The sequence below is a fragment of the Mycoplana sp. ABR4_002 genome, assembly GCF_056159645.1.
Genome location: NZ_JBSWVO010000001.1, coordinates 4,166,662 through 4,223,628, shown reverse-complemented (window position 1 = coordinate 4,223,628; position 56,967 = coordinate 4,166,662). Strand labels below are relative to the sequence as shown.

Sequence of the window (56,967 nt, the reverse complement as noted above, 5' to 3'; positions counted from 1 at the left end):
CGATCCAGGCGGACTGCTTCATGTCGCCCTTGCGGATCATCGGGCCGGCTTCGATGGAGGTGTGGATCTCGTCGCCGGTCCGATCGAGGAAGCCGGTATTGATGAAGAACACCCGTTCTCTGGCCGCGCGAATCGACTCCTTGAGATTGACGGTGGTGCGCCGCTCCTCGTCCATGATGCCCATCTTGACCGTGTTCGGCGCGAGGCCGAGCGCGTCCTCGACGCGACCGAACAGCTTGGCGGCGAAGGCAACCTCCTCCGGACCGTGCATCTTCGGTTTCACGACATAGACGGAACCGGCACGCGAATTCATGCGGCGGCCGTTCGGGCCGCTGTCGTGGAGCGCGATCAGAACCGTGATCATCGCGTCCATGATCCCTTCCGGCACCTCGTGTCCATCCTTGTCGCGGATGGCCGGGCTCGTCATCAGGTGGCCGACGTTGCGCACCAGCATCAGCGAGCGGCCGGGCAGCCTCAGTTCCGTCCCGTCCGGCGCGGTGTAGGTCTTGTCGGCGCTGAGGCGGCGCGTGAACGTCCTGCCACCCTTTTCCACTTGCTCCTCAAGATCGCCCTTCATCAGGCCGAGCCAGTTGCGATAGACGGTGACCTTGTCCGCCGCGTCGACGGCCGCAACCGAATCCTCGGCATCCATGATCGCCGTCAGCGCCGCCTCGATCCGGACATCGGAGATGCGTGCGGCGTCGCTGCCGCCGATCTCGGTGGCCGCGTCGATCACGATCTCGATGTGCAGCCCATTGTTGCGCAAAAGCAGGAGGCTGGGCGTGGCTGCCTCGCCAACATACCCGGCAAACTTGCCAGGCGACGCCAGGCCGACCATCTCGCCGTCTAAGAGCGCGGCGCTCAACCGGCCGCTCTTGACGGAAAGGGCTCTCACCTCGGACCAGCGGGCGCCTTCGAGCGGCACACTGGCATCGAGGAACCCGCGCACCCATGCGATCACCTGGGCGCCACGCCTTGGGTTGTAGGCAACGCCGCGCGCCGCGCCGTCGTCATCGGCAATGGCATCGGTCCCGTAAAGGGCGTCGTAGAGCGAGCCCCAGCGCGCATTGGCGGCATTGAGGGCGTAGCGGGCGTTCATCACCGGAACGACAAGCTGCGGGCCAGCAATCGTGGAGATCTCGGGATCGACATTGGCGGTGGCAATGGCGAAGTCGGAGCCTTCCGGCACGATGTAGCCGATTTCGCGCAGGTAGGCTTCGTAGGCGGCGAGGTTGCCCGGCGCCCCATTGGCCTTGTACCAGGCGTCCAGGCGCTCCTGCAGTCGGTCGCGCTTGTCCAGAAGCGCCCTGTTCTCCGGCGCCAGAGCCTCGACAATGGCGGCGAAGGCCGCAAAATAGCGGTCCCGATCGACGCCGGCTCCGGGGAGAGCCTCCTTGACGAGAAAGTCGTGAAGCTCGGCGTCGAAGGAGAGGCCGTGCTCGTTGGTAAAACTCATATGCCGCACTCCGCGTGTTCTGGACCGGCCCGGTCCCGGGATGGTGCCACTTTCCAGAGCCTGCCATCATAGTCAATTCGGCAATGGTTCAAAGAATTTGTTCCAAACCGGAACAAATCGCGCGCTATTGATCCGCGGCGATGCGCGGGCGGCCGCTGGCAGTGGCGGTGAAGCGGGCCTCGACCAGCTTTCTCGTTCCCTCGATCTCGGGCGCGTCGATCGATTCGTTCACGGAGACAGCGGGTTCATCAGCGCCATTAAGCCGAGCCGCGTGCAGCGCAGCCCCAATGGCGCGTTCACGCGCGAGCGCAAACGCCGCCTGTTCCTCCACCAACCGCACGCTGTCGCCGGCGCCGGCGACAACGAAGACACCCTCTTCCGGGGTGGTGACGAAGACGGTCACCGCCGCGCGCACCTGGCCGACCACCGCGCCGATGGCATTGGCAACATCGGCATCGGACGGGATCGAGGCCTCGGCCCCTAGCATTGCTGCGATCGCCGGATAGTAGACCGGTGCCGATGCGCCGAGACCGACGAGCGGGCGATCCAGATGCAGCCGGAACTGAACGATCCCCGCGGTCCGCCGCAGCGCCCGGTCGACAGGAAGCGATTCGGCCGGGTCGATGGCGCCGGCGCCATCTTCAGCCAGACAGGCGGCCATCACGACCTCCGCGGACTGGCGCGTCAGCCGGTCGATGATCGCCTGGGCGATCTCCTGCGCCGAGGCCGCGATCGGCCGTCCGGATCCGTCCTTGGCCCGCGCGGCGAGCTCGAGTCCGAGCCTTGCAGCCTCCCGGTCCCACTGGCCCTGCCGGCCGAGGACGTGCATCGAATCTGACGGCGTGATGGCGCACAGATGCACAAGCCCGCGCCCCACCAGCCGGTCGAGCGTCGCCTTTTGCAGCGTGCTCGTCAGCAAGCTGTCCAACGGCACCGGCACGGCCCCGATGCGATCGTAGAGCGCGCGTTCCTGTGCCTGCAGACCGCTTGCGAGGTGCTCCGGTACCCCGGTGCGCACCGCGAACCGGCCGTCATGGCGCCCCATGTGCTGCGCCCGCAACTGGCGTTCCAGCGCCGCATGCACAATGCCGCCATGGATTGTCGCCGCGAGGCTCAGCGGCAGAACGCGCCGCGGCCCGAGGTCGATCCTGGCGACGAGGCCGCGATCGTTGATGCGCACCTCCGAATCGCCCCCGAGCCCGTAGGTCCGCATGGCGACCGCCTCGACCATGGTCCGGTAGCCGCCGACGACCGCGCCCTCCGAGTCGAGGCGCGGGCGACCCTGGTCCAGCACCGCCACGTCGGTGGTTGTGCCGCCGATATCGGAGACGACGGCATTATCGAGTCCGGTGAGGTGCCGCGCGCCGACCAGGCTCGCGGCCGGCCCCGACAGGATCGTCTCGATCGGCCGGAGCCTGGCCTCGGCCGCAGAAATCAGCGCGCCGTCGCCGCGGACGACCATCATCGGCACCCGGATCCCGCGGCGCTCGAGATAGCCCTCGCAGGCGCCGATCAGGCGGTCGATCATCGAGACCAGGCGCGCATTGAGCAGCGTGGTCAGCGCCCGGCGCGGCCCGCCGAGCTTGGAGGACAGCTCGTGGCTGCAGGTGACAGGCAGATGCGAGATCGCGCGGATGCGGTCGCGCACGCGCTGTTCGTGGGCCGGATTGCGGACGGCGAAATAGCCGGCGACGGCGAAGGAGGAGACGGAGGCCGCGAGCTCCGGCAATGCCTTGTCGAGGGCGGTCAGGTCGAGCGGGTTTTCGTTGCCGTGCACGTTGTGGCCGCCGGGCAGGAAAATGACCGGGTCGTTGCCGAGCGCCTCGGCCAGGCCGTCGCGCTTCAGGTCGTCCGGGCCAAATCCGATCATCACGAGACCGGCCCGGCCGCCCTGCCCTTCGACGAGGGCATTGGTGGCCAGGGTCGTCGACAACGATACCAGGCTGATCGCCGTGACCGGGACCTGCGCCTGTTCCAGCACCGCCTCGACGGCCCCGGCAATGCCGACGGCCAGATCGTGCCGCGTGGTCAGCGCCTTGGCCTTCGCCGCGACACCGCCGGACTCGCTGAAGAGAACGGCGTCCGTGTAGGTCCCGCCCGTGTCGATGCCGAGTAACAAATGATCTGCCACGTGAACCGTCCGGATTTCATGCGCCGCGATGCCGGTGCGCAGGTTTATTGCATCCTTTGCGGGATTGCCACAGCTTCACGCGCGACATTCGTCGTCACGCCAGGAATGTCCGCTGCCTTTCGGCCTGCCGATCGATAGCCGCAGGTGAAAAGTCGCCCTCAGGCGCGGGCTGTCACCCGCATCGGCAATCCGTTCGCCGGCTGCGTGGTCAGCCGCTGCACCGGCCAAGGCCGCGTTGCCGGCGTGACGTCGAAGCGGTAGCGGTGCATCAGCACGGCGAGTGCGATCACCGCTTCCTGCAGCGCAAAGGTGGCGCCGATGCAGACGCGCGGCCCCGCGCCGAAGGGCAGGTACTGGAAGCGATCGATGTCAGCTCGGTTTTCGGGGAGGAATCGCTCGGGCACGAACGCCCGCGGCCTGTCCCAGTAGAGTTCGTGGCGGTGAAGCGTCCAAGGCATGATCAGAACGGTGATGTCTTTCGGGATGTCGACCGTCTCGCCATCAGGGCTGGTCCAGACATCGCTTTCGATGGCCGCACGATTGATCGAGGGTGCCGGGGGATAGAGGCGCATGCCCTCCTCGAAGGCCGCGCGCGTCCAGGGCATCAGGTCGAGCCAGGCAACCGGGTCGGCATCGGCGCCCAGAACGCGATCGATCTCCTGCTCCATTGCCTCGCGGGCGTGCGGGGTATTGGCAACGCAATAAAGGGTCCAGGCCAGCGCGCGCGCCGTCGTCTCGTGGCCGGCGCCGATGAAAGTCAGGATGTTGTCCTCGATCTCGCCATCGGTCAGCCCATCCGGCCCCGCCTGCTCCAGCAGAAGCGTGAGAAAATCCTGCGGCGCGGCACCGGCATCGGCCTTCATGCGCGCCAGCCGCTGACCCATCGTGCCGCGCACGATCGCACGGAACTTGTCGAGCACCTTCTGCCCGCCGATTCGCGTCAACCGCGGAACCCAGGATGGCGCCTTCAGCAGGTCCATCGGATCCACGCGCCCCATCCGATGCAGCAGCGCATTGACGTCGTCGGCAAAATGGCCGCCCGACGAAACGATCTCGCCGGAGAAAAGCGTTTCGGCGAGGATGGCAAAGGTCAGCTCCGTCATGTCGACGGCGATGTCGGCGACGGTGCCGCCGGTCGCGCCGCTCTCGTACTTGGCCGCATAGAGCTCGGACTGCCGCAGCATCTGGCCGGCAAAGCCCCTGGCGTGGCGCGGCGTGAAGATCGGTGCGACCGCCTTGCGCGACCGCTTCCAGATCGCACCCTCCGCGGTCAGCAGCCCGTCGCGCAGGATCGGCCGCAGCACCAGCTGGCGCACCTCCGCCATGCGGTAGTTCTGGGCGTTGTCCACAAGCACATGCTTGATCAGACCGGGATCGTTGACGATGAGCGTGTGCTCGCGAAAGAACCGCGTCTCGATCCAGGGCAGCGTGTAGGATGGAACACCCCACAGCTCAAGGGGATTGCGCAGGATGGTGCGGATGATCTCCAGCCGCGACGGCGGCACGGTCCGCGGCTGCGGTGCCGGTGGCTCGAATGGCTCCGGGCGCATGTCCATCGTTCACAACCTCGCACGCGCGGCCGTCGGCCGCGCCTTCCTGCGAAGTCTAGAGCAGCCCCTGCAATTCGGCCAGCTTGTCGTTGACGAGCCAGCCGTAATAGTTCTCCTCCGGCCAGTTGCTGGTGCCGTCCGCCCGGCGGCGAGCAAAGTCGGCCGCCCGCATGTCTGGATTGCCGACGTTGTAGAGCGTCGCGGTGACACCGGGATTGTCCGAAATGTCGACGCCGGCGATTCGCTTGTAGGCATCGATCGCGTGACGCAGCGCCGCCGCCATGTAGGCGAGCGAGATGTCCGGATCCATGATCGCCCGGTAGACACCGGCAGCGTCCTTTTCGTCCAGCGGCTTGTGGCCGGAAACGCGCGCCACCGTGTCGGTCAGCATCAGCGCGGTCAGCGGATTGATCTGGCCGAGGCCGAAGGTCTGTCCCGCGTAGAAGGGCTGGAAGAAAACGGCGGAGAAGCGATTGTCCGGATAGGCTGTGCCGCCGACCCGCTTGCCCCGGAAGGTGCGGTTCCAGACCGTCTCCCGGCACGACCACAGCGCATAGGACCCCTTGCTCTGTGCACAGGCGGCAAATTCGGGGCGACTGACGAACGTGTCGATGCTTTCCCCGTCATAGGCGAAGCGGAAGCTGTCGCCGGCATAGGATGCAGCCTTGATGTAGTAGCTCTGCAGGCGGTCGTAGGCGTCCACGTTGTAGGTGTGCTCGCCGACGATGGCGCCCACCATATGAATCGGGGCAATGCCGTATTGGGCGGCGACGGCCCGAATCTTGCCTACGAGTTCCCGGTCGGTCGCCAGCAGGTCGCGCACTCTCTCGTACTTGGCGTCAAAACTGGTCTTGCCTGCCTTGGTGCGGCGAACCGAGGCACCTGGAACGGCCGGCTGCTCGGCATGGCGATTGCCCGGCGGAACGACGTCGGCGGCATTCGCGGCGGTCACACCGGCGACCAGCAATGTGGCGGCAGTGACGAGCATTCGCAGCAGATGTCGCAAGATCCGGTCTCCGATGTCCTGATTTGATGGCCGGCCCTCCGCCGGGCCCGTCTCCGCGGCACCCCATGCAGGCAAATCATGTCGGAATGATGCCGACCCCTCGCGAAGGCGAAAACATGCCCGGGTTCTAAAGTGAAGCGCGGCGCCTGTCGAGAGAGCGCCGCGTCATCGGGCCAAATCAGAGGATGTAACGCGACAGATCCGTGTTGGCGGCGAGCGTGCCGACGTGCTCGCGCACGTAGGCGGCATCGATCATAACCGTGTTTCCGACCTTGTCCGGGGCCTCGAACGAAATCTCGTCCAGCACCCGCTCCATCACCGTCTGCAGGCGCCGCGCGCCGATATTCTCGACGTTGGCATTCAACTGCACGGCGACATCGGCAAGGGCGTCGATCGCGTCCTCGGTGAAGTCGAGCGTCACCTGCTCGGTTTCCATCAGCGCCTTGTACTGACGGATCAGGCTCGCCTCGGTCTCGGTGAGGATGCGGCGAAAGTCCTCCTTGGTCAGGGCGCGAAGCTCGACCCGGATCGGCAGGCGGCCTTGCAACTCCGGCAGCAGGTCGGACGGCTTGGCGACGTGAAAGGCGCCGGAGGCGATGAACAGGATATGGTCGGTCTTCACCGGGCCGTACTTCGTCGCGACCGTGGTGCCCTCGACAAGGGGCAGCAGGTCACGCTGCACGCCCTCGCGGGAGACACCGGCACCGAGGCCGCCGTCCCGCGCGGCGATCTTGTCGATCTCATCGAGGAAGACGATGCCGTCGTTCTCGACCGACTGGATCGCCTCGCGCTGAATCTGCTCGTTGTCGATGAGCTTGTCGGACTCGTCGGCGATCAACAGCTTGTAGGAGTCCTTCACCGTCGTCTTGACCTTCCGGGTGCGACCACCGAGAGCCTTGCCGAACATCTCGGAAAGGTTGAGCACGCCGACATTGGCGCCCGGCATGCCGGGAATCTCGAAGCCCGGCAGACCGCTGCCGGTATCGGCGACGTCGATCTCGATTTCCTTGTCGTCCAGCTCGTTGTTGCGGAGCTTCTTGCGGAAGGAATCACGCGTCGCCGGCGAGGCAGTGGCCCCGACCAGGGCATCAAGCACCCGTTCCTCGGCATTCATGTGCGCCTTTGCCGTTACCTCGGCGCGCTTCTTCTCGCGCACCAGGCCGATACCGACCTCGACCAGGTCGCGCACGATCTGCTCGACGTCGCGGCCGACGTAGCCGACCTCGGTGAACTTGGTCGCCTCGACCTTGACGAAGGGCGCGCCGGCCAGCTTGGCAAGACGGCGCGAGATCTCCGTCTTGCCGACGCCGGTCGGGCCGATCATCAGGATGTTCTTCGGCATGACCTCGTCGCGCAGGTCGTCACCGAGCTGCTGCCGGCGCCAGCGGTTGCGCAGGGCGATGGCCACGGCCCGCTTGGCATCCTTCTGGCCGATGATGTAGCGGTCAAGTTCGGAAACGATCTCGCGGGGGGAAAAATTACTCATCTCGTTCTCGCCTTCGGGCCCGGTCCCGAGCCATCATCAGCGCCGGACCGTCCTCTGTCTGTCGTTGATCAAAGACACGGAACCCCGCCTTGCCGTAGGCTCGGATCGCCGGTCTATTGTCGGGATGCGGATCGATGATGACCCGTTCCGTCCCGTTTTCGTATAGCCTTTCGACGAAGGCCTTCAGTATCTTCGTCCCCAAGCCCCTGCCCGTCAGCGAAGGTGGGCCAATGAACTGGTCGATGCCGATGGTTCCGGCCGGCTGGTCGCCGTAGATGTGCGCCGGCCCGTCGACGACGTAGCTCTGGATGTAGCCGATCGCCTCGTCGTTCAGCAGCACCAGATAGGGCTCGACCAGCCGATCGTCGAAATGGCCGCGGATCGCGGCAATCTCGTCCTCCGGCACCCCCCACCAGCGCCGAACATGCGGCTCGGCCAGCCAACGGCGCAGAAGCGGAAGATCCGCCCGCGTCACCGGCCGGAAACCGATCACCTCAGCGCTCGGCATCCAGCGTCTCGACCACCACGTTGTGGTTGGTATAGACGCAAATCTCGCCGGCAATCTGCATCGCGCGCCGGGCGATATCCTCAGCCGACATGTCTGTCTCGATCAGCGCGCGCGCGGCGGCGAAGGCATAGTTGCCGCCCGAACCGATCGCAAGCGTACCGTGTTCGGGCTCCAGCACGTCGCCGTTGCCGGTAATCGCCAGCGTGATCGACCGGTCCGCGACCAGCATCATCGCCTCGAGATTGCGCAGGTACTTGTTGGTCCGCCAGTCCTTGGCGAGCTCGACGGCGGCCCGCATCAGCTGGTCGGGGTATTGCTCGAGCTTCTCCTCGAGCCGTTCGAGCAGCGTGAAAGCATCGGCGGTGGCGCCCGCGAAACCGGCGATCACGTCGCCCTTCCCGAGCCGGCGCACCTTGCGCGCATTGCCCTTCATCACCGTCTGGCCGAGGCTCACCTGGCCGTCGCCCGCCATCACCACCTTGCCGCCCTTGCGGACGGTGATGATGGTCGTGGCATGCATCGTTCCATAGCGATCATGTTCACTCATTGGCATACCCAAGCATTCGCGCCCGCCGGAGCCGGACGCGCGCCGCCCGTGACGGGCCGGCTTTCTGGTTGCCTATGTAGGGGGCGAGCCGCCAATTGCAATCGGCCGATGCACCGCAGCCTTTGCGATCCGCGAATACTGGTCATTTGCCCGCACGCCTGATATGGGGTCGGCGAAGGATTTCTTCGAACATTCAGGGTGCGCAAGACCAATGAGCCGCAAAGCCAGCATTTCCCGCAAGACGAACGAGACGGCCGTTTCCGTGACCGTCGACCTCGACGGCACCGGCACGGCAAAGGTCTCGACGGGCGTCGGCTTCTTCGACCACATGCTGGACCAGTTGTCCCGCCACTCGCTGATCGACATGGCGATCGAGACCAAGGGCGACCTCCACATCGATGATCACCACACGGTGGAAGACACCGGGATTGCCATCGGTCAGGCGATCGCCAAGGCCCTCGGCGATCGCCGCGGCATCACGCGCTACGCCTCGCTCGACCTTGCCATGGACGAGACGATGACGCGGGCGGCGGTCGACGTTTCCGGCCGTCCGTTCCTCGTCTGGAACGTCAGCTTCTCGGCGCCGAAGATCGGCACCTTCGACACGGAACTGGTGCGCGAATTCTTCCAGGCGCTGGCGCAGAACGCGGGGATCACCCTGCATGTGCAGAACATCTACGGCGCCAACAACCACCACGTCGCGGAGACCTGCTTCAAGTCCGTCGCCCGGGTGCTTCGCACGGCAACCGAAATCGATCCCCGCCAGCAAGGCCGCATCCCCTCGACGAAGGGGTCGCTGGCCTGACCGGCAGACCGGCAGGATGTCCACGTTGACCGCATCTTACCTGATCATGACCCCGCCCGGCGCCCCTGCCGGGACCGAGAAGGCGATCTTCATCCGCGACGGCTTTCGCTGGTCGGCGTTCTTCTTTCCCGCGATCTGGCTTCTCGTCCATCGCCTCTGGTTCTGGGGGTTGCTGGCAGTGGTGCTGCAATTTTCGGCCGCGGCCCTGTCCTTGTCGGCCGAGCTTGCCGGGGCCGGCTGGGTGCTGACGCTGGCCGTCTCGCTGCTGACGGCGCTGGAGGGCCCGCAGGCGCTGGCCCGCACCCGCGAGGAGCGCGACTGGACGTTGCGAACCGTCGTCTCGGCCCGCGATCTCGAATCTGCCGAGCAGATCTACTACGGCGACCAGGTGTCGGCGGGAGCGCAGGCGCCGGCCACCGTCCCAAGTATCGATGCACCCGCCAAGGCCGCCCGCCCGCCCGCGCTCGGCCTCCTCGGCTATGACGGAGAATGAGCATGCGCGTGGCCATCATCGACTACGGTTCGGGCAATCTCCGCTCCGCCACGAAGGCCTTCGAGCGGGCCGCGCACGAGGCCGGCATTGCCGCCGAGATTGACCTGACCGATCGCCCCGAACGGGTGGCATCGGCCGATCGGGTGGTGCTCCCGGGGGTCGGTGCCTACGCCGACTGCCGGCGCGGGCTGGACGCCGTGCCTGGCATGCTTGATGCCCTGCGCGGCGCGGTCGAGCAGGGCGGCCGCCCGTTCCTCGGCATCTGCGTCGGCATGCAGCTGATGTCCTCTCGCGGCCTGGAGAAGACCGTGACGCCCGGACTCGGCTGGATCGGCGGCGACGTCGTTCCGATCGAGCCGGACGCGCCGGAGCTGAAGATCCCCCAGATCGGCTGGAACACGCTGGAACCGAAGCGGGCGCACCCGCTCTTTGCCGGCATCAAGACCGGCGCAGACGGCCTGCACGCCTATTTCGTCCACTCCTACCATCTCGCCGCGGCCGACCCGGACGACGTGGTGGCGACGGTCGACTACGGCGGGCCGACGACCGCGTTTGTCGCCCGCGACAACAAGGCCGGCGCGCAGTTCCACCCCGAGAAGAGCCAGGCCCTCGGCCTGGCCCTGATCACGAACTTCCTGCGCTGGATGCCCTGACGGGCGCGCCGACAGAACGGACGACGACATGATCCTCTTTCCCGCTATCGATCTGAAGGACGGCCAGTGCGTCCGCCTCAAGCTCGGCGACATGGACCAGGCCACGGTCTACAACCCTGACCCGGCCGCGCAGGCCCGCGCCTTCGAGGATGCGGGGTTCGAGTGGCTCCACGTCGTCGACCTCAATGGCGCATTTGCCGGTGAGAGCGTCAATGGCGTCGCCGTCGACGCGATCCTGAAGGCGACGAAGAATCCGGTTCAACTCGGCGGCGGCATCCGCTCGCTCGACCATATCGAGACCTGGCTGTCCCGCGGCCTGGCCCGTGTCATCCTCGGCACGGTCGCGGTGCGCGACCCGGCCCTCGTCATCGAGGCCTGCCGGCTGTTTCCGGGCAAGGTCGCCGTCGGCATCGACGCCAGGGGCGGCAAGGTCGCGGTTGAGGGATGGGCCGAAGCCTCCGAGCTCGGCGTGGTCGAACTTGCGCGAAAATTCGAGGGCGCCGGCGTCGCCGCCATCATCTACACCGACATCGACCGCGACGGCATCCTGACCGGCATCAACTGGGCTTCGACCCTGGAACTTGCCGAGGCCGTCTCCATCCCGATCATCGCCTCCGGCGGCCTCGCCTCGCTCAGCGACGTGCGCCGCATGCTCGAGCCGGACGCTGTGAAACTGGAAGGTGCGATCACCGGCCGCGCGCTCTATGATGGCCGGATCGATCCGCAGGAGGCGCTGGCGCTGATCCGCGCCGCGAAAGGACACTTCGCATGACCCTCAAGGCCCGTGTCATCCCCTGCCTGGACGTCAAGGACGGCCGCGTCGTCAAGGGCGTCAGCTTCGTCAATCTCGTCGATGCCGGCGATCCGGTGGAATCGGCCAAGGCCTATGACGCGGCGGGCGCGGACGAGTTGTGCTTCCTCGACATCACCGCCTCGTCCGACAACCGCGACACCATCTTCGACGTCGTCGCCCGCACCGCCGACCATTGCTTCATGCCGCTGACCGTCGGCGGCGGCGTGCGCTCGATCGCCGACATCCGCAAGCTTCTGCTCGCCGGCGCCGACAAGGTGTCGATCAACTCGGCGGCGGTGAAGAACCCGGATTTCGTCGCCGAGGCGGCGGACAAGTTCGGCAACCAGTGCATCGTCGTCTCGATCGATTCGAAGAAGGTCTCGCGGGAAGGCGAGGCGGACCGGTGGGAGATCTTCACCCATGGCGGCCGGCAGGCGACCGGCATTGACGCCGTCGCCTTCGCCGAGGCCATGGTGGAACGCGGCGCCGGCGAACTGCTGCTCACCTCGATGGATCGCGACGGCCAGAAGAACGGCTACGACATCGCGCTGACGCGCACGATCGCCGACCGGGTGGCGGTGCCGGTGATCGCCTCGGGCGGCGTCGGCAATCTCGACCATCTGGTGGAAGGCATCCGCGACGGGCATGCGACCGCCGTCCTGGCGGCATCGATCTTCCACTTCGGTACCTATACCGTCGGCGAGGCCAAGCGCTACATGGCCGAGCACGGCATCGCGATGCGGCTCGATTGAGCGAAGGCAGGACCAGGCCATGAGCGAATTCACCCTAGCCGAGCTTGAAGCAATCGTCGCCAGGCGCGCCGAAGCTGCACCGGACGAGTCTTGGACGGCGCGGCTGGCCGCGGCCGGGCAGGCGAAGGCGGCCAAGAAGCTCGGCGAGGAGGCGATCGAGACCGTGATCGCGGCGATCGAGGGCGACCGCGCGGCGCTGATCAGCGAAAGCGCCGACCTGCTCTATCACCTGATGGTGGTGCTGAGGATCGGCGGCGTGGCGCTCGCCGACGTGCTGGGGGAACTCGAGCGGCGGACCGGCCAGTCCGGCATTGCCGAGAAGGCAGGCCGAACGACATCATGACGCACTCCCTTCGCGACAAGCACCAGGCAGACATTCCCGACGGCTACGGCCAGACCATCTATTCGCCCTACCGCTTTTTCTCGGCCGAGGCATGGGCGAAGTTCCGCGCGGACACGCCGCTGACGCTGACGGCGGACGAGGTGCGGCGGCTGCGGTCGCTGAACGACCCGGTGGACCTCGAGGAGGTGCGGCGGATCTACCTTTCACTGTCGCGGCTGCTGTCGGCCCATGTCGAGTCGTCCCATCTCCTGTTCGAGCAGCGCAAGCGCTTCCTCAGCCTGTCGGATGAATCAAAAACCCCGTTCGTGATCGGCATCGCCGGCTCTGTCGCGGTCGGCAAGTCGACGACCGCCCGCATCCTCGCCGAACTCCTGTCGCGCTGGCCGACCAGCCCGAAGGTCGACCTCGTCACAACCGACGGCTTCCTCTTTCCCAATGCGGTCCTGACCCGCGAAACGATGATGGAGCGCAAGGGCTTTCCGGAAAGCTACGATACCGGTTCCCTGCTCCGCTTCCTTTCGGCCATCAAGGCCGGGCAGCCCAACGTCAAGGCGCCGACCTATTCGCACCTCACTTATGATGTGCTGCCGGACAAGTTCCAGGTGATCGACCGCCCTGACATCCTGATCTTCGAGGGGATCAACGTGCTGCAGTCGCGCAGCCTGCCCGCCGACGGCAAGATCGTGCCGATGGTGTCGGACTTCTTCGACTTCTCGATCTATATCGATGCCGAGGAGGAACTGATCCACAGCTGGTATGTGGAGCGGTTCATGCGCCTGCGCGAGACCGCGTTCAAGAACCCGGACTCCTACTTCAAGCGCTATGCCGCCGTAGACCAGGATGAGGCGCTCGCGATTGCCGAAGGCCTGTGGCAGAACACCAATCTGAAGAACCTGCGCCAGAACATCCTGCCGACCCGACCCCGCGCGGACCTGATCCTGCAGAAGGGCGAGAACCACCTGGTCGAGACCGTGGCGCTGCGCAAGATCTGAAGCCGGCGCGCGCGACAAGCCAGCCTGCCTGTCACCCTCAGGCGGTCACGCGCCGAAGCGTCAGGTTCAGCCGCCCGCCGTTGCGGAGCAGCGTCGAGGTGCCCGGGTAGACGCGATCGACCCCATGAAAGCTTAGCCGGCTCTCGCCGCCGAGCACCAGCACGTCGCCGCTGGACAGGCGAAAGGAGCGCGTCGGGTCCGCGCGCGCGGTTCCGCCGATGCGAAAGAGGCACTGGTCGCCGAGCGAAACGGAGACGACCGGTGCCGCGAAATCGCTCTCGTCGCGGTCCTGATGCAGCGCCATCTTCGCCTTGCCGTCGTAGAAGTTGACGAGGCAGGCCTGCGGCGGCAGCGGGTAGCCGGAGACCTCGTCCCAGATCCGCAACAGCACCGGCGGAATTGCCGGCCAGGGCCGACCCGTCGACGGATGGCGCTCCTGGTAGCGATAGCCGCCCTCGCGGTCGGTCACCCAGCCGAGCGGTCCACAATTGGTCATCCGGACCGACATCGGCCTGCCGGTCTTCGGCATTGTCGGCACGTAGAGCGGCGCCTCCGCGACGACGGCCCGAACCTCGTCGACCAGCGCCGCCTGCGCCAGCCGGTCGAGATGGGCGGGCAGGTAGCGCAATCCGGCGGCAGGACCGGACACGGGCGCCGGGCCGATGTGCGCGGCGACCATCACTCAGGCCCGGTCAAGATCCGGGATGCGCAGCACCTGGCCGGGATAGATCTTGTCCGGATCGCTGAGCATCGGCCTGTTGGCCTCGAAGATCAGCGTGTACTTGGCGCCCTTGCCCTTGCCGTAGACCGCCTCGGCGATCTTCCAGAGGTTGTCGCCCTTCTCGACGGTGTGGAGCACCGGCGCCTTGGCCGGCGTCGCCGCCTTGACGAGCTCGGTCATGTCGGCTTCGCCGAGCCTGGGGCCGGTCTCCGGGGCCACGACCTTCAGTTCTGCCGCCTCGACCTTGGAGATGCCGAGCGTGTTGCCGACGGCGACCACCGCCTTCTCGAAAATGCTCTGGTCGGCCACGACACCCTTGAGCACGGCCTTGTCGCCAACGACCGCCACATCGACCCCGTCGGTGCCGAGTCCGAACGAATCGAGCTCCTTCTTGATGGCCTCCGCCTGCGGCGCTTCGTCATCGCCGCCAAAACCAAGCTTCTTTCCCGCATTCTTGATAAAGCTGAACAGACCCATCGTCGTCTCCACGGTTTTCAAGGTCGCGACCGCACGCAGCAGTCACCGGCATCGCAGGAAAGATTAGGTCGCAAGTCCGCATCTTCAAGGCGCAGGCGCGGCTGCCACTCACTCGCCGGTGGGCTTGCCGCGCATCTTCTTGATGCTGGAGCGTCCGGCCTTCTCCTTCAGTCGGCGTTCCACGGCTCCGCGCGACGGGCGGGTCTTCTTGCGCGGCGGCGGCGGCGGTTCAGCAGCTTCCAGAATGAGGGCCCGCAGCCGTTCGCGCGCGTCCTCGCGATTACGCTCCTGACTGCGGAAGCGGTTGGCCTCGATCATCAGGACGCCGTCCTTCGACAGGCGGCGCCCGGCCAGCCGCGCGGCATTCGCCTTGACCCTGTCGCTGAGCGAGGGCGAGTTCATCAGGTCGAAGAACAGCTGGACCGCGGTCGACACCTTGTTGACGTTCTGCCCGCCCGGACCGCCGGCAAGGACGAACTGCTCGGTCAGCTCCCAACCGGCAATGACGATGGAAGCCTTTATCGGAAGCGGTTCGCTGGCCATGGACTCTTTCCTCGATGCAGCCCCTGCATAGCCGATGAGACGAGAAAAGCGAAACACCGCATAGGCGGCAGCAAACGCAAGAAACCCGGCCAGGGCCGGGTTTCACGTGAATCACTTTGGCAGCCGATTACTCGGCGGCGATGCGCGGGCCCGGTGCCGCATCGCGGACGCCGCCGTCGACCTGGTCCTCGAACTTGGCGAAGTTGTTGACGAACATGTCGACCAGCTTGCGCGCCTGGCGGTCATAGGCGGCGCCGTTGGACCAGGTCGAGCGCGGGTCGAGGATCTTGGTGTCGACGCCAGGCACGCTGACCGGAACCTCGAACCCGAAGTTGTCGTCGCGACGGAACAGCGCGTTGTTCAGCGACCCGTCGAGTGCGGCGCCGAGCAGCGCCCGCGTCGCCTTGATCGGCATGCGCCGGCCCTCGCCATAGGCGCCGCCGGTCCAGCCGGTGTTGACCAGCCAGCAGGTGACGCCGTGCTCGGCGATCAGTCGCTTCAGCAGGTTGCCGTACTCCGTCGGGTGGCGGGGCATGAACGGCGCGCCGAAACAGGTCGAGAAGGTCGCTTCCGGTTCGGTGACACCGCGCTCGGTGCCGGCCACCTTGGCGGTATAGCCCGACAGGAAGTGGTACATGGCCTGCTCCGGCGTCAGACGCGCGATCGGCGGCATGACGCCGAAGGCATCGGCGGTCAGCATGATGATCGTCTTCGGGTGGCCGGCGCGACCGCTCTCGCTCGCATTCGGGATGAAGTGCAGCGGATAAGCGCAGCGGGTGTTCTCGGTCAGCGACGCGTCGTCGAAGTCCGGCACGCCATTGGCGTCAAGAACGACGTTCTCGAGCACGGTTCCGAAACGCTGGGTGGTCGCATAGATCTCTGGCTCGGCCTCGGCCGACAAGCGGATCGTCTTGGCATAGCAGCCGCCCTCGAAGTTGAAGATGCCGTTCTCACCCCAGCCGTGCTCGTCGTCGCCGATCAGCGTGCGGCTCGGATCGGCCGAAAGCGTCGTTTTGCCGGTACCCGACAGGCCGAAGAACACGGCCGCATCGCCGGCCGGGCCGACATTGGCGGAGCAATGCATCGGCATGACGTTCCTGGCCGGCAGCAGGTAGTTGAGCGCGGTGAAGACCGATTTCTTCATTTCGCCCGCGTAGTAGGTGCCGGCGATCAGGATCAGGCCGTTGCTCAGGTCGCAGGCGATCATCGTCTCGGTGCGGGCGCCGTGGCGCTCCGGATCGGCCTTGAAGGTCGGCAGGTCGATGATCGTCAGCTTCGGCAGGAAGCCTTCGAGCGCGTCCTGGGTCGGCCGGATCAGAAGGTTGCGGATGAACAGCGAGTGCCAGGCGAGCTCGGTGACCACGCGCGTCGGCAAAGCGTACTCGCTGTCGGCGCCGCCGATCAGATCCTGGACGAACAGGTCCTTGCCGGCGGCATGGGCCAGCATGTCCTGGCGCAGCGCCTCGAAATGGGCTGGCGACAGCTCCCTGTTGTTGTCCCACCAGATCTGGCCGGCCGTATTGTCGTCCCGCACCACGAACTTGTCCTTGGGCGAACGGCCGGTGTGCTGGCCGGTCAGCGCCCGCAGCGCGCCATGCGCCGTCCTGACGGCTTCCCCGCGCGCGAGCGCCTGCTCGTAGAGATCGGTCTCTGCAAGGTTGTACCGGACCGTTCCCGTGTCGTTAAAGCCGATCGCATCGAGCCCGTAAGAGGGGTTGCGAATGCCCAGTTCCGTCATGGCCCAGTTTTCCTTCGCGGGTTGTGGGGAGAAGATGAATTGATCGAAAACTAATCCCTGCGCGGGCTTTTCACAAGAGCAGAGTCAGAATAAGTCAATAATATCAGATAATTAATCGATTTAAAAATTTGTCATACGTTTTAAATCGTTTAGAAAATCGATTTAAATGGGTCATCTCGACAGAGGGGACGTTGCCCGCCTTTGCGGCCGCCACAATTTGTTCCACCTTTACCCCCAAAGGAAGCGCACTAAATATCCGGCACACGCCCACAGACACTTGCAGCGAGGCGCACATGACCATGGAGACAAGCAGGATGCAGACCATTGCGCTGGTAGACGACGACAGGAACATCCTGACGTCGGTCTCGATCGCGCTCGAGGCGGAAGGTTACCGGGTCGAAACCTACACCGACGGCGCTTCCGCCCTCGACGGACTGATCGCGCGGCCACCGCAGCTGGCGATCTTCGACATCAAGATGCCGCGCATGGACGGAATGGAACTGCTGCGGCGGCTGCGGCAGAAGTCCGACCTGCCGGTGATCTTCCTGACATCGAAGGACGAGGAGATCGACGAACTCTTCGGTCTGAAGATGGGCGCGGACGACTTCATCACCAAGCCGTTCTCGCAGCGCCTGCTGGTTGAGCGGGTCAAGGCCGTGCTTCGTCGGGCCTCCAGTCGCGAATCGGCCGCCGCCGGCGTGGCGCCATCGGCGAGCAAGGGCGGCGATGCGCCGTCGCGCTCGCTCGAGCGCGGGCAGCTCGTGATGGACCAAGAGCGCCACACCTGCACCTGGAAGGGCGAGCCGGTTACCCTTACCGTCACCGAGTTTCTGATCCTGCACGCGCTGGCGCAGCGCCCGGGCGTGGTCAAGAGCCGCGACTCGCTGATGGACGCGGCCTACGACGAACAGGTCTACGTCGACGACCGTACGATCGACAGCCACATCAAGCGGCTGCGCAAGAAGTTCAAGATGGTCGATACGGATTTCGATATGATCGAAACGCTGTACGGGGTGGGCTACCGCTTCCGCGAGACGGCCTGATTGAGTGGCGGCCGACGGCCCGGACCACCGGGCCGAAACGCGATTTCGCTTGCATTGCCATGGGCGGCGGTGGCATTTCGCCGGTAACGGAGGCGGCCGAGGGGCCGTTCATGACAATTGACCGCTTTGCCGCAGAACGCAGTCGACAGGGAACTGGATGACCTCGAGGGGCGTCCGGCCGTCCGGTCGGCCCGCTGGTACTGGACCTATCCGTTCAAGCTGATCCGGCGCGTTTTCGGCAATGCGGTCTTCTCCAGCCTGACCCGCCGCATCCTCTTCTTCAACCTCGTCGCGCTGGTCGTGCTCGTTGCCGGCATCCTCTATCTCAACCAGTTTCGCGAAGGGCTGATCGATGCCCGCGTCGAAAGCCTGCTGACACAGGGCGAGATCATTGCCGGCGCGATCTCCGCTTCCGCCTCGGTCGACACCAACTCCATCACCATCGACCCGGAGAAGCTGCTGGAGCTCCAGGCCGGGCAGAGCATCACGCCGCTGCCCAACGACCAGGACCTCGAGTTCCCGATCAACCCCGAACGGGTCGCGCCGGTGCTGCGGCGCCTGATCTCGCCCACGCGCGTGCGCGCCCGCATCTACGATACCGACTCCAACCTGCTGCTCGATTCCCGGCACCTCTACACCCAGGGCCAGGTGCTGCGCTTCGACCTGCCGCCGGTCGAACCGGAGGAAACCTCGTGGCTCGACCGGATGTTCGTCTGGTTCAACCGCGTGCTGCAACCGAGCAACCTGCCGGAATACAAGGAGGCGCCCGGCGGCGACGGCTCGATCTACCCGGAGGTGATGAACGCGTTGACCGGCGTGCGCGGCGCCGTCGTCCGGGTCACCGACAAGGGCGAACTGATCGTTTCGGTCGCCGTGCCGGTCCAGCGCTTCCGTGCGGTGCTCGGCGTGCTGCTGCTTTCGACCCAGGCCGGCGACATCGACAAGATCGTCCACGCCGAGCGGCTCGCGATCATGCGGGTGTTCGGGGTGGCGGCGCTGGGCAACGTGTTCCTGTCGCTGCTCCTGTCGAGCACGATCGCCAATCCGTTGCGGCGGCTGTCGGCCGCGGCGATCCGCGTGCGCCGCGGCGGCGCGAAGGAGCGCGAGGAAATCCCCGACTTCTCCTCGCGCCAGGACGAGATCGGCAACCTCTCGGTCGCCCTGCGCGAGATGACCACGGCGCTCTACGATCGCATCGACGCGATCGAGAGCTTCGCCGCGGACGTCAGCCACGAGCTGAAGAACCCGTTGACGTCGCTACGCAGCGCCGTCGAGACACTGCCGCTTGCCCGCACCGAGGAGTCCAAAAAACGCCTGCTGGATATCATCCAGCACGACGTGCGGCGACTCGACCGGCTGATCAGCGACATCTCCGACGCCTCGCGCCTTGACGCGGAACTCGCCCGCAGCGACGCCAAGACCGTCGACCTCGAGAAGCTTCTCGGCGATCTGGTCGACATCTCGCGGCAGATCAACAAGAAGCCGATCACGCTCGACTTCGTCGTCGACCGGAGCGACGGCGCGAAGGCCCGCTTCGCCGTCGCCGGCTACGAATTGCGGATCGGCCAGATCATCACCAATCTGATCGAGAACGCGCGCTCCTTCGTCCCCGAGCCGGGCGGCCGGATCGTCGTTCGACTGTCGAATGGCCGCAACGGTCGCCGGATCGTCAAGGTCGAGGACAACGGCCCCGGGATCCAGGCGGAGGACATCGACCGGGTCTTCGAGCGCTTCTACACCGACCGCCCGGCAAGCGAGGGCTTTGGCCAGAACTCCGGCCTCGGCCTGTCGATCTCCCGGCAGATCGCGGAGGCGCACGGCGGCACACTCAGGGCCGAAAACATCATCGATCCGGCCACCGGCGCAATCATGGGCGCCCGCTTCATCCTGTCGCTGCCGGCCGGACGCGCCCAATGAGCCACGGCGTCAACGTCCACGGCACCGCCATCGTCATCGGCACCACGGGCCTGATCGTCGTCGGGCCATCCGGCTGCGGCAAGTCGGCGACGGCCCTGCATTGTCTCGCGCGGGCGCGCGAGCGCGGTCTCTTCGCGGCGCTGATCGCCGACGACCAGGTGCTTGTCAGCCTCGCCGGCGGCCGGCCGGTCGCGCGCGCGCCGGCACCGATTGCCGGTCTGGCCGAGGTGCGCGGCGCCGGCATCGTCACAACGGCGAGCTTGCCGTGTGCGATCCTCGCGCGGGCCATCCTGCCGGTCCGCCCCCCGTTCGGCGAGCGGATGGCGCCGGAGGCCGAGCGGTTCGAAATACTGCCCGGGCATCATCTTCCGGCAACCCGCCTGCCCGTCGGCGACGGCTTCGACTGCTTCGAGCGACTGATGCTGGCGGTGCCGTCATTGGGGGCAAGCGCGCCGGGATAGCGGGCGAATTGGCCGCCGCCCGGCATTTTTAACTTGCGCTCGGCCTTTTCATCGACAAGATGGCCTCCCCAACGGTGGTCGTCTTTTTTGCAGTGCGACAAGGGCGGTGCCGATAAATTGGGCAACTGGAGCGGTGCATATGATCGGACTGGTGCTTGTCACCCACGGCAAGCTGGCGGAGGAATTCCGACTCGCGCTTGAGCACGTCGTGGGGCCGCAAGAGGCGATCGAGACCGTTTGCATCGGCCCGGATGACGACATGGACCAGCGGCGGCAGGACGTCATGGAGGCGGCCCAGCGCGCCGACCGCGGCCAGGGGGTCATCATCCTGACCGACATGTTCGGCGGCACCCCTTCGAACCTCGCCATCTCCGTCATGAGCAGCGGCCAGGTCGAGGTCATCGCCGGCGTGAACCTGCCTATGCTGATCAAGCTGGCCGGCGTGCGCAACGACGGCGAGATGGAGCGGTCGCTGGCCGAGGCCTCCGAGGCCGGACGCAAATACATCAACGTCGCCAGCCGCGTGCTTAGCGGAAAATGACCATGGATGCTGCCACCCCCATGCCCGCTTCGACCACGTCCGTTTCCAAGGATCTGCTGATCGTCAACAAGCGCGGTCTGCACGCCCGGGCCTCGGCCAAGTTCGTGCAGACCGTTGATGGCTACGAGGCCGAAGTGACGGTGTCCAAGGACGGCATGACCGTGGGCGGAACATCGATCATGGGCCTGATGATGCTGGCCGCGAGCCCGGGCTGCACGGTGCATGTCACGGCGGCCGGCGCGCAGGCGGCCGAAGTGCTGGCTGCGCTCGAGGCGCTCGTCGCCAATCGCTTCGGCGAGGAAATCTAGGCGGCGCTATATAAAGATATAAAGACTTCTTTATATCCAGGTTGCTACGGTCGGTCTTTCCTGATAATCATGCGCGCAATTGCGGGCGGCCCACGACTTCTCGAACGGTTGGCGGCGCCGCCGGCGGGCGCTCGCACGCCCGCGCTGCAACCAATTCAGTCTGGAGACACCTATGACCGACACCAAGGACTACCACGTCGCCGACATCGGCCTGGCCGAATTCGGCCGCAAGGAGATTGCGATCGCCGAAACCGAAATGCCGGGCCTGATGGCCTGCCGCGAGGAGTTCGGCGCGTCAAAGCCGCTGAAGGGCGCCCGCATCACCGGTTCGCTGCACATGACGATCCAGACCGCAGTGTTGATCGAGACACTGGTCGCGCTGGGCGCCGAGGTTCGCTGGGCGTCCTGCAACATCTTCTCCACCCAGGACCACGCCGCCGCCGCGATCGCCGCGGCCGGGATCCCGGTCTTCGCCGTCAAGGGCGAGACGCTGGAGGAATACTGGACCTACACCGACCAGATCTTCCAGTGGGCGGACGGCGGCCTGTCCAACATGATCCTCGACGACGGGGGCGACGCCACGATGTACATCCTGCTCGGTGCCCGCGCCGAGGCGGGCGAGGACGTCCTGTCAGGTCCGGGCTCGGAGGAAGAGGAGATCCTGTTCGCCCAGATCAAGAAGCGGCTCAAGGCCTCCCCCGGCTGGTTCACCAAGCAGCGCGACGCCATCAAGGGGGTGACCGAGGAAACCACCACCGGCGTCAACCGCCTCTATCAGCTGCAGCAGAAGGGCCTGCTGCCGTTCCCGGCCATCAACGTCAACGACTCGGTCACCAAGTCGAAGTTCGACAACAAGTACGGCTGCAAGGAATCACTGGTCGACGGCATCCGCCGTGGCACCGACGTGATGATGGCGGGCAAGGTCGCCGTCGTCTGCGGCTACGGTGACGTCGGCAAGGGCTCCGCCGCTTCGCTCCGCGGCGCCGGCGCCCGGGTCAAGGTCACCGAAATCGACCCGATCTGCGCGCTGCAGGCGGCCATGGACGGCTACGAGGTCGTTCGCCTCGAGGACGTCGTCGAGACCGCCGACATCTTCATCACGACCACCGGAAACAAGGACGTCATCCGCATCGAGCACATGCGCGAGATGAAGGACATGGCCATCGTCGGCAACATCGGCCACTTCGACAACGAGATCCAGGTCACGGCGTTGCGCAACATGAAGTGGACCAACATCAAGCCGCAGGTGGACATGATCGAGCTGCCGAAGGGCAACCGCATCATCCTGCTGTCGGAAGGCCGTCTGCTGAACCTCGGCAACGCCACGGGCCACCCCTCCTTCGTCATGTCCGCCTCGTTCTCGAACCAGGTGCTCGCCCAGATCGAACTGTTCGCGAATACCGGCAAGTATGCGAACGAGGTCTACGTGCTGCCCAAGCAGCTGGACGAGAAGGTCGCGCGCCTGCATCTCGCCAAGCTCGGCGCCAGGCTGACCGACCTTTCCAGCGACCAGGCCGCCTATATCGGCGTCACGCCCCAAGGACCGTACAAGGCCGAACACTACCGGTACTGATCCTTACCCGACTTATCCACAACATGTGGTGAGCCGCAGCCTTGACAGGGCTGCGGCTTCTTTTTTGCCCACGCCGCTTCCGGTCGAATCGCTAAGGAAGTATGGTTATCTGGTTGATTCGACGCCAAGATGCGGACTTGGAGCGCCAAGGGTTTCACGGGGGTGAATGGCCGCTCCGAGAGCTCGCATCCGTGCCGACCCCGATGGTTGCTGGTGAGGTCGGGCCGGGCGGCGGGTCTGGGATGTCTTGTCGATCAGGCGGCAAACGGACGGAGACATACCGGGGATGATGTCGGAAATGAAGCGGGCCCTAGTCGGGCCGGGCGCGGGCGCGTCACGGATCCTTGCCAGGCACATCGGGGCCAGGCACATCGGGGCGGCCTGGCACCATGTCAGGCGGATACGCCTGCTCGCGGCCAGTTCGGCGCTGACGGCGCTCGCCGGGCCGGCCCACGCACTCGAGGGCGAGCCGGCCGCTCGGCTGCTGGGCTCGTCTGAGGTGGTCAGCTTCTCCGTGCTGCTGGGGGTCGTTTCCGCTGCACTGTTCTCGGCAATCTGGCTGATCCGCCAGCGCGGAAGGCTCGAGGTGGAAAACCAGGCACTGCGCGCAACCCTGGCCGATGCCAAACACCGCAACGCCAGGCTGCAGGCGCTGATCAGCGACAAGAACCGCCGTATCATCGTCTGGGACCGGCTGTCACAGAAGCCGGACGTGCTCGGCAGCCTGCCGCCGGAAACCGGCGCGCCGGCCGCCGACAGCGAGTTTGTCGCCCTCGGCCGCTGGCTGAAGCCGGGCTCGGCGGCGGAACTGGAACGCGCCATAGAGGCGCTGCGCTCGCAGGCACAAAGCTTCGATCTGGTGGCCGAAACCAGCCGCCACGAGATCATCGAGGTGCAGGGACGCGTGTCCGGCGGCCAGGCCTTCGTCCGCTTCGTCGCCCTCAACAACCTGCGCCGCGAGGCGGCCGAGCTGGAACTCGAGCGCGACCGGCTGGCACAGTCGCTGACGGTGTTTCAGAGCCTGCTCGATTCGCTCGACCTCCCGGTGTGGCAACGCTCCCGGGACGGCGCGCTGGTCTGGGCGAACGCCGCCTACGGCGAAGCCGTCGAGGCCAGGGACGCGCAGCAGGCGGTGCGCGAGGGACGTGAACTGTTGCCGGCGATCGCGCGCGAGCGAATCCGCGCCACCAGCACCCTCGACACGGCCTTCCGCGACAAGGTCTCGACCGTCGTCCGTGGCACGCGCAGCTTCTTCGAGGTCGTCGACGCCTGCTGCCTGGCCGGCTCCGCCGGAATTGCGCTCGACGTGTCGGAGACCGAAGCGGTGCGCGAGGAGCTGCAGCGCACGCTGAAGAGCCATGCCGAGACGCTCGACCACCTGGCGACACCGGTCGCGATCTTCGACGGCGCGCAGCGGCTGCAGTTCTACAACCAGGCCTTCCAGAACCTCTGGGGCCTCGACACGGCCTTCCTGGAGCGCCATCCGGACCACGGCGAGATGCTGGATCGGTTGCGGGCGGCCTCGAAGCTGCCCGAACAGCTCAACTGGCGCCAGTGGCGGGAAAGCGCGCTGTCGGTGTACCGCGCCATCGATACGCAAAGCGACCTGTGGCATCTGCCGAATGGCCAGACCCTGCGCGTGTTCGCCACCGCACGGCCACAGGGCGGCGCTACCTGGGTGTTCGAGAACCTCACCGAAAAGGTCGACCTGGAGACGCGCTACAACACGCTGGTGCAGGTCCAGGACGAAACGATCGACCATCTGTCCGAAGGGGTCGCGGTGTTCGGGCCGGACGGCCGCATTCGACTGTCCAATCCGGCCTTCCGCGCGCTGTGGGGCATCACCGAGGCGCAGACGCGGCCGGGAACGCATATCCGCGATCTCGAGCAGGCCTGCGCCCCCTCGTACGACGGTGCAGACGGCTGGAAGCGATTCGGCCAGATCATCACCAGCTTCGACGACGAGCGCCCATCGCATCGCGGCGTGCTCGAGCTCGCCACCGGCCTCGTTCTCGATTTTGCCGTCACGCCGCTTTCCAACGCCCAGACGATGCTGACCTTCGTCAACATCACCGACAGCGTGCGGGTCGAGCGGGCCCTGACGGAGAAGAACGAGGCACTGCGCAAGGCGGACGCGCTGAAGAACGACTTTGTCCAGCACGTCTCCTACGAGCTGCGCTCGCCGCTGACCAACATCATCGGCTTCGCCGACCTGCTCAAGACGCCGGCGATGGGGGCGTTGAACGACCGCCAGGCAGAGTATGTCGACCATATCGCCACCTCGTCCGCCGTCCTGCTGACGATCGTCAACGACATCCTCGACCTCGCCACCGTCGATGCGGGGATCATGGAACTCGACCTCTCCGAGATCAATCTGGCGGAGCTGCTCGACAACGTGTCGGCGGATTTTGCCGACCGGCTGCAGGAAAGCCAGGTAGCGCTGAGGATCAACGTTCCGAATGCTTTGGGCACGATCATCGCCGATCACCAGCGGCTGAAGCAGATCCTCATCAAGCTGCTCGCGAACGCCGCCAACTTCGCGCCGGAAGGCACGGCGATCGAGTTGACCTGCTGGCGTGATAACCAGGACCTCGTCTTCTCGGTCTCGGACAACGGTCCGGGAATCCCGCAGGAGGTGCTGCGCACCGTGTTCAACCGCTTTGAAAGCCACGGCCGCCGCGGTGGCGCGGGGCTCGGCCTATCGATCGTCGAGAGCTTCGTCAGCCTGCACCACGGCAGCGTGACGATCGACAGCCGCGAGGGCGAGGGTACCCGCGTCACCTGCCGCATCCCGCCGGCGTCGCTGCCGACGGTCGTGGCGGCGGAATAGGTCATGCACATCGGCGCCGTGCATCTGGCCGACGAAGCCGAGACAATCCGCTTCGGCGAGGACATGGCACTGGCCGTGCGGCCGGGCGACCTCTTCGCCCTGTCCGGCGACCTCGGCGCAGGCAAGTCGACCTTTGCGCGTGCCCTGATCCGGGCGATCGCCGACGACGAGACCCTCGAAGTGCCAAGCCCGACCTTCACCCTGGCGCAGAGCTACGCGCTACGCATCCCAATCACACATTTCGACCTGTATCGGATCGCCGATGCGGCGGAACTGGACGAACTCGGACTCCAGGACGCGCTGGAGGAGGGCGCCGGCCTGGTGGAGTGGCCGGAACGGGCCGACGAGGCGCTGCCGGCCGACCGTCTCACGCTGCGCTTCCTGCAGGAGGGAACGGGACGGCGGGTGGAGATCGACGGCCCGGAGGCGGTTGCCGCGCGCGTGCGCCGGACGCTGGAGATTCGCGCCTTTCTCGGAGCGGCAGGGCATCCCGATGCACGCCGGCGCCACCTCACCGGCGACGCTTCCGTGCGCGCCTACGAATATGCCGTTGCCGGCGACCAGCGCTTCGTTCTGATGGATTCGCCGCGGCATGCACCCGGTCCGATTCTCCAGCAGGGCAAGTACTATCAGCAGATCGCCCATATCGCCGAGGATGTCCGCCCCTATGTGGCGATCGCCGCCGATCTTTGCGCGCGCGGCCTGTCGGCGCCCGCCCTGTTCCACCGCGACCTCGACCGTGGCCTGCTGCTGCTCGAGGACCTCGGCACCGGGAGCATTACCGACGGCGAAGGCCGGCCGATCGCGGAGCGTTACCTCGAGAGCGTTTCCGTGCTCGCCGAGCTTCACCGGCAGCCGTTGCGAGCCGAAATCCCGCTCGGCGACGGCACCGACTACCGCATCCCCGATTTCGATCACGACGCGATGCAGATCGAGGTCAGCCTGCTAACCGACTGGTATCTGCCGTGGACGACCGGGTCGCCGGCGACGGATCGCGTGCGGACCGAATACCAGACCATCTGGAGCGACCTGATCCGGGAGCTGGAAGGGGCGGAGAAGCATCTGCTGCTGCGCGACTTCCACTCCCCCAACATCATCTGGCGGCCGCAGGCCCAGGGCATCGGCCGCGTCGGGATCATCGATTTCCAGGATGCCATGATCGGGCCGACCGCCTATGACGTCGCCTCGCTGGTGCAGGACGCGCGCATCGATGTCCCGGCCGAGCTTGCCGAGGCGATGATGACACGCTATCTGGACCTGCGGGCGCGCGCGGAAGACTTCGATCGCGATGCCTTTCTCACGGCCTGGCACATCATGGCCGCGCAGCGAAACTGCAAGCTCGTCGGCATCTGGGTTCGGCTCATGCAACGCGACGGCAAGCCGGGTTACATGAAACACATGCCGAGAACCTTGGATAACCTGCATGTCGCACTGGCACATCCACGCCTCGCCCCCTTGCGCGACTGGTGCAGAACGGCTGGAATCCTGACCGACGAATCATAAGGACGGTCACCGTCGATGAAGATCGAAAACGCCATGGTGCTGGCAGCCGGGCTGGGAACGCGCCTTCGCCCCCTGACGAACACGATGCCCAAGCCGCTGGTGCCGATCGGCGGCAAGCCGATGATCGACTACGGCCTTGATGCCCTCGCCGCCGCCGGTGTGCGGCGGGCGGTTGTCAACGTCCACCACTTTGCCGGACAGATGATCGAGCACCTGTCGCGCCGCCAGCGCCCGGAAATCCTGATTTCCGACGAAACCGAGGCCTTGATGAACTCCGGTGGCGGCCTCGCCAAGGGCCTGAGGCTGCTCGGACCGGAGCCTGTCTACGTCCTGAACGCCGATCTCTTCTGGGTCGGCGAGCGCCAGGGCGAGGAAACCAACCTGCGGCGTCTGGCCGCCTTCTTCGATCCGGACCGGATGGACATGGCGATGCTCTGCGTCCGGTTGGAGGACACCACCGGCCACAACGGCAAGAACGATTTCTCGATGGACGCCGCGGGACGACTGGCACGCTTCCGCCCGGGCCTTGGTGCGCCGGTCGTCTATGCGGGCGCGATCGCGATGATGCCCGCGCTGCTGTCCGACGCTCCGGACGCGCCGTTCAACCTGAACGTCTACTTCGACCGCGCCATCGCCGCCGGGCGGCTGCATGGCCTGATGCTCGAAGGGCGCTGGGTCACCGTCGGCACGCCCGAGGCGATCGCCGAGGCGGAAGCGGTCGTGGGCCGGCAGGCCGGCGCGGCATGAGCGGGCGAGAGGAACGGGCGGGCAACGTCTACTCGATCCATCCCGGCCTGCCATTCCTGCAAACCCTGGCGCGGGCCATCTGCGACGGCGCCGTCGTGCCGGGCTTCCGTTTCGATCCCGACGACCCGCTATCGCTTGCCGACCTGACCGTCTACGTACCGACGCGACGGTCGGCGCGCGCCTTGCGCTCCGAATTTGTCGACCTGCTCGGCGGGCGCTCGGCGATCCTGCCGGTCATCCGCCCGCTCGGCGAGAGCGACGACGACAGCGGCTTCTTCGACGCGGTCGCGCCCCCCGTGCTCGACATGGCGGAGCCGCTCTCCGGGCCGGCGCGGCTGCTCGAACTCGCCCGCCTGGTACTGGCCTGGCGCAACAGCCTGCCGGCGGCGATCACCGCCGTCCATGCCGAAAGCCCGCTGGTCGCGCCGGCCAGTCCGGCCGACGCGATCTGGCTGGGACGCGCGCTCGCCGAACTGATCGACGCGATGGAGACGGAGGAATGCGACTGGGGCGCGCTCGAGACCATCGATGCGAGGGACCATGCGCAATGGTGGCAGTTGACGCTGGCCTTTCTCAAGATCGCCAGCGAGTTCTGGCCGCAGCGACTGCAGGAACTGAACCGCTCGTCCCCGTCGATCCGACGGAACGCCACCTTGCACATGGAGGCCGAGCGCTACCGGACCGCTCCGCCGCCGGGGCCGGTGATCATCGCCGGCTCGACCGGCTCGATCCCTGCCACGGCGCGACTGATCGAGGCGGTGGCGCAGCTGCCGCAAGGGGCGGTCGTGCTCCCCGGCCTCGACTTTGCCATGTCCGACGACGAATGGCGTCTCGTCACGCAAGATCCCCTGTCCGGAGAGCCGTCGCGCGAGGCCTCCAGCCGCAGCCACCCGCAGTACGGGCTCAGCCGGCTGCTCGACCGGCTCGGCCTCGACCGATCGATGGTCGCGCGGATCGGCGAGCCGGAACCGGCCGTGGCCGAACGGGCCTCGCTGCTGTCGCAGGCGCTGTTGCCGGTCCATGCCACCGCCGGTTGGGAACGGCGGCACCAGGAGATGGACGGCGGCAAGGTCCTGGACGCCTTTGCGGGGGTCTCGCTGGTGGAGGCCGCCAACGAGCGCGAGGAAGCCACGGCCATCGCGATCGCGCTTCGCCTGGCGCTCGAATCGGGCGACCAGAGCCAGGCCGCGCTGATCACGCCCGACCGCAAGCTCGCCCGGCGCGTGGCGGCAGAACTTGCCCGCTTCGGCATCGAGGCCGACGACAGCGCCGGCAGGCCACTGCTCTCGACGCCGCAGGGCGAACTGGTCCGGCTGCTTCTGGAGGCGACGCTGCGCCCCGGGGATGCCGTTGCCCTGGTCGGACTGCTCAAGCACCCGCTCGCGAACTTCGGCCTGCCGGCCGACACGCGCCGCGAGGCGGCAACGGCGCTGGAACTGCTCGCCCTTCGCGGCGGCACGACCGAGATCGACGTCGCGGCGCTCGAACCGCTGCTTGACGCCGCCCTTGGCCGTCATGCGGCCGACCGCAGACCGCCGCCGTGGCGCGAGGCCATCGACGACGAGGCAACGGCACGAGCGCGCGACCTGGCGCGCCGGATCGCCGCCGCCGTCGAGCCGCTGACAGGCGTGCTCGTCCGCCACGGCCGAACCGGGCGGCGCTTCACGACGGCCCTGCCCGTATCCGACTGGGCCGAACGCACCGGACGGGCACTGGAAGCCGTTGCCGCCGACGAACGCGGCAATCTCGCCGGACTCTGGTCGGACGAAGCCGGCGACGGCCTGGCGAGCCTGTTGAAGGGAGTGATGGAGGCCGAGGGCCAGCTTGAGGCGGACGGGCCGCAATGGTGCGACGCGCTGGAGGCGCTCGGCTCCAGCGAAACCGTCAAGCCGCGCTCGATGCGCCATCCCCGGGTCTTCATCTTCGGCGCCCTCGAATCGCGCCTGCAGAACGTCGACACGATCGTCATTGGCGGGCTGAACGAAGGTGCCTGGCCGGGACAGACGGCCAACGACGCCTTTTTGTCACGTACGATGAAGGCGAACATCGGCCTCGAGCCGCCCGAACGGCGCATCGGCCAGCTGGCACACGACTTCCAGATGGCCTGCGCCGCGCCAAGACTGGTGCTCAGCCGCGCCATGCGCAGCGGGACCTCGCCGACGGTCGCCTCGCGCTGGCTGCAGCGGCTGCTCGCGGTCGGCGGCGAGCCCCTCGCCCAGGCGCTCCGGCAGAGGGGCGCCGACCTGCTGGGCTGGGCCGCCATGCTCGACCAGGGCCCCACGCAGCCGGTGGCAGCGCGGCCGGCGCCGCGCCCCCCCGCCGATCTCCAGCCGCGCAGCTACTCCTTCAGCGAGGTCGGCCGGCTGCGCCGCGACCCCTACGCGATCTATGCGCGGCGGATTCTGCGGCTGCATCCGGTGGCCCCGTTCAATCTCGATCCGGGAGCGGCAGAGCGCGGCACGCTCTATCACCGCATCGTCGAGCGCTACGTCCGCGAACGTTCCGACGACGGCGCGGACGCCGGTTTGATGGCGCGCATCGCGGCAGAGGAATTCGACCGCATGGCGCTGCCGCTGCACATCGACGCGGTGTGGCGGCCGCGTTTTGCCGCGGTCGCCCGGGCCTTTCTCGCCTGGGATGCCCGGCGTCGGCCAACTCTCGACCGCAGCCTGACGGAGGTGCCGGCGTCGTTGGAACTCGGGATCCCGGGGATCCGCCTGACCGGCGTGGCGGACCGCATCGACCTTCGGCGTGACGGCCGGGCCGACCTGATCGATTACAAGACCGGAAGCTCGCCATCGCTGAAGGTCGCGCGGTCGCTGCTCGATCCGCAGCTGGCGCTCGAGGCCGCAGCGCTGAGGCGCGGCGCCTTCCGCAATCTGCCGCAAACGGCCGCCGCCGACCTCACCTATGTCCGGCTGAAGCCCGGCGAGCGCTTCGCTGCCGAGACCGTCAACAACGAGGGCGCGCGGCCGACCAAGGATCGCCCGCCGAAATCGTCCGCGGATCTGGCGGAGGATGCGCTGGGCGAACTGGAGAAGCTGCTGACGCAGCTGCTCGCCGGCCGCTACGGTTTTGCCTCGCGGGTCGTCCCGGAAGCCGAGCGGGATTTCGGCGGCGAGTACGATCATCTGGCGCGTGTCGCGGAATGGTCGACCGCGGAGAGCGCCGAAGGAGAGGACGATGCGTAAGGACGACCGGCCACACGCCGACGATCCCGGCGCCTGGCTGAGCTGGACGACCCGGAAGCAGGCCACGGCCTCCGACCCGTCCGGATCGGCATGGGTCTCGGCCAATGCCGGCTCCGGCAAGACCCATGTGCTGACGCAGCGCGTCATCCGGCTTCTGCTGTCCGGTTGCCGGCCGTCCGCCATCCTTTGCCTCACCTACACCAAGGCGGCGGCATCGGAGATGTCAAACCGCGTCTTCGACCGCCTTGCCGAGTGGGCCGTGCTTCCCGACGCGGAACTGGCACGGCGGGTTGAGCAGATCGAAGGCCAGCGGCCGGACCGGCAGAAACTGCTGGAGGCCCGACGCCTCTTCGCCCGCGCGCTGGAGACGCCGGGCGGGCTGAAGATCCAGACCATCCATGCCTTTTGCGAGGCGCTGCTGCACCAGTTCCCGCTCGAGGCCAACGTCGCCGGCCATTTTTCCGTGCTCGACGACCGGGCGGCCGCGGTGCTCCTGGCCGATGCCCGCCGTTCGCTGCTGACCGCCACCTCGACGGAAGACGATGCCGAGCTGGCCGACGCCTTCGCAACCGTGCTCGACCTCGCCGACGACACCGGTCTGGAGCGCCTGATCGAAGAAATCGTCGGCAACCGCAGCGCCCTTCGCGCCTTCCTGGAGGAAGCGACAGGCAGCGGCGGCGCTGCCGCCCACCTTCGCAACCAGCTTGGCTTCGGGCCCGCAGAGGACGCGAGGAGCCTCGTTGCCGCCTTCTGGCCACCGCGTGATTTCGATGCCGCGGTGTTCCGCCGCTATCTCGACACCGCGCTCTCGGCCGGGAGCGACACCGTCAAGGCAAACGCAACCGATCTCGCCGCAGTGCCGGATCTGCCCGATGGCGAGGCCCGGCGCACGGCCCTGTGCGCGCTGTTCTTCAACGGCGGCGGCAAGCCGGCAAGCCTCGAACGCGCCTTTCTTTCGAAAAAGGTCAGAGATGCTTCCGTCGCCTTCGAGCCGTTCTTCCTCGCTCTCCAGGCGCATGTCACCGCGTGCCAGGACCGCTATCGACGGTTCCGCATGTTCGAGGCAACGTGCGCGGCGCTGACCATCGCCGCGCGGCTGATCGGCGACTACGAGCAACTGAAGCGCGGCCGCAGCCTGCTCGACTTCGACGACCTGATCGAGCGCGCCGCCACGCTGCTGACGCGCAGCGACGTCGGCGCCTGGGTCCATTACAAGCTCGACCAGGGGATCGACCATGTGCTGGTCGACGAGGCGCAGGACACCAGCCCGCGCCAATGGCAGATCATCGGCGCGTTGACCGGCGAGTTCTTCGCCGGTGCCTCGGCGCGTGGCACGAACCGCACCGTCTTTGCCGTTGGCGACGAGAAGCAGTCGATCTACTCGTTCCAGGGCGCGCGACCGGAGCGGTTTGCCGAAGAAGGACGGCGCACGATACGCCGCGCGGTCGAGGCCGGGGCCTCCTTCCATCCGATCCGGCTGCTGCTCTCGTTCCGCTCGACCAGGGACGTGCTTTCGGCGGTCGACCGGGTGTTTTCGATCGGCGACCACGCCCGCGGCCTGTCGCCGGACAATGACGGCGTCGTCCATGCTTCGAGCCGCGGCCACGAGCCCGGCGCCGTCGACGTCTGGGACGTGGTCGCGCCGGCCGAGACGGTCGAGCAGGACGACTGGACCGCGCCCTTCGACGCGGTGCCCGAAAGGGCGCCGGTGAACATCCTCGCCCGGCGCATCGCCGACACGCTCGCCGGCTGGATCGGCCGCGAGACGGTGACGGACAAGGGTGTGACGCGCACCATGCGGCCGGGCGACGTCATCGTGCTCGTGCGCAAGCGCGACGCCTTCGTCAATGCGCTGACCCGTGCGCTCAAGCAACCGTATCGAATCCCAGTCGCCGGCGCCGACCGCCTGGTGCTGACGGGACACATCGCAGTCCAGGACCTTCTGGCGCTCGGCCGGTTCGCGCTCCTGCCGGAAGACGACCTGTCGCTGGCCGCGCTCTTGAAGAGCCCGCTGTTCGGGCTTTCAGAGGAGGCGCTGTTCGACCTGACTGCGCGCAGGCCGGAGCGGACCAGCCTCTGGCGGCAGCTGCGCGCCCTGGCGGAGACCGATCTGATCGCCGCGAGCCTGACGCGGCGGCTGGACGACTTCGCGGCGCTCGCCCGCGAGCTGCCGGTGCACGACTTCTACGCCCGGGTCATCGGCGCACTCGGTGGCCGCGCGGCCTTCCTTGCGCGCCTGGGCCAGGAAGCCGGCGAGATCATCGACGAATTCCTCTCCTTCGCACTGGAGCAGGAGGCAAGCGGGTTACCCGGCCTCCAGGCCTTCCTGTCGACGCTCGAGCTCGAATCGCCGAGCGTCAAGCGTGAGCAGGACAAGGGCCGCGACGAGGTGCGGATCATGACGGTGCATGCCGCCAAGGGGCTCGAGGCACCCGTCGTCTTCCTGGTCGACGGCGGCGGCGCGCCCTTTACCCACACGCATGTGCCGAAGCTACGCCTTCTGGCCGGCGCCGGCCTTGACGGCCATGACCTGCCGGCCTGGCTGCCGGGCAAGGACCTTGGCAACGCGCTGTCGGATGCCGACGCCGGCCGCATCCGCACGCAGGCCGAGGAGGAGTACCGGCGCCTGCTCTATGTGGCGATGACACGCGCCGCAGACCGGCTGGTCGTGTGCGGCTATCGCGGCAAGACGGAGAGCGCTGGCACCTGGCACCAGATGGTGAGCCTCGGCCTTGCCGGCGACGAGCGCTGCAGCGCGCAGGACTTCGCAACAACGTCCGACGCCTGGAAGGGCCTTGCCTGGCGCGAGGCGGATTCCCGCCCCGCCGCCGCCGCGGTGACGTCCCCCGAACAGCGGCAGGCCTCGTCGCCGCTGCCGGAAGCACTCGGCCGGCCGCTGCCGCAACATCGCCATCTACCCCGACCGCTCAGCCCCTCGGGCGCCGCGGCGGTGATCGACACCGCACAGTCCGACCTGATCGTCGGCTCTGCGCTTTTCGCACCGCGCGCGGCTTCGGGAACCGGCCGCTCACTGGAGCGCGGGCGCATCCTGCACCGCTTCCTGCAGGTCCTGCCAGGGATTGCCGCTCCGGAACGGATCACCGCGGCACGGCGCTACCTCGACCGCGCGACCCGCCGTTGGCCCGGACGCGAGCGCGAGGAGCTGGTTGCCGCAGCCGTCACGATCATGGCCGAGCCCTCGCTCGCGGCGATCTTCTCGCCGCAGGCGCGGGCCGAGGTTTCGATCATGGGCACGCTCCGGCTGGGCGGCGCCGAATTTGCAGTGAGCGGGCGCGTCGACCGCATGGTCGTCGGCCCCGGGTCGGTCGACGTCGTCGATTTCAAGACGAACCGGCAGCCGCCCGCGACCGTGGCGGACATTCCGTTCGAGCACGTCGCGCAGCTGGCCATCTACCGCGCCGTCCTTGCGCCACTCTATCCGGGCCGGGCGGTCCGTTGCGGACTGGTTTATACCGAAGCCCCGCTCGTTCATTGGCTGACAGACCGGGGGCTGGACGCCAGCCTTGCCGAGCTCGCGACAAAGTGAGATACCGGGCATTGAAATGGCCTCGGGCCAGCATCACATGAAGCGCAACCTCAATTGCCAAGGAGCAGCCCTTTATGGCTACCGTTAAAGTTGACAACTCCAATTTCCAGGCCGAAGTCCTGGAGTCTGCCGAGCCCGTCGTGGTCGATTTCTGGGCCGAATGGTGTGGCCCCTGCAAGATGATCGCGCCGGCGCTGGAGGAAATCTCCAACGAGTTGGTCGGCAAGGTCAAGGTGGCCAAGCTGAACATCGACGAGAACCCGGAACTCGCCGCCCAGTTCGGTGTCCGCTCGATTCCGACGCTGGCAATGTTCAAGGGTGGCGCGGTTGCCGACATCAAGGTCGGCGCGGCACCGAAGACGGCGCTTTCGTCCTGGATTTCGACCGCCGTGGCCTGACGCCACCGGCCGCTGACGCTTCAAGGCCCGGCTCGTCCGGGCCTTTTTCGTATCGCCGGTGGTCGCGTCACGTCGGCGGCGTGCCATTGTCGGCCAGTACATCGCCGACGAGATAGAGCGAGCCGCCGATCAGAATGCGGGGGGCTACCGCATCCTCGGCGACGATCTGGCCAATCGCATGCAACGCCTCGGCGACGGACGAAAGCGGCGCGGCCTCAAGTCCGGCATCCATGGCGTCGCTGGCAAGCGCGACCGGGTCGATGCCGGCGTCCGAGCCGCGGATCGGCACGGTGTAGACGCGCTCGGCGATGCCGCGGAAGGCGTCGAAATAGCCGACCGCGTCCTTGGTGTTGATCATGCCGGTGATGAGAAACAGCGGCCGCGGGTCGCGTTCCTCAAGATTGGCCAGGGTTTCGGCGATCACCTGCCCGGCGCCGGGGTTGTGGCCGCCGTCGATCCAGATCTCCGACGCTTCCGGGGCGATCTTGGACAACGGCCCGGCCGTCAGGCGCTGTAGCCGCCCCGGCCACTCGACGCTGACGAGGCCGCGCTCGACCGCCTGTTCCGATACCGGTAGCCCCATCGCCTTGACGGCACGGATCGCCGCCGCGGCATTGGCGAACTGGTGCCGCCCCGGCAGCTTCGGCGCGGGCAGGTCGAACAGGCCGTATTCGTCCTGGTAGACCATGCGGCCGAATTCGCCGTAGGCGAAGAAGTCCTGGCCGTAGACCGCGTGCGGGCAGGAGAGCCGCTCGGCCGTGGCGACGAGTACATCCCGCGCCGCGTCCTCCTCCTGTTGACCGATGACGACCGGCGCGCCGCGCTTCATGATTCCGGCCTTTTCGGCCGCAATCAGCTCGACGTGGTCGCCGAGATAGGCCTGATGGTCGAGCGAGATCGGCATGATCACGGCAACCGCGGGCTTCTCGATGACATTGGTGGCGTCGTAGCGGCCGCCGAGGCCGACCTCGATGATCGCCACGTCGGCCGGATGCTCGGCAAAGAGCAGAAAGGTGACAGCGGTCAGGATCTCGAAGACGGTGATTGCCTGGCCCGCATTCGCCTCGGCAACGCGGCGAACCGCGTCGGCAAGAACCGCATCCGCGACGAATGCGCCGCGCCCGCCATCCCGGCCGAGGCGATAACGCTCATGCCAGTTAACGAGGTGGGGGGAGGTGTGGACATGAACCGACAGGCCGGCGGCCTCGAGGATCGCCCGGGCGAACGCCGTCACCGATCCCTTCCCGTTTGTGCCGGCCACGTGAATGACCGGGGGCAGGCGCCTGTGGGGATCGCCGAGCGCCGACAGTAGCCGGGTAATACGATCCAGAGAAAGGTCGAAGCCTTTCGGATGCAGCGCCAGGAGCTTCTCGATCTCCCGGCCCGCTTCGGTCGTTTCGGCCGTTTCCATGTCCCGCGCCCGAGGTCAGGCGCTGGCAGCGATGGCGACGGGGCTGGCCGGCTTGCTGGCCTCGGCCACCGGCTTCTTCGTCAGGATCTTCAACAGCCGTGCCAGCGTGTCGGGGATGTCGTGGCGCTTGACGACCATGTCGACCATGCCGTGCTCGAGCAGGTACTCCGAGGTCTGGAAGCCTTCTGGGAGCTTCTCTCGGATCGTCTGCTCGATCACCCGCTTGCCGGCGAAGCAGATCTCTGCGCCGGGCTCGGCCATATGGATGTCGCCGAGCATGGCGTAGGACGCGGTGACCCCGCCGGTGGTCGGGTTGGTCAGGACGACGATGTAGGGCAGACCCGCCTCCTTCAGCATCTCCACGGCGACGGTCGTGCGCGGCAGCTGCATCAGCGACAGGATGCCTTCCTGCATGCGTGCGCCGCCCGAGGCCGGAAACATCACCAGCGGGCACTTATCCGCAATCGCACGCTCGAAGGCGCGGATGATCGCCTCGCCGGCGGCAATGCCCAGCGACCCGCCCATGAAGTTGAACTCGTGCACGACGGCCAGCAGCTTGATGCCGCGGACACGGCCGACGCCGGCAAGGATCGTGTCCTCCTGCTCGGTCTTGGCACGGCTGTCCTTCAGCCGGTCGACGTACTTCTTCGAATCACGGAACTTCAGCGGATCCTGCGCCACCTTCGGCTGCGGCAGCGCCTCATAGGCGCCATCGTCGAACAGGTCCTTCAGCCGCGCCCTGGCGGGCATCTTCATGTGAAAGCCAGAGGCCGGGATGACCCACTTGTTCTCTTCCAGGTCGCGGTGGAAGACCATTTCGCCCGTTTCCGGGCACTTGATCCAGAGGTTTTCCGGCACTTCCCGGCGGCCGAGCATCGAATTGATCTTCGGCCGAACGTAGTTTGTGATCCAGTTCACGAACGCTACTCCTGAATTTCTAAACCCCTATGTGGGGATTCATTCCGCCGCCGCAAGCCGGGCGCTGCGCACGCCGGACGCCAGTCCGCGCACCAGCGCCTCGACGCCGGCGACGGTCGCATCGGTGGCCGCCCCCTCGGTGGTCAGGCTGGAGGCAATCTGATTGACGATCGCGCTGCCGACGACGACGCCGTCCGCCGCGGCGCCGATGGCCTGGGCGTGCTCGGCGGTCTTGACGCCGAAGCCGACGCAGACGGGCAGCTTCGTGTGGTCCTTGATGCGACGCACAGCGCCCGCGATCAGTGCCGGCTCCGGCAGCGCCGAGCCGGTGATACCGTTCATCGAGACGTAGTAGACGAAGCCAGAGGTGTTCTTCAATACCGTCGGCAGGCGCTTGGCGTCCGTCGTTGGCGTCGCCAGGCGGATGAAGCTGATCCCGCTTGCGATCGCCGGGATGCACAGTTCGTCGTCCATTTCCGGCGGCAGGTCGACGACAATCAGCCCGTCGATGCCGGCGTCGCGGGCATCGCCGAGGAAGCGGTCGACGCCGTAGATATAGATCGGGTTGTAGTAGCCCATCAGGACGATCGGCGTATCGGCGTCCTCCAGGCGGAAGTCGCGCGCCATCTGCAGCGTCTTGGCGAGGGTTTGACCGCCCTTCAGCGAGCGCTGGCCGGCCATCTGGATGGCGGGACCGTCGGCCATCGGGTCGGAAAAGGGCATGCCGAGCTCGATCACATCGGCGCCCGCCTTGGGCAGCGCCTTCATGATCGCCAGCGAGGTGGCGTAGTCCGGATCCCCACCCATGAAATAGGTCACCAGCGCCGGGCGCCCCTCGGCGGCGAGATCGGCAAAGCGTTTGTCCATGCGCGCGGTCATCTCAAAGCTCCATGCCCAGGATCTTGCCGACGGTGAAGATGTCCTTGTCGCCGCGGCCGGAGAGGTTCATCAGGATGATTTCGTCCTTGCCCATCTGCGGCGCGCGCTTGATCACCTCGGCAAGCGCGTGGCTCGGCTCGAGCGCGGGGATGATGCCCTCGAGGCGGGTGAGCAGTTGGAACGCCTCGAGCGCCTCGTGGTCCATGATGGGCACATATTCGGCGCGGCCAACATCGCTCAGCCAGGAATGCTCCGGCCCGATGCCGGGATAGTCGAGGCCGGCGGAGATGGAATGGCCTTCCTTGATCTGCCCGTCGCCATCCTGCAGCAGATAGGTACGGTTGCCGTGCAGCACGCCGGGAGCGCCGGCGGTGATCGAGGCGCAGTGCTCGTCACCGTCAATACCCTTGCCGCCGGCCTCGACGCCGACGATCTTGACCCCCTTGTCGTCGAGGAAGGGATGGAAGATGCCGATGGCGTTGGAGCCGCCGCCAACGGCCGCAACGACGACGTCCGGAAGCCTGCCTTCGGCGGCCAGGATCTGCTCGCGCGCCTCGCGGCCGATCACCGCCTGGAAATCGCGGACCATTTCCGGATAGGGGTGCGGGCCGGCGGCGGTCCCGATCAGATAATAGGTGTTGTCGACGTTGGTCACCCAGTCGCGCAGCGCCTCGTTCATCGCGTCCTTCAGCGTGCCATTGCCGGCGGTGACGGCCCGAACCTCGGCTCCCAGCAGCTTCATCCGGAACACGTTCGGCGCCTGCCGCTCGACATCCGTCGCTCCCATGTAGACGACGCAGGGAAGGCCGAAACGCGCGGCGACCGTCGCGGAGGCGACCCCGTGCTGACCGGCACCGGTCTCGGCGATGATGCGCGTCTTGCCCATGCGCTTCGCAAGCAGGATCTGGCCGATGCAGTTGTTGATCTTGTGCGAGCCGGTGTGGTTCAGCTCCTCGCGCTTGAAATAGACCTTGGCGCCGCCGAGGTGTTCGGTCAGGCGTTCGGCGAAATAGAGCGGCGAGGGCCGGCCGATATAGTGGGCGCCGAGGTCGGCCAGTTCCTGCTGGAAGGCCCGGTCCGTCTTCGCCTCGTTCCACTTCTCCTGCAGGTCGAGGATCAGCGGCATCAGCGTCTCGGCGACGAAACGGCCACCGTAGATGCCGAAGCGGCCGTCCTCGTCGGGACCGCCGCGGAAGGAATTGAGATTGGGTGACTGGTTCACATGCTGCTCCCTGCGGCGATCGCCCGATCGGCTGCCCGCCGCACCGCCTCGAAAAACTGTTGCATCCTGCCGATGTCCTTGACACCCGGCGCGCTTTCGACGCCGGACGAGACATCAATGCCCGGCGCGCCCGTGACCGCTATCGCCTCGGCGACATTGTCTTTGTTCAATCCACCGGAAAGCATGTAATCGACGCTGCCGTCAAGCGCGCGCATCAGCGTCCAGTCGAAAGAGACGCCGTTGCCGCCGGGGAGTTCGGATCCCGCCGGAGGCTTGGCGTCGAACAGGAAGCGGTCGACGATGCCGACATAGGGCTCGATCTTCTTCAGGTCCTCCGCCGACCGCACGGAAAACGCCTTGATCACCGGTACGCCGTAAACGGCCTTGATCGCCAAGACGCGCTCCGGACTTTCACTGCCGTGCAACTGCAGCATGTCGGGCCGCAAAAGCTCCACGAGCTCGTCCAGGTCGTCGTTGTCCGCGTCCACCGTCACGGCGACGATTTTCGCGCGGCCGCGGGCCAGTTCGGCCAGTTCCGCGGCGTCCGCCGGCTCGATGTTGCGGGGGCTCTTGGCAAAGAAGATGAAGCCGACATGGCTGGCACCGAGATCGGTGGCGCGTCGTACCGCCTCCCCTGTCGTCAGCCCGCAAATCTTTATGTCGACCTTCGTCCCGGCATCCGTTTTCATGGGCATGGACCTCGCACGATTTTACCCAAGAGTCGAGGACATTCACCGCTCCCGGCGGTCATCTATCGCTCGAAGTCGATGGCGTGCAGCATGGTGCCGTTGCGCTTCAACCACCGCCTGGCTTGCTCGACCTGCGGACACAGCGTTTCGCAGAGGCTCCAGAAGGCCGGTCCGTGGTTCATTTCGCGCAGGTGCGCCACCTCGTGGGCGGCGAGGTAATCTAGCACGAAGGGCGGCGCCATGACGATACGCCAGGAAAAGCTGAGAGCGCCGTCGGCGGAACAAGACCCCCACCGGCTGCGGGTATCCTTGAGCGTCATCGAGCGCACAGTGCGGCCGACCGCACGCGCGTGCACGGCAACCCTGTCGTCGAGGTCCTTGCGCGCCTCCCGCTTGAGGAAGTCACAGATCCGTCGCGGCACGTGCTCGCTCAGGCCGCTGACGCGCAGAACCGGCTCGCCGTCGACCACCACGGCCTCCGTCAGGCCGCGGAGCCTGCCGGTCTCCTCGATGCGGTGGGCGACGCCGCGAACGGCGATGTGGTGCCCGTCGGCGAGTTCGCCCCTGGACGCGAAGCGCGCAAGCTTGGTCATCAGCCATGCATTGTGACGGTCGAGAAAATCGCGGATCTCGCGCTCGGGCAGGCCGGTCGGAACGGTCATCCTCAGTGCCCGGCCACCGGGCTCGATGCGGAGGGTAAGCCGCGTCGCCTGGGCGTTGCGGCGGATCGTCAGCGGCACGGCGCGGCCATTGACCTCGACCTCGCGGGTCTCCGGTGAAGGCGACGTTGCGGGCTGGCGCCGGGGTTTGAACATGGAGCGGAACATTCTGCCCTTAATAGCCGATTCGCCCGGCCATTGAACCAAGCAAAACCGGCGCCGCAAGGGCGCCGGCCGCATGCCTCGATGCAAGCGTCGAGCGTCAGGCGTCGGCAACGCCCGGCACGGAACCGCCATTGCCCGAACGGCGCCCGCGCATGAAGCGGTCGAACTCTTCCTTGTCCTTCGCCTTGCGCAGTTCGTGCATGTAGGCGTCGAACTCCTCGCGCATCTCGTCAAGCTTGCGACGCTCTTCCTCGAGACGGGCGAGCTCGGCCTCGCGCCATTCGTCGAAGGCGACGTTGCCGGATCCGAAGCCGTGGCCGCGATGGCTGCGGAAACCGCGATGGCGGCCGCGGCACGAGGCGAAAAAGCCGTCCGCGGCCTCGTTGGCCTCCCGCTTGAAGTTCTTCAGCCGCTCACCAAAGACGATGTAGGCAAGCATGGCCAGCCCAAGGGGCCAGAAGACCATGAAGCCCAGCACCATCAGAGCGATGGTCGCAGGCGTCCAGTCGGGACGCAGCAATGCAGACTGGTTCATTGCAATCTTCCTCACATTCGGCGGGCTGCCACCGTGGCGCCCGTCAATTTTCGATGTGGTATGACTGCATCCGCGCTTCAAGGCACTGCCCCGTGGATTCGGGCAAGCACCTGAAAGCCTCACGAAAAATCGACGACCGCTATTTCGCGCTGGCGGACTTGCCGCCCTTGATCACGCGCGGCACGTTGCGCTCCGAGCGGCGGTGCGCGGCGATGAAGGAGAGGATGCGCGGCGCGATCTCGCGCCGGTAGCGCGACCCGTTGAAGACGCCGTAGTGACCGACATCCGGCTGCATATAGTGCATGCGCATGCTGTCCGGAATGTTCGTGCAGATCGTCTGGGCAGCCTGCGTCTGGCCGACGCCGGAGATGTCGTCGTTCTCGCCCTCGATCGTCAGGAGCGCCACGTTGCGGATCGCGCCCGTATCGACGCGTCGGCCGCGGTGCATCATTTCACCCTTGGGAAGGGCGTGCTTCATGAACACCGTCTCGACCGTCTGCAGATAGAACTCGGCCGTCATGTCCATCACCGCGAGGTACTCGTCGTAGAAGTCGCGGTGCTTGTCGGCCGCATCGCCGTCGTCCTTGACGAGATGTTCGAAGAACTCGCGATGCGCGATCAGGTGGCGGTCGAGATTCATCGACATGAAGCCGGAGAGTTGCAGGAAGCCGGGATAGACCATCCGCATGAAGCCCGGCTGCGGCCACGGCACCGGCATGATGACATTGTCGCGGAACCACTCGATCGGGCGCTCTTCGGCCAGCGTGTTGACGGCGGTCGGATTGACGCGCGTGTCGATCGGTCCGCCCATCAGCGTCATCGTCGACGGGGACAGCGGATCGCCGTCCTCCTCCATGCAGGCCACCGCTGCAAGCACCGGCACCGACGGCTGGCACACCGCCATCACATGCGTGTCGGGTCCGAGCGCATGCAGCATCTGGATGACATAGTCGATGAAGTCGTCGAGGTCGAAGGACCCGTCCGACAGCGGCACCATGCGGGCGTCGATCCAGTCGGTGATGTAGACCTCGGCACTTGGCAGCAGCGCCTCGACCGTCCCGCGCAGCAGCGTCGCATAATGGCCCGACATCGGCGCCACCATCAGGATCTTCGGGTCGCGGCGATGGCCGGCCGGCAGCACGCGCTCGAAATGGAGGAGATTACAGAAGGGGCGCTGCCAGACGATCTTCTCGTGGACCGAAACCGTCTTGCCGTCGACAACCGTCTCATTCAACCCGAAAGCCGGCTTGCCATAGCGACGCGTCACCCGCTCCAGAACCTCCAGCCCTGCCGCCATGGTTCGACCCAGATAGGTATGGGACAGGGGATTGAGCGGGTTGCTGTAGGCGATCCGCATCTGATCGGCGACGGCCCGCCAGGGCGCCATCATGGCATGGTTCAGTTCGTAGAGTTGGTAGTACATTGGGAGATTGCCCCGTCGTGATTTCAGGAAGCGGCTGTTCCTCCGGGCTGGCTGCGCTCGGATCTCCTGCTCTTTCGCAATTGCTAACACAGTATCATTTTTTCGTTGCACGGCAACAGAACCGCCGACTTCTCCCCCGATACTTCGGGGGATGGGTCTCTCCTTCGGCTTTCCTTCGGCCGTGTCAGGCGGTCCAGCCGCCGTCGATCACATAGGCCTGCCCGGTGGTATAGGTCGCGCCGGACAGGTAGACGGCCAGATCGGCGATCTCCTCCGGCGAACCGAGCCGCCCCATCGGCTGGCGGGCGATGAAGGCGGCGCGCGCTGCCTCGTAGTCGCCGCCGGCCCGCATGCGCTCCTGCAATGACGGGCTTTCGACCGTGCCGGGGCAGATCGCGTTGCAGCGGATGTTCTGACCGACAAAGTCGGCGGCAATCGCCTTCGTCAGACCGATCACCGCCGCCTTGGTGACGGAGTAGGCAAACCGGTTCGGCACGCCCTTCAGGCTACTGGCAACGGAGGACATGTTGACGATGGCCCCGCCGCCGCGCGCCAGCATGCCCGGCAGCACTGCCCGCGCGGTGCGCACCATCGAGCGGACATTGAGGTCCCAGGCCAGTTCGAGCTCGTCGTCCTTGAGGTCGAGAACCGTACCGCCCTGAACGATCCCCGCGCAGTTGAAGAGGATGTCGATTTCGCCGATTGCCGCGATCGCCGCCCGCACCGCCGCCTCGTCGCGAACGTCGAGAAGGCGCGTCGAAATGCCTTCGACCTCAAGCGTCGCGAGCGCCGCAGCGTTGATGTCGGTAGCGACCACCTCGGCGCCGGCGCGCCTATAGGCCAGCGCCGAGGCGCGGCCGATCCCCTGCCCTGCCGCCGTCACCAGCGCCGTCTTGCCCGTCAGATCCGTCGTCATTCTCATATCCTCGTCCATTGCACCTAGCCGGCTACTTTTACCACGGCCTTGATCAGACCGTCCTTCTCGGTCGCCCAACGCGCCAGGTCGTCAGGGACGGCGCCAAGCGTCGTGCGGTGCGTCACCAGCGCCTCGACCGGCACATGGCCCGCCTCGATCGAAGCGACCACGTGGCGGAAGTCCTCGGCGGTGGCGTTGCGGCTGCCGACCAGCGTCATCTCGCGCTTGTGGAACTCGGGGTCGGAGAAGCGAATGTCCTCCTTGACCACGCTGACAAGGACGAGGGCGCCGCCATGGGCGACATAGGCGAAGGCCGCCTCCATCGACCGGACGTAGCCGGTGGCGTCGAACACGACGTCGAAGCCCTCGTCGTCGGTCAGGCGGGCCAGCGCCGCGGCGGCACCGTCATTGGCCACCACGCCCTTGTCGAATGCGAGCCGCTCACGCGCCATGGAGAGCCGGTCCGCCGAGGTGTCGAGCAGGGTCACTTCGTGGCCGGCTATGCGCGAGAACAGGGCCGTTCCGAGCCCGATCGGACCGGCGCCGATCACGAGCGAACGTGCGCCCTCGGGCGCCTGGGCCCGTCGGACCGCGTGGGCGCCGATCGCCAGGAATTCGACCGTGGCGGCTGCCTCCATCGACAGCCCGCCGGCGGAATAGAGATTCGCCGCCGGCACCACGATCTCCTCGCAAAGGGCGCCGTCGGTGTGCACGCCCAGGACCTCGATGGCGACGCAGCAGTTCGGCTTGCCGCGACGGCAGGCAATGCAGGTGCCGCAGGAAATGTAGGGGTTGACGATGACCGGCTGCCCCGGCGCCAGACCGGACGCCGCCGGCGCCTCCAGTACGGTCGCCGAGATCTCATGTCCCATCACCCGGGGATATGCCAGATAGGGATGCTTGCCCTGGAAGATGTGATAGTCGGTGCCGCAGATGCCGACGTGGCTTATGGCGATCCGGGCCCAGCCGTCCGGCACGAGCGAGGGCCGGGGCCGCTCCACGTTCTCGAGCCGGCCCGGTTCCTGGCAGACAATGGCGCGCATGAGAAGTCTCCTAACAAGCCGGCGCTCCTTGCGCCGGCTGACGTGCGTTGCGGGGCGTCGCCGTGGCTCAGCGGCTGCCGCGACGACGGAGCTGATCGAAGTAGACGATGACGATGATCAGCAGGCCGGTAATGATGCGCTGCCAGAACGAGTTCACGTTCAGCAGGTTCGCACCGTTGTTGATCGTTGCAAGGATGAAGGCGCCGATCAATGGACCGTGAACCGAACCGACCGCCCCGAACAGGCTGGTGCCGCCGATGACCGACGACGCGATCGCCTGCAATTCCCACCCCTCCGCTTGGGTCGCATTGCCGATGCCGATGCGCGAGGCGAGCAGGACGCCGACGAAGGCGGCGCAGGTCGCCGACAGGATATAGGCCGTGTAGACGGTGCGGTGGACATTCACGCCCGAAAGCCGCGCCGCCTCGCTGTTGGAACCGACGGCGAACAGGTAGCGGCCCCATCGGCTGAGGTGCAGGAACACATAGGCCGGGACGGCGACCAGGATCACCATCCAGAACAGGCTGGGGATGCCGAGGAAATCGGCGCGGGCAAAGTTGGTGAACGCCTCGTTGGTGATCGAGATGGTCGAGCCGTTGGTGATCAGCAGGCCGACGCCGCGCAGCGACGTCAGCGTCGCGAGCGTGATGATGAACGGCGGCAGCCCCATGCGGACGATCCCGAAGCCGTGGAAAGCGCCGATGGCGACGCCCAGCAGAAGCGTGGCGGCGATTGCAATCCACAGCGGCACCCCGGCCTGCAGCAGCCAGGCCAGCACGACGGTGGAGAAACCGACGATCGCGCCGACCGACAGGTCGATTCCGGCCGTGATGATGACGAAGGTCTGGCCGACGGCGAGGATCGCGGTCATCGCCCCCTGCCGCAGCAGGTTCGAGATGTTCAGCGGCGTCCAGAAGCTCGCCGTGCCGATGCCGAGCGCGATCCAGAGGGCCAGCAACAGACCGATCAGCGTCAGGCTGAAGAGGATGTTCATCCCGCGCCGCGGCGCAGCTCCTGCGCTTTCCGTCGAAGTGATGGTCATTTCGGCTTCTCCCCCATTCTGTCTTCTTCGCTCAGACGCCGATCGCTTCGGCGAGCACGTCCTCGTGGGACGCGGCGTGGTAATCATGGCTGCCGACGATCCTGCCGCCGCGGAACACATGCAGGCGGTCCGCGAGCTCGTAGACCTCCGGCAGGTAGGAGGAGATCAGGATGATGCCGGCCCCCTCCTTCAGCAGCGTGGCAAAAAGCCTGTAGATTTCCGCCTTGGTCCCGACATCGACGCCGACTGTCGGCTCGTCGAAGATGAACAGCCGGGCGCCATGGCTCAGCCACTTGCCAATCACGATCTTCTGCTGGTTGCCGCCGGACATGGACGAGGCCAGCACCTGCCGGCTCGGGGTCTTGATGCTGAGGTCGCGAATCTGCCGATCGGCGTTGGCTGCCTCGTCGGCGCGGCCGATCACGGGGCCGCGGCTCAGCCGCCGGAACACCGGCAGGTTGATGTTGAGGCCGATCGGCAGGTTGAGGCAGAGCCCCTGGTCGCGGCGACTTTCCGGGGCGAGGGCGATGCCCAGGCCCATCGCGGTCCGTTCGTTCTTGACCTCCACCGTTCGCCCCATCCAGTGAACCTCGCCGGCCGAAACCGGGCGGCGACCGTAGAGGCCCAGGGCAAATTCGCTGCGCCCGGCGCCGATCAGGCCGTAGAGGCCGACGATTTCCCCTGCCCGCACGGTCAGGGAGACATCCTGGAAGCCAGGCCCCGTCAGACCGCGCGTCTCGAGGATGGTTTCGCCGAACGCGATCTTCTCCTTGTGGTAGATCTGCTCGATCGACCGGTTGATCATCAGCGCGATCAGTTCGCTCTCGCCGGTCTCGCCAATCTTGCGCGTGCCAACATGGGTCCCGTCCCGAAGCACCGACACCCGGTCGGCGAGTTCGAACACCTCCTCCATGCGGTGGCTGATGTAGACGATCGTCACGCCTTCGCTACGCAGCCGGCGGATCAGCTTGAACAGCTGCGCGGACTCCTGTCTCGTGAGGTAGGCGGTCGGTTCGTCGAAGATGAGGAACTGCGTGCCACGCATCGCCGCGCGCGCCGTGGCGACCAGTTGCTGCTGGCCGATCGTCAGCGATCCCAGCGGCACGGCCGCCGGCAGGTCGAAACCCAGGTCGTCAAGGACGGACTGCGCGACCTTCTCCATCTGCCGCCGGCGCATCAGGCCACTGCGGCAGACCTCGTCGCCGAGGAACAGGTTTGCCGCGACCGTCAGGTGGGGGCACAGCACGACCTCCTGGTGCACCGCGTTGATGCCGCGCGCGATTGCCTCGTTGGGGCTGGCGAGCGCGACGGGGTGGCCACACCAAACGATGTCGCCCGCGGTCCGGGGGATGACGCCGGTAAGAAGCTTGATCAGGGTCGACTTGCCCGCCCCGTTCTCACCGACGATCGCATGGATCTCCCCGGCCAGGAAGGTCAGGGTCGCCGGCTTCAGCGCCTGCAGGTAGCCGTAGTTCTTCTGAAGCCCCTTGAGTTCGAGGATGGGCGCGCCCCGCGGAATGCGGCTGGCCTCGGTCAGCGCGGCGCTGCCTTGGTCGTGACGGTGAGCGACCTCTTCCAGGGTCATGGGCCTTACCTCCTCGCTTGCACGCGCCCGCGCCCTCCGGCCGATGTCTGCGACAGCCGGCGCAACGGCCGAAGGGGACCGCACCGGCCGACGCCGGCGCGGTCCTGCTTGCTCAGTTGATCTTCGGGTTCAGCAGGGCATCGATCTTCGGATCGCCCATGTTCTCCTTGGTCACGAGATTTGCGCCGGTGTCGACGAAGGTCTCGACCGTCTCGCCCTTGGAGACCGCAAGCGCCGTCTTCACCCCGTCATAGCCCATGCGGTAGGGATCCTGCACCACAAGAGCGGCAATGGAGCCGTCCTTGAGGAAGCCAACGGTCTTGTCGTCGCTGTCGAAGCCGATCACCTTGATCTTGTCGCCGAGACTGTTTTCCGCAATGGCCTGGCCGACGCCCTGCGCCAGGATCAGGTTGGAGGCAAAGACGCCGACCAGATTCGGATTGGCCGTGATCAGATCTGTCATCATGTTGAGGCCGGTGGTCGCCTGACCGTCGCCGTACTTGTCGGCGATGACCTTGAGGCCCGGGTACTTCGTCTTGACCTGGTCGAGGAAGCCTTCGCGACGTTGCTCGAGCGAACCGACGCCCGGCAAGTTGGTGAGAATGACGACCTCGCCCTCTTCCTTGCCGGTCAGCTCCTTGACGGCTGCGGCCAGTCCGTCTGCTGCGATCCGTCCGCCCTGGACGTTGTCGGTCGTCAGGAACGAGGTGAAGGCCTGGGAATCGGCCGCCGAGTCGATGCCGATGATCGGAACCGACTTGGCCGCCTCGTCGATGGGCTTGCCGAGCGCCTTGAACTCGGTCGGAGCGATAACGATCGCGGCCGGCTTGCCGGCAACGGCGTTCTCGAGAATGCTGATCTGGCCGTTGATGTCGGCTTCCGACTGTGCGCCCAGTTCGGGCACGTTCACGCCCAGGTCCTTACCGGCGGCGCGGGCGCCGGCGAGAACGATCTGCCAGTAGAACGAGGTCGTGTCCTTCACGATGATCGGGATGGTGACATCCTGCGCGGACGATGTGACCGGGGACATCGCGGCGAACACCGCGGCCCCGGCGAGTGCGGCAAAGGCGCGGCGGGACAAAAGCGATTTGGCAATGCGCATGAAGGTTCTCCTCTCTGGGTGCGTTCTCCTCCAGTGAAACCGAACCGTTGAACGCTGACGATCGGTTTTTATCGATAAAAAACATTTTAGGTGCAAGCTAGCCGAGACTTGGGTCCTTGGCAAGCCGATGCTCCCGTCATCCCTTGCCCGGCAACAAGGCCATCTCCCCTGCGCAAGCGTCAGTGCCGTCTCTTCCCTCGACACCAATCCTCCCGCGCCTCCGGCGTGACCGGACAGGCGTAATGCAACATTGGTTCCACATTGTTGTCAATATGGAATGTTCATTCCATCATTCGGATCGCCATCCTCAACCTGCGAAGACCTCGTCGGGGTGGACCACGCCCTTCTTCAGGATGATGTTGCCGTAAAGCCGAAACTCGGTGGTGGCGACGATGAAGGCAGCGCGCCGCGCCATGTCGTAGAAGGCGAACCGCTCCACGGAATGAACCGTGAAGTCGCCGGCAAGCCGGGAAACAATGTCCTGGAACGCCGCGCACACGGGCGGCACCGCCGTCGGATCGCCGACGACCTGCATGCGCCACGCCGCCTCGGCCACGAAGGTGTCGAGCGGCATATGGGCCAGGACGGCCTCGGTCATGGCGAGGGCATCGACCCCGTCCGCACGAATGACCTTCGGCCCCATGGAATTCGCCGGGAAATTCGCATCGGCGATGACGATGTCGTCGCCGTGCCCCATCGTCCGCAACGCGTGGAGGAGATCGGGGCCGAGCAGGGGATGGATACCTTTCAACATGCGCTGGTCCTTTCTTGTCCTATTGGCGGACCGCCTCCGAGCCCAGCGGCGGCGCCACCAGGGTGAAGGCGCTCGATTGCTCGTAGAGCGCAGCGGGCACCGCTGCCGCCGTCAGTTCCATGTTGCGCCGCAGGCTCTCGGGCCTGGCGGTGCCCAGCAGAACGGAGGCCACCGCCGGATGCCCGAGCGGGAACTGCATCGCCGCCGCTGCCAGCGACACGCCGTTGTCGGCGGCCAGATCTTCCAGCGCCCGCACCCGCTTCCTGACCTCCGCCGGAGCGGGCATGTAGTCGAAATGGGCCCCGTCCACCGCGCCCGTCGCCAGGATTCCCGAGTTGAAGACACCCCCGACCACGACGGCAGTGTTGCGATCGAGGCAGAGCGGAAGCAGTTCCCGCACGGCCGACCGATCGAGCAGCGTATAGCGGCCGGCCAGCAGGATGCAGTCGATCGGGGCCCGCGCCATCACCTCGAGGCAGACGGGCACCTCGTTAACGCCGAGGCCGTAGGCCTTGATGACGCCGGACGACTTCAACTCCTCCAGCGCCTTGAGGCCGGAATCCATCAGCGCGCGGAAATGAAACGCATTGCGTTCGGCGCCGTGGGTGTAGACCCCGATATCGTGGACATAGAGCACGTCAATCCGGTTCAGGCCGAGCCGGGCGTAACTCAGCTCCAACGACCGCATGATGCCGTCATAGCTGTAGTCGTAGCGGACATCGAAGGGCAGCGGGTCGACGTAGCCATACCGCGTCGGCACCTTGTCGTCGTCGACCGGGAACATGATCCGCCCGACCTTGGTCGACAGCACCCATTCGCCCTTCGGCTTGCCGCGAAGGAAGTCGCCGGTCTCGCGCTCGGCAAGGCCGAACCCGTACCAGGGCGCCGTGTCGAAATAGCGCATTCCCGCGTCCCAGGCGGCCTGCAGCGTGTCCATCGCCGCCTCGCGCGGGCAGGCGCGATAGAGCCCGCCGAGCGCGGCCGTGCCGAAGCTGAACTCGGTGATGGCCAGTCCGGCCTTGCCGATCGTTCTCGTGCGCATTGCTCCTCCCGTCTCGGACCAGCGCACCCGCGGCGCGCCCTCAGGGCGGCATGCTGCGCCTGAAGGGCCGGTCGGCTGCCGATCACCTATCTGTCTTTTATCCACAATAGACAAATTCAGGTCAATGGCTATTATGGCTTTGGCAGGCGGGACTGGCCGGCATGCCGGCCGCTGGACGCGAAAGCCGCGATAGCGACCACGGGCACCTTCGTGGCGCATCCATCTGGATAAACGGGCAGTCACCGCTTAAGGGAAGCGCTGCATCTCCATCTGACCGGCAGGATCCATGGCAAAGCAGAACACCGTGTTCAAGGACGCATTCAACCGCTGCCTCGGGCTGCTGTCGGAGAGCGACAGCCTTCCCTCCGAGCCGGAGCTCGGCGGCCAGCTCGGCGTCAGCCGAACCACCGTTCGGGCGATCCTCACGCGGCTGGAGGAAATCGGCCTGATCGACTGGTCGAAACGCCGCAAGGTCGTGCTGCGAAAGCCGCTGCCGGCGGACTATTTCCCGACGGAAGAGACCGATTCGCTGGCCGAAATCATCGAACGCAGCTTCATGCGCCGGATTCTTGCCGGTGGCGCCGAGCCGGGCATGCAGATCAACGAATTGGAACTCGCCCGCGAGATCGGCACCGGGACGACGAGCGTGCGCGAATTCCTGATCCGCTTCAGCCGCTTCGGCCTGATCGAGAAGCGACCGAACAGCCACTGGGTGCTGAAAGGGTTCACAACCGAATTCGCGCTGGAACTGACCGAGGTGCGCGAGATGTTCGAGCTTCGCTCCGCGGCCGCCTTCGCCCACCTGCCCGACGACCACCCGGCCTGGGCGGAACTGGAGGAAATCGCGGCCCTGCATCGCGACATCCTTGCCGACGTCGACAATCGCTACCGCGAGTTCTCCGAATTGGACGAGCGTTTCCACCTGCTCGTCCACAAGGCGTCAAAGAACCGCTTCATCGTCGACTTCTACGACATCATCGCCATCGTCTTCCACTACCACTACCAGTGGAACAAGACGAACGCGCGCCAGCGTAACGCGCGCGCAATGGAAGAGCACCTCGCCTATATTGAGGCGCTGCAGTCGCATGATCCCGTTCGCGTCGAGGCGGCCTGCCGGCAGCACCTGAAGTCGGCCCGCGAGACCCTGCTGCAATCGATCAACTGAACAGCGGTGGGATCAAGGGTCAGTAGCCGCCCCCCTTCGCATCGACCGGGCCCGCCTCGCCGAGAAAGTCCCGGCGCAGGCCGTCCATCGACTTCACCAGGCAATTGACGTCGGTGCCGATCGCCATGAAATCCGCGCCCATGGCGCGATAGGCCCGGGCCTGTTCCAGCACCACCGTCATGATCCCGCGCGCCTTTCCCCGCTTCTGAATGCGCGCGAAGGCGTCGCGAATTGCCGATTGCACCGGTGCCGCCGCCGGCTGGCCGAGATAGCCCATGTCGGCGGCAAGATCGGACGGGCCGATGAAAATACCGTCCACGCCGTCGATCGCGGCGATCTCGTCGAGCGCGGCCAGCCCGGCCCTGCTTTCGATCTGAACGATCAGGCAGATTTCGTCATTGGCCGTCGCCAGATAGTCGGGCGTGCGGTTGAAGTTGCTTGATCGACCGAGCCCGGCGCCGACGCCGCGGATGCCGGCCGGCGGATAGCGCAGCGCGCGCACGAGCGCTCGGGCCTGGTCCGCCGTTTCGACCATCGGAATCAGGAAGGTCTGGGCTCCCTGGTCGAGCAGCTGCTTCAACAGCCAGGCCTCGCCCATCGGCGGGCGCACGATCGGGTGGCTGGCACTGCCGCGCAGCGCGGCGATCTGCGCCCCCAACCGCGGCATGTCGTTCGGACCGTGTTCACCGTCGAGCAGGAGCCAGTCATAGCCGCTGCCGGCGGCGATCTCGGCGGCATAGGCGCTGCCGAGCGCGACCCAGAGGCCAAGCTGGAACCGGCCCTCGCGCAGCGCGGCCTTGAACGGGTTCTTCGGGGCAGGCATGCGGGACTCCTTATCTTGGCTGAATCTTGGCTGAAGCGAACCAGCCGCCGGCCGCAAGCGACCGGCAACCGACGGCGGATGGAATCAGGCGATGCCGCCGAGGCAAACGTACTTGATCTCGACGAATTCCTCGATGCCGTATTTCGAACCCTCACGCCCGAGCCCGGAGAGCTTGACGCCGCCGAAAGGCGCCTCCGGGGTCGAAATCAGGCCGGTGTTGACGCCGACCATGCCGTATTCCAGCGCCTCGGCGACGCGATAGACGCGGGCGAGATCGCGGGCGTAGAAGTAGGAAGCAAGGCCGAACTCCGTGTCATTGGCCTGGGCGATCACATCGGCCTCGTCGGTGAAGCGGAAGAGCGGGGCCACCGGGCCGAAGGTCTCCTCGCGTGCCACCGCCATTTCCGGAGTTACGCCGGCAATCACGGTCGGCTCGAAGAACGTACCGCCAAGGGCGTGGGGCTTGCCGCCGAGAACGATACGCGCGCCCTTGGCCACGGCGTCGGCGACATGCTCCTCGACCTTGGCGAGAGCCGCCCGGTCGATCAGCGGCCCGAGAACGACGCCCTCCTCAAAACCGTTGCCGACCTTCAGCCGGGACACAGCCGCAGCGAGCTTCTCGGCGAAGGCATCATAGACGCGATCTTGCACATAGATGCGGTTGGCGCAGACACAGGTCTGGCCGTTATTGCGGTACTTGGCGATCAGCGCCCCCTCGACCGCCGCATCGAGATCGGCGTCGTCGAAGACGATGAATGGCGCGTTGCCGCCGAGCTCGAGACCGAGCTTCTTGATGGTCGGTGCGCTCTGCCGGTAAAGCTCGGCGCCGATCTCGGTCGAGCCGGTGAAGGTCAGCTTGCGCACGGTCGGGTTGGCGGTCATCTCCGCGCCGATCGCCGCGGCCGAGCCAGTGATGACGCTGAACAGGCCGGCAGGCAGGCCGGCGCGTTCGGCCAGCACGGCGATCGCGATCGCCGAGAACGGTGTCTGCGACGCCGGCTTCAGCACCATCGCGCAGCCGGCGGCAAAGGCCGGCCCCGCCTTGCGGGTGATCATCGCATTGGGAAAGTTCCACGGCGTGATCGCCGCGACGACACCGATCGGCTGCTTCATCACCAGGATTCGCTTGTCCTTCTGGTGACCGGGCACGATCTCGCCATAGACGCGGCGCGCCTCCTCGGCAAACCACTCGATGAAGCTTGCGCCGTAGGCGATCTCGCCCTTGGCCTCGGCCAGCGGCTTGCCCTGCTCTGCCGTCAGGATGCGGCCGAGATCGTCCTGGTTGGCCATCATTAGTTCGAACCACTTGCGCAGGATCGTCGATCGCTCCTTGGCCGGCCGCGCCGCCCACTCCTTCTGCGCCGTCGCCGCGGCGGCGATCGCTTCCTTCGTTTCCGCGGCGCCGAGCTTGGGAACATGGCCGACGAGTTCGCCGTTCGCCGGGTTCGTCACGGAAATGCCGCTGGCCGGGTCGGCCTCGATCCAGCGCGCGCCGACAAGCGCGGCCTGGCGCAGCAGGGTCGGGTCCTTCAGGTTCATGATCGGTCTCCTCCTTGAGCGTTTCGTGCCGCGGTTATAGGCCCTTTCGCGCCATCTCGACAATGACGTCGAAGGCGGCTTCCGTGTCCGCTTCGGTCGTCTCGAACTGACCCGCCTGGAAGCGGATCACCAGGCGGCCGTCGACACGGGTCTGCGTCAGGTAGAGGCGTCCGTCATCATTGATCGCGTTCAGGAGCGCCTGATTGTGGTGATCGGGGTCGCCGGCCGACAGGTGGCGAAACGAAAACAGCGACAGAACCGGCCCGGTGACGATCTCGAAATCCGGCTCGGCCGCCAGCCGGCGGGCCAGCCGCTGCGACCAGGCAACGTGGTTGCGGATCATCGCCTTCAGCCCGCCAAGGCCGTGATAGCGGATCAGGAACCACAATTTCAGTGCGCGAAAGCGCCGGCCGAGCGGCACCGACCACTCGGAGTAATTGATCACGGCATCCTTGCCGTGGGTCTTCAGGTATTCGGGCTGAATCGCCAAAGTGCGCACCAGATCATCTGGCTTGCGCAGAAAATGAGCGGCGCAGTCGAACTGCGCCCCCAGCCACTTGTGCGGATTGAACACGACCGAATCGGCACCATCCACGCCCGCCCAGAGCGCGCGGAACTCCCCGCAGATCATTGCCGCGCCGGCCCAGGCCGCGTCGACGTGGACGTAGAGCCCATGGCGGCGGGCGACCTCGACCACGGCAGCGATGTCGTCGCAGGCCCCGGTGCTGGTCCCGCCGGTGCAGGCAATGACGCCAGCCGGCCGGTAGCCGGATTCCACATCCGCCTCGATCGCCGCTTCGAGCGCCACCACGTCCATGCCACGAAAGGGCCCCGCCACCGGAATGCGGACAAGGTTGTCCTCGCCGATGCCGGAAATCCAGATGGCGCGGTCGATCGAGGTGTGCACCTGGTGCGAAGCATAGATGCGCACGCGCTCGCCGCCCGCAAGTCCGCGCCTGTTGCCGTTCCACTGCAACGCCCGCTCGCGCATGACCAGCACGGCGGCCAGCGTCGCCGAGGAGGCGGAGTCCTGGATGACGCCGGCAAAGCCCTCGGGCAGGCCGATGGCCTGCCGCAGCCAGTCGAGCACCTTCGTTTCAAGCTCCGTCGCCGCCGGCGAGGTCTGCCACAGCATGCATTGCGCGGCCATGGCGCTGACCAGCGATTCGGCAACCACCGACACCGGCGCAGCGTTGGCGGGGAAATAGGCGAAGAAGCGCGGATGCTGCCAGTGGGTCATGCCCGGCACGATGGTTTCCTCGAAGTCGGCGAAGATCCGCTCCATCGGCTCTCCGTCTTCCGGCGGGGCCGCCGGGATGCCGGCCGCGACCGTGCCCGGCGCGATGGTCGGCCTCACCGGGCGATCGCGGATCGTCCGCCTGTATTCCACCCCCCACTCCGCCGCCCTCAGCGACCACTCCCTGAATGCCTTCGCGTCCATTCGATCTCCTCCCCGCGACAATTGATCATGGTCCGGCCGCCGGCGAAACGCCGGGCGGCGCCGGATCGGTCGACATTCCCTCGGCATGGGTGCATCTTCAAGGCCGTTCCGGAACCAACGCCCTTGGATCGCATCATGCCAGAGATCAATGGCCGCACCGCCGACCATGAAGTCCACCCGGTTTTCGTCGAGCGGTGGTCGCCGCGTGCGTTTACGGGCGAGACCATGCCGCAGGAGGACCTGTTGCGCCTGTTCGAGGCCGCGCGCTGGGCGCCTTCCGCCAGCAACCGCCAGCCGTGGCGGTTCGTCTACGCCCACCGCGGCACGCATGCGTTCGGCGCGATCCTCGACACGCTGGACACGGGTAATCAGCGCTGGGCGCAGAACGCGGCGGTGCTCGCCGTGATTCTATCGAAGACCCATAACCTTTCCGCGTCGGGTGAACTGCGGCCGGCCTACACCCACGCCTTCGACACCGGTGCCGCCTGGATGTCGCTGGCGCTGCAGGCGGCCATCTCCGGCTATTTCGCCCATGCCATGGCCGGGATCGAGCGCGACCGGGCCATGGCGACTCTGCAGGTTCCCGACGGCTATCGAGTCGAAGCCGGGCTGGCGGTCGGAAGGCTCGCGGCAAGGGATAGCCTTCCCGAGGATCTTCAGGTCAGGGAGGTTCCGAGCCAGAGGAACCCGGTCGAGGCCTTTGTGTTCGAAGGACAATTCGGACGCGAGTGACCCCGTCGTTGCGCGCACGCGGACCACTCGTGCCGGATCGGGACGATGCCGTTCGCAGGAAAGCAAAAACCCCGCACCAGACGGCGCGGGGTTTTCGGGTTGTCCTTGCTTTGCGGGCGCTCGTCCCGGTCAAATATCAAGGTTGGCGACGCTCAAGGCATTGTCCTGGATGAACTCGCGCCGCGGCTCGACCTCGTCGCCCATCAGGCGCGAGAACAGGCCGTCGGCATCGGTCGCATCCGAGACGCGCACCTGCAGCAGCGAGCGAACGTTCGGATCGAGCGTCGTCTCCCAGAGTTGCTCGGCGTTCATCTCGCCGAGCCCCTTGTAGCGCTGCAGCGACAGGCCCTTGCGGCCGGCGGCGAAAATGGCGTCCAGCAGCGCGTGCGGCCCGGTGATCTCGACCTCCGATTCCTTGCGCTTCAGCTTCGGCTGAATGGCATAGATGTCCTTCAATCGCATGGCCATCTGGTCGATATGACGGGCGTCGGAGGAACCGACCAGCGCCATGTCGAGATGCGCGAACTCTTTCACGCCGCGCACCGTGCGTTCGAATTTCAGCCCGCCATCGCCGGCCACGCCGCCGGTCCAGCCGCGCTCGGTCTCCTCGGCGATGAGGTCGAGCCGGCGCGCGACCTGCTCGGCCATCTCGGCGTAGGCCTGGCCGTTGTGGCTGAGCTCGAGATTGAGCGCGCCGCAGATCGCGGCCTGCTCGACGATGGCGCGATTGTAGCGCGAATGCAGGCCGTCCACGAGCGAGCGCAGGCGCAGCGCGTCCTGGATGACCTCGCGCATGTCCTGCCCGGCCCGGACCTCGCCCGAGCCGAGT

Annotated in this window: 51 protein-coding genes (2 of these 51 cut by a window edge); 21 read left to right on the top strand and 30 right to left on the bottom strand. The window is 66.5% G+C overall.

Annotation, left to right across the window (positions count from 1 at the left end):
• From ACXAGF_RS20055 to hslV, 7 genes are all read right to left on the bottom strand, one after another.
• Positions 1-1,456: the 5' portion of a malate synthase G gene (locus ACXAGF_RS20055; protein ID WP_475019123.1), read on the bottom strand. 716 nt of this gene lie to the left of the window's left edge; only the first 1,456 of its 2,172 coding nucleotides appear in the window; its start codon is at positions 1,454-1,456; its stop codon lies beyond the left edge, outside the window.
• A 124-nt stretch (positions 1,457-1,580) separates the two neighbouring features.
• Complete coding sequence (locus ACXAGF_RS20050) at positions 1,581-3,587, bottom strand: hydantoinase/oxoprolinase N-terminal domain-containing protein (protein ID WP_475019122.1); 2,007 nt, start codon at positions 3,585-3,587, stop codon at positions 1,581-1,583.
• Positions 3,588-3,745: 158 nt separating this feature from the next.
• Complete coding sequence (locus tag ACXAGF_RS20045; RefSeq protein ID WP_475019121.1) at positions 3,746-5,143, bottom strand: cytochrome P450; 1,398 nt, start codon at positions 5,141-5,143, stop codon at positions 3,746-3,748.
• Positions 5,144-5,192: 49 nt separating this feature from the next.
• Complete coding sequence (locus ACXAGF_RS20040) at positions 5,193-6,125, bottom strand: DUF1402 family protein (RefSeq protein ID WP_475019361.1); 933 nt, start codon at positions 6,123-6,125, stop codon at positions 5,193-5,195.
• 196 nt (positions 6,126-6,321) lie between these two features.
• A complete protein-coding gene (gene hslU, locus ACXAGF_RS20035; protein ID WP_475019120.1) occupies positions 6,322-7,629 on the bottom strand; it encodes an ATP-dependent protease ATPase subunit HslU in 1,308 nt (435 codons plus the stop codon).
• A complete protein-coding gene (locus ACXAGF_RS20030) occupies positions 7,622-8,137 on the bottom strand; it encodes a GNAT family N-acetyltransferase (RefSeq protein ID WP_475019119.1) in 516 nt (171 codons plus the stop codon). Before ACXAGF_RS20030 ends, hslU begins: the two co-directional genes overlap by 8 nt.
• Entirely contained in the window at positions 8,124-8,684 is a 561-nt protein-coding gene (hslV, locus tag ACXAGF_RS20025; RefSeq protein WP_475019118.1) for an ATP-dependent protease subunit HslV, read from the bottom strand. Before hslV ends, ACXAGF_RS20030 begins: the two co-directional genes overlap by 14 nt.
• Positions 8,685-8,895: 211 nt before the next feature.
• Here hslV and hisB point away from each other — a divergent pair, with 211 nt between their 5' ends.
• The 7 genes from hisB to coaA are packed head-to-tail and all read left to right on the top strand — an operon-like array spanning position 8,896 to position 13,515.
• Positions 8,896-9,489: an imidazoleglycerol-phosphate dehydratase HisB gene (hisB, locus tag ACXAGF_RS20020; protein WP_475019117.1), complete on the top strand. Its 594-nt coding sequence runs from the start codon at positions 8,896-8,898 to the stop codon at positions 9,487-9,489.
• A gap of 25 nt (positions 9,490-9,514) precedes the next feature.
• Complete coding sequence (locus ACXAGF_RS20015; RefSeq protein ID WP_475019116.1) at positions 9,515-9,982, top strand: DUF2628 domain-containing protein; 468 nt, start codon at positions 9,515-9,517, stop codon at positions 9,980-9,982.
• Between the two features lie 2 nt (positions 9,983-9,984).
• Positions 9,985-10,635, top strand: a complete 651-nt coding sequence (gene hisH / locus ACXAGF_RS20010; protein ID WP_475019115.1) for an imidazole glycerol phosphate synthase subunit HisH — start codon at positions 9,985-9,987, stop codon at positions 10,633-10,635.
• A gap of 28 nt (positions 10,636-10,663) precedes the next feature.
• Positions 10,664-11,407: a 1-(5-phosphoribosyl)-5-[(5-phosphoribosylamino)methylideneamino]imidazole-4-carboxamide isomerase gene (hisA, locus tag ACXAGF_RS20005; protein ID WP_475019114.1), complete on the top strand. Its 744-nt coding sequence runs from the start codon at positions 10,664-10,666 to the stop codon at positions 11,405-11,407.
• Entirely contained in the window at positions 11,404-12,180 is a 777-nt protein-coding gene (gene hisF / locus ACXAGF_RS20000; protein ID WP_475019113.1) for an imidazole glycerol phosphate synthase subunit HisF, read from the top strand. The genes hisA and hisF overlap by 4 nt, the downstream gene beginning before the upstream one ends.
• A gap of 19 nt (positions 12,181-12,199) precedes the next feature.
• On the top strand, positions 12,200-12,523 hold the full coding sequence (locus ACXAGF_RS19995) for a phosphoribosyl-ATP diphosphatase (RefSeq protein ID WP_475019112.1): 324 nt from the start codon (positions 12,200-12,202) through the stop codon (positions 12,521-12,523).
• A complete protein-coding gene (gene coaA / locus ACXAGF_RS19990) occupies positions 12,520-13,515 on the top strand; it encodes a type I pantothenate kinase (protein ID WP_475019111.1) in 996 nt (331 codons plus the stop codon). The genes ACXAGF_RS19995 and coaA overlap by 4 nt, the downstream gene beginning before the upstream one ends.
• A 37-nt stretch (positions 13,516-13,552) precedes the next feature.
• Here coaA and ACXAGF_RS19985 read toward each other — a convergent pair whose 3' ends face one another.
• The 4 genes from ACXAGF_RS19985 to ACXAGF_RS19970 form a co-directional block, all read right to left on the bottom strand.
• A complete protein-coding gene (locus tag ACXAGF_RS19985) occupies positions 13,553-14,194 on the bottom strand; it encodes an alpha-ketoglutarate-dependent dioxygenase AlkB family protein (RefSeq protein WP_475019110.1) in 642 nt (213 codons plus the stop codon).
• A gap of 3 nt (positions 14,195-14,197) precedes the next feature.
• Positions 14,198-14,713, bottom strand: coding sequence for a peptidoglycan-binding protein LysM (gene lysM / locus ACXAGF_RS19980; protein ID WP_475019109.1), 516 nt, complete (start codon positions 14,711-14,713; stop codon positions 14,198-14,200).
• Positions 14,714-14,821: 108 nt separating this feature from the next.
• Positions 14,822-15,256 (bottom strand): alternative ribosome rescue aminoacyl-tRNA hydrolase ArfB, encoded by a 435-nt coding sequence (arfB, locus tag ACXAGF_RS19975; RefSeq protein ID WP_475019108.1) that lies wholly within the window; start codon positions 15,254-15,256, stop codon positions 14,822-14,824.
• A gap of 127 nt (positions 15,257-15,383) precedes the next feature.
• Positions 15,384-16,994: a phosphoenolpyruvate carboxykinase gene (locus tag ACXAGF_RS19970; protein ID WP_475019107.1), complete on the bottom strand. Its 1,611-nt coding sequence runs from the start codon at positions 16,992-16,994 to the stop codon at positions 15,384-15,386.
• A gap of 314 nt (positions 16,995-17,308) precedes the next feature.
• Here ACXAGF_RS19970 and ACXAGF_RS19965 point away from each other — a divergent pair, with 314 nt between their 5' ends.
• From ACXAGF_RS19965 to trxA, 12 genes are all read left to right on the top strand, one after another.
• Positions 17,309-18,037: a response regulator transcription factor gene (locus tag ACXAGF_RS19965; protein ID WP_475019360.1), complete on the top strand. Its 729-nt coding sequence runs from the start codon at positions 17,309-17,311 to the stop codon at positions 18,035-18,037.
• Between the two features lie 153 nt (positions 18,038-18,190).
• Entirely contained in the window at positions 18,191-19,954 is a 1,764-nt protein-coding gene (locus ACXAGF_RS19960) for a stimulus-sensing domain-containing protein (RefSeq protein WP_475019359.1), read from the top strand.
• Positions 19,951-20,415 (top strand): HPr kinase/phosphorylase, encoded by a 465-nt coding sequence (locus ACXAGF_RS19955; RefSeq protein WP_475019106.1) that lies wholly within the window; start codon positions 19,951-19,953, stop codon positions 20,413-20,415. Before ACXAGF_RS19960 ends, ACXAGF_RS19955 begins: the two co-directional genes overlap by 4 nt.
• Positions 20,416-20,554: 139 nt before the next feature.
• Positions 20,555-20,956 (top strand): PTS sugar transporter subunit IIA, encoded by a 402-nt coding sequence (locus ACXAGF_RS19950; RefSeq protein WP_475019105.1) that lies wholly within the window; start codon positions 20,555-20,557, stop codon positions 20,954-20,956.
• A gap of 20 nt (positions 20,957-20,976) precedes the next feature.
• Entirely contained in the window at positions 20,977-21,264 is a 288-nt protein-coding gene (locus ACXAGF_RS19945) for an HPr family phosphocarrier protein (protein ID WP_475019358.1), read from the top strand.
• Positions 21,265-21,436: 172 nt separating this feature from the next.
• Positions 21,437-22,837 (top strand): adenosylhomocysteinase, encoded by a 1,401-nt coding sequence (gene ahcY, locus ACXAGF_RS19940; protein ID WP_475019104.1) that lies wholly within the window; start codon positions 21,437-21,439, stop codon positions 22,835-22,837.
• Between the two features lie 289 nt (positions 22,838-23,126).
• On the top strand, positions 23,127-25,667 hold the full coding sequence (locus tag ACXAGF_RS19935) for a sensor histidine kinase (RefSeq protein WP_475019103.1): 2,541 nt from the start codon (positions 23,127-23,129) through the stop codon (positions 25,665-25,667).
• Between the two features lie 3 nt (positions 25,668-25,670).
• Positions 25,671-27,170 (top strand): tRNA (adenosine(37)-N6)-threonylcarbamoyltransferase complex ATPase subunit type 1 TsaE, encoded by a 1,500-nt coding sequence (gene tsaE / locus ACXAGF_RS19930; RefSeq protein WP_475019102.1) that lies wholly within the window; start codon positions 25,671-25,673, stop codon positions 27,168-27,170.
• 15 nt (positions 27,171-27,185) lie between these two features.
• Entirely contained in the window at positions 27,186-27,917 is a 732-nt protein-coding gene (locus ACXAGF_RS19925; RefSeq protein ID WP_475019101.1) for a nucleotidyltransferase family protein, read from the top strand.
• On the top strand, positions 27,914-31,108 hold the full coding sequence (gene addB, locus ACXAGF_RS19920; RefSeq protein ID WP_475019100.1) for a double-strand break repair protein AddB: 3,195 nt from the start codon (positions 27,914-27,916) through the stop codon (positions 31,106-31,108). The genes ACXAGF_RS19925 and addB overlap by 4 nt, the downstream gene beginning before the upstream one ends.
• Positions 31,101-34,655, top strand: a complete 3,555-nt coding sequence (gene addA / locus ACXAGF_RS19915) for a double-strand break repair helicase AddA (protein WP_475019099.1) — start codon at positions 31,101-31,103, stop codon at positions 34,653-34,655. The genes addB and addA overlap by 8 nt, the downstream gene beginning before the upstream one ends.
• Positions 34,656-34,729: 74 nt before the next feature.
• Positions 34,730-35,053, top strand: a complete 324-nt coding sequence (gene trxA, locus ACXAGF_RS19910) for a thioredoxin (RefSeq protein ID WP_475019098.1) — start codon at positions 34,730-34,732, stop codon at positions 35,051-35,053.
• A gap of 67 nt (positions 35,054-35,120) precedes the next feature.
• Here trxA and ACXAGF_RS19905 read toward each other — a convergent pair whose 3' ends face one another.
• From ACXAGF_RS19905 to ACXAGF_RS19835, 15 genes are all read right to left on the bottom strand, one after another.
• Entirely contained in the window at positions 35,121-36,464 is a 1,344-nt protein-coding gene (locus ACXAGF_RS19905) for a bifunctional folylpolyglutamate synthase/dihydrofolate synthase (RefSeq protein WP_475019097.1), read from the bottom strand.
• 15 nt (positions 36,465-36,479) lie between these two features.
• Complete coding sequence (gene accD, locus ACXAGF_RS19900) at positions 36,480-37,382, bottom strand: acetyl-CoA carboxylase, carboxyltransferase subunit beta (RefSeq protein ID WP_475019096.1); 903 nt, start codon at positions 37,380-37,382, stop codon at positions 36,480-36,482.
• Positions 37,383-37,421: 39 nt separating this feature from the next.
• A complete protein-coding gene (gene trpA / locus ACXAGF_RS19895) occupies positions 37,422-38,261 on the bottom strand; it encodes a tryptophan synthase subunit alpha (protein WP_475019095.1) in 840 nt (279 codons plus the stop codon).
• A gap of 1 nt (position 38,262) precedes the next feature.
• Positions 38,263-39,483 (bottom strand): tryptophan synthase subunit beta, encoded by a 1,221-nt coding sequence (trpB, locus tag ACXAGF_RS19890; RefSeq protein ID WP_475019094.1) that lies wholly within the window; start codon positions 39,481-39,483, stop codon positions 38,263-38,265.
• Positions 39,480-40,172: a phosphoribosylanthranilate isomerase gene (locus ACXAGF_RS19885; protein ID WP_475019093.1), complete on the bottom strand. Its 693-nt coding sequence runs from the start codon at positions 40,170-40,172 to the stop codon at positions 39,480-39,482. The genes trpB and ACXAGF_RS19885 overlap by 4 nt, the downstream gene beginning before the upstream one ends.
• Positions 40,173-40,234: 62 nt before the next feature.
• The gene (locus ACXAGF_RS19880; RefSeq protein ID WP_475019092.1) at positions 40,235-40,999 is read right to left on the bottom strand and encodes a M48 family metallopeptidase; all 765 of its coding nucleotides are present in this window, start codon (positions 40,997-40,999) and stop codon (positions 40,235-40,237) included.
• Between the two features lie 94 nt (positions 41,000-41,093).
• Positions 41,094-41,531, bottom strand: coding sequence for a DUF2852 domain-containing protein (locus ACXAGF_RS19875; RefSeq protein WP_475019091.1), 438 nt, complete (start codon positions 41,529-41,531; stop codon positions 41,094-41,096).
• Between the two features lie 139 nt (positions 41,532-41,670).
• Positions 41,671-42,954, bottom strand: coding sequence for a polyhydroxyalkanoate depolymerase (locus ACXAGF_RS19870; protein ID WP_475019090.1), 1,284 nt, complete (start codon positions 42,952-42,954; stop codon positions 41,671-41,673).
• A gap of 184 nt (positions 42,955-43,138) precedes the next feature.
• Complete coding sequence (locus ACXAGF_RS19865) at positions 43,139-43,870, bottom strand: SDR family oxidoreductase (protein ID WP_475019089.1); 732 nt, start codon at positions 43,868-43,870, stop codon at positions 43,139-43,141.
• A 23-nt stretch (positions 43,871-43,893) separates the two neighbouring features.
• The gene (locus ACXAGF_RS19860) at positions 43,894-44,913 is read right to left on the bottom strand and encodes a zinc-binding alcohol dehydrogenase family protein (protein WP_475019088.1); all 1,020 of its coding nucleotides are present in this window, start codon (positions 44,911-44,913) and stop codon (positions 43,894-43,896) included.
• A 67-nt stretch (positions 44,914-44,980) separates the two neighbouring features.
• On the bottom strand, positions 44,981-45,955 hold the full coding sequence (locus ACXAGF_RS19855) for an ABC transporter permease (protein WP_475019087.1): 975 nt from the start codon (positions 45,953-45,955) through the stop codon (positions 44,981-44,983).
• Positions 45,956-45,986: 31 nt separating this feature from the next.
• Positions 45,987-47,540 (bottom strand): sugar ABC transporter ATP-binding protein, encoded by a 1,554-nt coding sequence (locus ACXAGF_RS19850; RefSeq protein WP_475019086.1) that lies wholly within the window; start codon positions 47,538-47,540, stop codon positions 45,987-45,989.
• A gap of 112 nt (positions 47,541-47,652) precedes the next feature.
• Positions 47,653-48,642 (bottom strand): substrate-binding domain-containing protein, encoded by a 990-nt coding sequence (locus tag ACXAGF_RS19845; protein ID WP_475019085.1) that lies wholly within the window; start codon positions 48,640-48,642, stop codon positions 47,653-47,655.
• 307 nt (positions 48,643-48,949) lie between these two features.
• Positions 48,950-49,396: an RbsD/FucU family protein gene (locus ACXAGF_RS19840; protein WP_475019084.1), complete on the bottom strand. Its 447-nt coding sequence runs from the start codon at positions 49,394-49,396 to the stop codon at positions 48,950-48,952.
• Positions 49,397-49,415: 19 nt separating this feature from the next.
• Positions 49,416-50,438: an aldo/keto reductase gene (locus tag ACXAGF_RS19835; protein WP_475019083.1), complete on the bottom strand. Its 1,023-nt coding sequence runs from the start codon at positions 50,436-50,438 to the stop codon at positions 49,416-49,418.
• Between the two features lie 286 nt (positions 50,439-50,724).
• Between ACXAGF_RS19835 and ACXAGF_RS19830 the strand changes: the two genes are divergently transcribed.
• Positions 50,725-51,603 carry a GntR family transcriptional regulator gene (locus ACXAGF_RS19830; RefSeq protein WP_475019082.1) on the top strand — a complete coding sequence of 293 codons (879 nt, stop codon included), beginning with the start codon at positions 50,725-50,727 and terminating at the stop codon, positions 51,601-51,603.
• A 19-nt stretch (positions 51,604-51,622) separates the two neighbouring features.
• Here ACXAGF_RS19830 and ACXAGF_RS19825 read toward each other — a convergent pair whose 3' ends face one another.
• The 3 genes from ACXAGF_RS19825 to ACXAGF_RS19815 form a co-directional block, all read right to left on the bottom strand.
• Positions 51,623-52,426, bottom strand: a complete 804-nt coding sequence (locus ACXAGF_RS19825; RefSeq protein WP_475019081.1) for an aldolase/citrate lyase family protein — start codon at positions 52,424-52,426, stop codon at positions 51,623-51,625.
• 84 nt (positions 52,427-52,510) lie between these two features.
• Complete coding sequence (gabD, locus tag ACXAGF_RS19820; RefSeq protein ID WP_475019080.1) at positions 52,511-53,965, bottom strand: NADP-dependent succinate-semialdehyde dehydrogenase; 1,455 nt, start codon at positions 53,963-53,965, stop codon at positions 52,511-52,513.
• A 34-nt stretch (positions 53,966-53,999) separates the two neighbouring features.
• The gene (locus ACXAGF_RS19815) at positions 54,000-55,406 is read right to left on the bottom strand and encodes a pyridoxal phosphate-dependent decarboxylase family protein (RefSeq protein ID WP_475019079.1); all 1,407 of its coding nucleotides are present in this window, start codon (positions 55,404-55,406) and stop codon (positions 54,000-54,002) included.
• 135 nt (positions 55,407-55,541) lie between these two features.
• Here ACXAGF_RS19815 and ACXAGF_RS19810 point away from each other — a divergent pair, with 135 nt between their 5' ends.
• Positions 55,542-56,138: a nitroreductase family protein gene (locus tag ACXAGF_RS19810; protein ID WP_475019078.1), complete on the top strand. Its 597-nt coding sequence runs from the start codon at positions 55,542-55,544 to the stop codon at positions 56,136-56,138.
• A gap of 129 nt (positions 56,139-56,267) precedes the next feature.
• On the opposite strand, the gene gyrB is transcribed toward ACXAGF_RS19810, so the two are convergent.
• A protein-coding gene (gyrB, locus tag ACXAGF_RS19805) for a DNA topoisomerase (ATP-hydrolyzing) subunit B (protein WP_475019077.1) crosses the window boundary here: on the bottom strand, positions 56,268-56,967 show its 3' end. 1,736 nt of this gene lie beyond the right edge of the window; only the last 700 of its 2,436 coding nucleotides appear in the window; the start codon falls outside the window, past its right edge — the gene reads right to left on this strand; its stop codon occupies positions 56,268-56,270.

What these genes read in the sequence shown, in the direction of transcription:
- ACXAGF_RS20045 (WP_475019121.1), bottom strand. Translation starts at nt 5,143, where the DNA reads ATGGACATGCGCCCGGAGCCATTCGAGCCACCGGCACCGCAGCCGCGG.
- ACXAGF_RS20040 (WP_475019361.1), bottom strand. Translation starts at nt 6,125, where the DNA reads ATGCTCGTCACTGCCGCCACATTGCTGGTCGCCGGTGTGACCGCCGCG.
- hslU (WP_475019120.1), bottom strand. Translation starts at nt 7,629, where the DNA reads ATGAGTAATTTTTCCCCCCGCGAGATCGTTTCCGAACTTGACCGCTAC.
- ACXAGF_RS20030 (WP_475019119.1), bottom strand. Translation starts at nt 8,137, where the DNA reads ATGCCGAGCGCTGAGGTGATCGGTTTCCGGCCGGTGACGCGGGCGGAT.
- hslV (WP_475019118.1), bottom strand. Translation starts at nt 8,684, where the DNA reads ATGAGTGAACATGATCGCTATGGAACGATGCATGCCACGACCATCATC.
- hisB (WP_475019117.1), top strand. Translation starts at nt 8,896, where the DNA reads ATGAGCCGCAAAGCCAGCATTTCCCGCAAGACGAACGAGACGGCCGTT.
- hisH (WP_475019115.1), top strand. Translation starts at nt 9,985, where the DNA reads ATGCGCGTGGCCATCATCGACTACGGTTCGGGCAATCTCCGCTCCGCC.
- hisA (WP_475019114.1), top strand. Translation starts at nt 10,664, where the DNA reads ATGATCCTCTTTCCCGCTATCGATCTGAAGGACGGCCAGTGCGTCCGC.
- hisF (WP_475019113.1), top strand. Translation starts at nt 11,404, where the DNA reads ATGACCCTCAAGGCCCGTGTCATCCCCTGCCTGGACGTCAAGGACGGC.
- ACXAGF_RS19995 (WP_475019112.1), top strand. Translation starts at nt 12,200, where the DNA reads ATGAGCGAATTCACCCTAGCCGAGCTTGAAGCAATCGTCGCCAGGCGC.
- coaA (WP_475019111.1), top strand. Translation starts at nt 12,520, where the DNA reads ATGACGCACTCCCTTCGCGACAAGCACCAGGCAGACATTCCCGACGGC.
- ACXAGF_RS19985 (WP_475019110.1), bottom strand. Translation starts at nt 14,194, where the DNA reads ATGGTCGCCGCGCACATCGGCCCGGCGCCCGTGTCCGGTCCTGCCGCC.
- lysM (WP_475019109.1), bottom strand. Translation starts at nt 14,713, where the DNA reads ATGGGTCTGTTCAGCTTTATCAAGAATGCGGGAAAGAAGCTTGGTTTT.
- arfB (WP_475019108.1), bottom strand. Translation starts at nt 15,256, where the DNA reads ATGGCCAGCGAACCGCTTCCGATAAAGGCTTCCATCGTCATTGCCGGT.
- ACXAGF_RS19970 (WP_475019107.1), bottom strand. Translation starts at nt 16,994, where the DNA reads ATGACGGAACTGGGCATTCGCAACCCCTCTTACGGGCTCGATGCGATC.
- ACXAGF_RS19965 (WP_475019360.1), top strand. Translation starts at nt 17,309, where the DNA reads ATGCAGACCATTGCGCTGGTAGACGACGACAGGAACATCCTGACGTCG.
- ACXAGF_RS19955 (WP_475019106.1), top strand. Translation starts at nt 19,951, where the DNA reads ATGAGCCACGGCGTCAACGTCCACGGCACCGCCATCGTCATCGGCACC.
- ACXAGF_RS19950 (WP_475019105.1), top strand. Translation starts at nt 20,555, where the DNA reads ATGATCGGACTGGTGCTTGTCACCCACGGCAAGCTGGCGGAGGAATTC.
- ACXAGF_RS19945 (WP_475019358.1), top strand. Translation starts at nt 20,977, where the DNA reads ATGCCCGCTTCGACCACGTCCGTTTCCAAGGATCTGCTGATCGTCAAC.
- ahcY (WP_475019104.1), top strand. Translation starts at nt 21,437, where the DNA reads ATGACCGACACCAAGGACTACCACGTCGCCGACATCGGCCTGGCCGAA.
- ACXAGF_RS19935 (WP_475019103.1), top strand. Translation starts at nt 23,127, where the DNA reads ATGTCGGAAATGAAGCGGGCCCTAGTCGGGCCGGGCGCGGGCGCGTCA.
- tsaE (WP_475019102.1), top strand. Translation starts at nt 25,671, where the DNA reads ATGCACATCGGCGCCGTGCATCTGGCCGACGAAGCCGAGACAATCCGC.
- ACXAGF_RS19925 (WP_475019101.1), top strand. Translation starts at nt 27,186, where the DNA reads ATGAAGATCGAAAACGCCATGGTGCTGGCAGCCGGGCTGGGAACGCGC.
- addB (WP_475019100.1), top strand. Translation starts at nt 27,914, where the DNA reads ATGAGCGGGCGAGAGGAACGGGCGGGCAACGTCTACTCGATCCATCCC.
- addA (WP_475019099.1), top strand. Translation starts at nt 31,101, where the DNA reads ATGCGTAAGGACGACCGGCCACACGCCGACGATCCCGGCGCCTGGCTG.
- trxA (WP_475019098.1), top strand. Translation starts at nt 34,730, where the DNA reads ATGGCTACCGTTAAAGTTGACAACTCCAATTTCCAGGCCGAAGTCCTG.
- ACXAGF_RS19905 (WP_475019097.1), bottom strand. Translation starts at nt 36,464, where the DNA reads ATGGAAACGGCCGAAACGACCGAAGCGGGCCGGGAGATCGAGAAGCTC.
- trpA (WP_475019095.1), bottom strand. Translation starts at nt 38,261, where the DNA reads ATGACCGCGCGCATGGACAAACGCTTTGCCGATCTCGCCGCCGAGGGG.
- ACXAGF_RS19885 (WP_475019093.1), bottom strand. Translation starts at nt 40,172, where the DNA reads ATGAAAACGGATGCCGGGACGAAGGTCGACATAAAGATTTGCGGGCTG.
- ACXAGF_RS19880 (WP_475019092.1), bottom strand. Translation starts at nt 40,999, where the DNA reads ATGTTCCGCTCCATGTTCAAACCCCGGCGCCAGCCCGCAACGTCGCCT.
- ACXAGF_RS19875 (WP_475019091.1), bottom strand. Translation starts at nt 41,531, where the DNA reads ATGAACCAGTCTGCATTGCTGCGTCCCGACTGGACGCCTGCGACCATC.
- ACXAGF_RS19870 (WP_475019090.1), bottom strand. Translation starts at nt 42,954, where the DNA reads ATGTACTACCAACTCTACGAACTGAACCATGCCATGATGGCGCCCTGG.
- ACXAGF_RS19865 (WP_475019089.1), bottom strand. Translation starts at nt 43,870, where the DNA reads ATGACGACGGATCTGACGGGCAAGACGGCGCTGGTGACGGCGGCAGGG.
- ACXAGF_RS19860 (WP_475019088.1), bottom strand. Translation starts at nt 44,913, where the DNA reads ATGCGCGCCATTGTCTGCCAGGAACCGGGCCGGCTCGAGAACGTGGAG.
- ACXAGF_RS19855 (WP_475019087.1), bottom strand. Translation starts at nt 45,955, where the DNA reads ATGACCATCACTTCGACGGAAAGCGCAGGAGCTGCGCCGCGGCGCGGG.
- ACXAGF_RS19850 (WP_475019086.1), bottom strand. Translation starts at nt 47,540, where the DNA reads ATGACCCTGGAAGAGGTCGCTCACCGTCACGACCAAGGCAGCGCCGCG.
- ACXAGF_RS19845 (WP_475019085.1), bottom strand. Translation starts at nt 48,642, where the DNA reads ATGCGCATTGCCAAATCGCTTTTGTCCCGCCGCGCCTTTGCCGCACTC.
- ACXAGF_RS19840 (WP_475019084.1), bottom strand. Translation starts at nt 49,396, where the DNA reads ATGTTGAAAGGTATCCATCCCCTGCTCGGCCCCGATCTCCTCCACGCG.
- ACXAGF_RS19835 (WP_475019083.1), bottom strand. Translation starts at nt 50,438, where the DNA reads ATGCGCACGAGAACGATCGGCAAGGCCGGACTGGCCATCACCGAGTTC.
- ACXAGF_RS19830 (WP_475019082.1), top strand. Translation starts at nt 50,725, where the DNA reads ATGGCAAAGCAGAACACCGTGTTCAAGGACGCATTCAACCGCTGCCTC.
- ACXAGF_RS19825 (WP_475019081.1), bottom strand. Translation starts at nt 52,426, where the DNA reads ATGCCTGCCCCGAAGAACCCGTTCAAGGCCGCGCTGCGCGAGGGCCGG.
- gabD (WP_475019080.1), bottom strand. Translation starts at nt 53,965, where the DNA reads ATGAACCTGAAGGACCCGACCCTGCTGCGCCAGGCCGCGCTTGTCGGC.
- ACXAGF_RS19815 (WP_475019079.1), bottom strand. Translation starts at nt 55,406, where the DNA reads ATGGACGCGAAGGCATTCAGGGAGTGGTCGCTGAGGGCGGCGGAGTGG.
- ACXAGF_RS19810 (WP_475019078.1), top strand. Translation starts at nt 55,542, where the DNA reads ATGCCAGAGATCAATGGCCGCACCGCCGACCATGAAGTCCACCCGGTT.